We start from the raw sequence: 56,801 nt of genomic DNA, 5'->3' as shown, positions 1-56,801 counted from the left end.
TACCAAACCCTTGATAAATGACACCATAGTTTTTACTTTGATTTCTCAATCCGAAATAATCTGCGACGATAGTCGGGAAGACTGTGATGTTACCGCCAAAAAAGAAAGCAATGGCTGCCACACAGACGAAGAACAATGTTGTTGATAGTTCCACCATGCTTAATACTGCGACAGCTCCCGCAGTGACAAGAAGTCCTGCTGCAACCAAGTACAGTCGTTCCACTTTGTCAGACAAAGCACCTAGCACAACTCTTCCAGTTGTATTACAGATAGCTACGACAGCTACGGCATTTGCTGCAGTTGCGGCAGATAGACCCGCAAGTTCCATGCCGGCATCTTTAACGATACCGATTAAATACAAGCCGCTCATGCAGGCTGTAAGGAAAATGACGAATAGAATGTATGCTTGTTTCGTATGCAGCATTTCCTTAATACTGAAGTCTTTTGTTGCGGCCCCAGTAGTTATTTCCTGTGGAAGGATAGCATCCTTAAGGAAGAAGGCTCCTCCACTAATTAGGATGAATGCTGCTATTCCCCAGATTAGGAATGTGCCTTGTACACCAGCTGAGGAAAGCAATGCCTGGTTAATATATTTGAAGACTAAGCTTCCTGTTCCGAAGGCTCCTACTGATATACCAGATATGAGGCCTTTCTTTTCCGGGAACCATTTGATTACGTTCGATAGTGTAGTGATATAAGCAATACCATTGGCAAATCCAACAACAACACCTGCTAATAGATAGATGAGCCATAGTGATGTAGCTAGAGAGCTTAGTATCAGCCCAGCCCCGAGCAAAATACCGGCAAAGACAACCAGCTTCTTGATGCCGAGTTTATCCTGCAGCTTTCCGCCGAAAAGAGTGGCTACTGCCAGTGCGAAGCTTGTAATCGAGAAGGTGACTGCCACAGAAGATGTGCTCCACCCATATGCATCAGCCAATGGCTGGTTAAATAAACTCCATGTATAAATAGTACCTAGACCAATTTGGGTGATGATTGTACCAAGTACAATCAGCCAGCGATTCGTTCCTGTTTTCATGAGAAGTCCCTCATTTCATCTACGTTGTTTTGATAGTTTTATCATATCCGCTGCAGATGTATCTGAAAGCGTTTTCTCATGAGTTGCTCGATTTGAGGAATGAATGGTCCTTAAAGGCGCATGATCTGTCTGAACTCTTTTGCTTTACTGCGACTGACTGGAATCTGCTCACTAAGTCCTTTCATTTTGACTAGATACGTATTATGGAACCAAGGAAGAATCTCATGTATTTTTTCCGTGTTTACTATATAAGAACGATGGCAGCGGAAAAACGCATCTGCTGGCAGCTGCTGTTCGAAAGTGCTGATAGAACCGGGGTAGGTATACACCTCATCCTTTGTGTGCACAGTTGTCTGCTTTTCATCAGCCTCAGCGTAGGCAATTTCCTTCAGATTGATCACATAGATCTTCTCGTCCTTCCAAACATTGAGCCGTGCTGGTGTTTCTGCCGGTTCTATTCGCTCCTCCATATCTACTGATGCATTCTTAGATTCAAGCTTCTTAAGCATTGCCGCAACGCGTTCCTCGCTGTATGGCTTCAATATATAATCGAATGCTTCAAGCTCAAATGCTTTAGCTGCATGTTCTTTATAGGCGGTGGTAAATACGATTATTGGTTTATGCTTGAACTGGGCCAAGCTTCCCGCAAGCATCATGCCATCTAGTGACGGTAGGTTGATATCAAGGAACAGTACATCCGTGGTGTGCTCCTGAAAATACTTCAGCACATCCAATCCATCATCAAAGCGGTCAGTCACCTCTATGGAACTGTACGTATCAATTAAATACTGCAGCTCCTCTTGTGCAGGTAATTCATCTTCTGCGATGATTGCACGTAGTGTCATGGTTATTTCCCTTCCTTCACTGGTATATCAAAGTAAATCTCCGTACCAGGATCTAGCCGATTGATTGTCAGCCCTTTTCCATAAATCAGGCGGACACGCTGATGCACGTTGGCTAGTCCAATATTTTTCACACCTGCTTCATCCTTATACAGCTTTTCAACAATTTCCGGATCAATCCCAACTCCAGTGTCTCGTATACTGATGCGGATATCATTTTCCCGTGCTTTGACAGAGAGATAGACGGCACCCTGCCATTTGCGTTTCCGAACACCATGGTGGATTGCATTCTCTACCAAAGGCTGCAGCAGCAAACTAGGCACTTTTATCTGCACCGGATCAATATCATAAATTATTTGGAGCTTGTCACCGAAGCGGGATTTTTCAATCTCCACATAATCACGTACTTGCTTCAGTTCTTCTTCTATTGCGATCATTTCATCATGAAGCTCCAGGTTATAGCGCAAGTAACCAGATAGGTTATGAATTAGTTCGCGGGCACGATTCGGATCGCGTCTTGTTGTTGATGCAATTGCGTTCAGCGAGTTGAAAAGGAAATGCGGGTTTATCTTCGATTGCAGAGCCTTTAGCTCAGCTTTGTTGGCGGTCTCTTTAATCTGTTCAATCCGGGAAATCTCCATCAAGTTTGAAATGATCTGTGCCAGTCCGATACCAAGTGTCTGCAAAGAATCTGTTATCCGGTTTTCCTTTTCATAATATATCTTCAAGGCACCTGTCACCTCGTCGCCTTCTTGGAAAGGAACGATAAGCAGGCAGTGCATCTGCGGCAGATGATGATCATCCACTTCATTCCGGATGACGATTTGCCCACTGTTAATAGCTTGTTTCGTCATTTCGCTTACAATCGACGTTGTATCCTGATAGCGCTCAGCCCCAAGACCGTAATAAGCTACCACTGTTTTAGTATCCGTTATGGCGACAGCATCTGCACCAATCTCTTCTTTAATGATTTGGCAGATACGCTGCAAGGAAGCAGGCGTGATGGACCGGAAATATGGAAGCGTCTTATTGGCAATATCCAATGCAAGCTTCGCCTGTGCTGCGGCAATCTGTTTCTTTTCTCCTTCAATATTATGGACGAGAAGGATGAGTAAACCGATGCTGATTTCACCTATCATCATCGGAACAGCTATTTGTTCAACAATCGAAATACCTTGAGACCTTGGTTCTCCGAGTGCAATGATCAGCAGCATGGTCATTGTTTGGCTCAAAATACCAGCACCGATACCGATATACCACCAACGATGCTTTTTTACCCTGCGATTAATAAATCCAGACGCAAAGCCTGCTGTCACACTAGTGATCAAGCAGGGCAATGAAGTGATACCATCGATGTCGATTAAATAGCGATGCAAGCCGGATACAATACCTGTAATGATACCAACCCATGGCCCGAATAAAATACCTCCAGATAAGATAGCCACTGTCCTTATATTAACGAGACTACCTTCCACTTCAATCCCGGAATATGTCCCGAATATGGCGAAACTGCAGAAGACGACAGTAAGTACGCTAAGTTCCCGGACCGAATGATTTTCTTTTTGAAGTATTTCTTTAAACCCTTTAATTTTGGTCAGGAAAAATAAGATAATGAGCAGCAAGGCAGCACGCTCGAATATCGATATGATCATTTCCAAGGTTGAATGCATAGTTGTAATCCCTTTCATCTGTATTACTTACAGTTTATCAGAAATTTAGACTGGTAGGGAATGGATGCGATCACAAATAGCCTGGCAGATGATAGATTCATTTGATGAAAATTACTGCTTGGAAATAATATGTCATAATGTATAATTAGGCTGGATTTATAGGAATGAAAGCGCTATAATTAATATAATGAAACACTGTTCCACAATGTGGAACAAAGGCATAGGCATCTTTGTTAGATGCCATTATTTTTGAATTATAATGTAAGGGGTTTCATTGAATCTGTGGGAGCCACAAAAAAAGTAAGGAGATGATAGAAATGGAATTGCGATACGCAACTCATCCAGACCACGCCAAGACATTCACTACCGAGGAATTACGCAATCATTACTTAGTTGAGGAACTTTTTGTCCCCGGAGAAATCAAGCTTGTGTACAGCATGGAAGACCGGACGATCATCGGCGGAATTCAGCCAGCCGGCAGCTCAATCGCTTTGGGGAGCTATGACGCCATCAAGGCGGATTACTTCCTGGAAAGAAGAGAAGTAGGGATTTTTAATATCGGTGGCAATGGAACAATTTCTGTTGATGGAGAATCATACGAAATGGCGAATAAAGATTGCATTTATATCGGCAAAGGCAATCAGGAATTACTGTTTACTAGCAGTGATGAAACAGATCCAGCTAAGTATTATCTGTTTTCTGCGCCTGCACATACCTCTTATCCGACTAAGCATGTATCATTCCAAGATGTTCCGGGAGATGCGATGGGTGCAAAGGAAAGTGCGAATGAACGTGTTATCCGCCGTATCATTCATTTGGAAGGTATCCAAAGCTGTCAAATCGCTATGGGTATCACAATTCTGGAAAGCGGCAGTGTCTGGAATTCTATGCCGACACATACCCATAACCGCCGGATGGAAGCCTACCTATATATCGATTTAGATGAAAATGCACGTATGTTCCACTTGATGGGAGAACCAACAGAAACACGTCATCTTGTCATGAAAAATGAACAAGCTGTCATTTCTCCGCCTTGGTCAATCCATTGCGGAAGTGCTACTAGCAACTATGCATTCATTTGGGCAATGGCTGGAGAAAATAAGACGTACACCGACATGGATCAAGTGTCGATGGATGAGCTTCGCTAAAGGGGGATAAAGATGAGTCTAACAGACTTTTCTATGAAATATTTTGATTTGACTGGCAAGGTTGCAATTGTGACAGGCGGCAGCAAGGGACTCGGCCAGGGCTATGCAGTCGCTTTGGCAAAGGCAGGGGCTGATGTCTTCGTTGTGACACATCGAGACGATTGGGAGGAAACGAAAGCGCTAGTGGAAGAAGCTGGCGGCAAGGCTCATTTCCATCAAGCTGATCTGACAGATAGAGAAAAAGTGAAGCAAGTTGTAACGAGTTGTGTGGATGTCTTCGGTAGGGTTGATATTCTCGTAAATAACGCTGGTACAATCATCCGGACGCCGCTGCTTGAGTACAAGGAAGAAGACTGGGATAAGGTCATGGATGTTAACCTGCATGCTGTCTACCTGCTAGGGCAGGAAGCGGCTAAGGTGATGGCAGAACAAGGCGGCGGAAAAATAATCAATGTTGCCTCGATGCTGTCGTTCCAAGGCGGTAAATTCGTTCCGTCTTATACAGCCAGTAAGCATGCTGTAGCAGGGCTGACAAAAGCTTTCGCCAACGAGCTGGGTGCTTATAATATCCAGACGAATGCGATTGCGCCGGGGTACGTAGCCACTGCTAATACTGCACCAATTCGTGCTGATGAAAAACGTAATGCAGAAATTTTATCTCGGATTCCGAGCGGGCGCTGGGCAGATCCGTCTGATTTGATGGGGGTAGTCGTATTTTTGGCAAGTCGCGCTTCTGATTATATGAATGGCCATGTATTGGCTGTTGATGGTGGCTGGCTCGCGAGATAAGCAGGTATTAAGAATTGCGTCGGAGTTGTTTGACGGGAAAGAGAGATTGAGAGGATTGGGAAGGTGACCAAAGATCTGAAGAATCTTTGTGTATGCCACCCTCTCATTCCAATGATCTGGGCGATCACTATAAAAATAGCATATCACGTAAAGTGATTCAAACATCTCAATTTCTTTTGCTCGATTACCTATAAGGAAAGGTAAGGGATGCAAAGTGAAAATAATGAAAACGATGGAGAGAATTCCTGGTGGGCTTATGCTCGTACCGTTATTTTTAGGAGCAATCATTAATACCTTCGCACCGAATTCGGCGGAATACTTCGGGTCCTTCACAGGCGGACTTATGACAGGAACTATTCCGATTCTAGCAGTCTGGTTCTTCTGTATGGGTGCAGGCATCCAGCTGAAATCGACTGGTATAATTTTACGCAAATCTGGTACTCTCGTTATCACGAAGATTGCTGTTGCGTGGGTTGTAGCTATCATTGCAGCGCAATTCCTGCCTGAAGGAGGCATTCAGACTGGTCTATTCGCCGGCTTTTCTGTTCTGACACTCGTTGCAGCCATGGATATGACGAATGGCGGGTTGTATGCATCGATCATGCAGCAATACGGATCAAAAGAGGAAGCTGGAGCATTTGTCCTTATGTCCTTAGAATCCGGTCCGCTCATGACGATGATCATCCTCGGTTCAACAGGTCTTGCTGCGTTTGAACCACAAGTATTCGTAGGAGCAGTACTACCGTTTCTAGTTGGCTTCCTGCTAGGTAACTTGGATGGCGATCTTCGCGCCTTCTTCAGCAGAGCAACACAGACTATGATTCCGTTTTTCGGTTTCGCGCTGGGTAACTCAATTGATTTGGGTGTCATCTTGGAGACCGGTCTTGCAGGTATCATCCTTGGTGTACTTGTTATCGTCGTTACTGGTATCCCGCTTATGATTGCGGACAAATATATTGGAGGCGGAAATGGAACTGCTGGTATCGCAGCATCCAGTACTGCTGGTGCAGCAGTTGCCAACCCAATGATTATTGCCACAATGATTCCGGAATTCATGCCGATTGCAGAAGCAGCTACTGCACTTGTTGCCGCATCTGTAGTTGTTACGTCGATACTCGTCCCGATTCTGACAGCTTTTTGGGCACAGCATATGAAGAAGAAGGAAAAGCAGAAGACAGACGATACAAATATCGATCCGAAAAATATCAACTCAAATACTGTATAAAACCATCGGAGAGGCATATACAGTATGTCTCTCTTTGCATAAAGGAGACGTTGACAGATGAGCAGAATCTTAACAATCGGAGAACCGATGGCACTATTTGTTGCGGAGCAGGAAGGGCTGCTGGATGATGCCGAACGTTTTTCTCGTTTCATCGCAGGAGCAGAAGTGAATTTCTCTATCGGAATGTCTCGCCTTGGGCATCAAGTGACGTATGTCACCCAGTTGGGCTTAGATCCATTCGGTCGAAACATTCATAAGTTCTTACGGAAAAACAATATAGATACCACTTATGTTAGCTATGAACCTGCCTTTGTGACCGGAATGCAATGGAAACAGAAAGTGAAAAGCGGAGATCCGGAAGTGTTTTCTGCACGGAAGAACTCGGCAGCTTCCCACATGGATAAAAAGCTGATTAAAAAAATCAAATGGGCTGATTACGATCATCTCCATCTGACAGGTATTCCCCCGGCTTTGTCTGAAAGCTGTCGTGAATTGGTTTACCAGATGATGAAGGAAGCTAAGGAAAATGGACTGCAGGTATCATTCGACCCGAACCTTCGGCCAGGTTTGTGGCCTGATAAGCAGGAGATGGCACTGGTTATTAATGAATTGGCCAGCCAAGCGGATATCATTTTCCCTGGTATAGCTGAAGGAAGACAATTGACTGGAAAAACTGATGTGCTTGATATTGCTGCATATTATCATGAAGCTGGTGTGCCGACTGTTGTGTTGAAACTGGGGGCAGAAGGAGCGTTTACCAGCTGTATGGACGGTACGCAATTCTATACAGAAGGGTTCCCAGTGAAAAAAGTGGTTGATACGGTTGGTGCTGGTGATGGCTTTGCGGTTGGTGTAGTGAGCGGGTTGCTAGAAGGATTAGAGATGCCTGACAGCATCGCAAGAGGAGCTGCTATCGGTGCACTTGCCGTCATGTCACCTGGAGATAATGATGGCTTACCGAACCGTGAAGAGCTTACACATTTCATGAAACGAGAGCCGATCGGATAAAAAAGGAAGACCTTCCAAGTGGAAGGTCTTCTCCTCTATCTGGTATAGCCTAATGCATGGGAAATTTCCAGGCTGCAGGCTTTCATTTTATTTATCAGTTCGGTGTTTACTCTGTCCATTGTTACACGATTGCTGGGACCGGAGATACTGAAGCTTGCAACAATCCGATGTTCATGGCTGTAAATCGGAGCGGCAATACAGCGAATGCCTTCTTCATTTTCGATATTGTCCAGTGCATACCCCTGTTGGCGGACTTTGTCCACTTCAGTGCGCAGCTCTTCTCTCGACGTGATTGTGCGCGGTGTGCGCGGTGTGAAGGTGGTGGAATCAGCTATTTCTTCTAGCTGGCCAGCCGCCATACCTGATAAAAGGATTTTTCCGACAGCTGTACAGTACATGGGCGCTCTATTACCGATTCGTGAGTACATGCGGATCGTCTGGTTGCTTTCAAGCTTATCGATGTAGACAATCTCACCTTTATCTTCGATGCAAAGGTGCACAGTCTCATTGACATCTGCACACAGCTGCTTCAGGTAAGGCTTGGCCACATTGGCGATGTTGTTGTTATTCAAGACACTGCGAGCAACATAAAGTGTTTGTAAACCTACTTTATACTTGTCTGATTCCGGATCCTTTGCCACATAATTCATGTCCGCAAGTGTTGCCAGAAGCCGATGTGTCGTACTCTTCGATAAATCTACCAGCTTAGTCAGCTTCGCAATCGACAAGCCATCAGGATAATCGGAAAGCGTATTCAAAATAGTTAAGGCACGTTCAAGTGATTGCACATTAGACATAGATATTACTCCGTTTCTATTGCATTCATTGCTTACTTCTATGATACGGGAACGGTTGGAGTTTGTAAATTCAGTACACATATGGAGGGAAAATAGATGAAAAAAGCAGAAGTTTTAGCTAAGCTTACTGACCAAGCTATTGTAGCAGTAGTTCGTGCGGATTCGCCAGAACAAGCTATACAGATTTCCGATGCATGTATAGAGGGCGGTCTTACAGGGATTGAAGTGACATTCACTGTTAAGGATGCTGATCAAGTGATCAAACAGCTCTCTGCCCAGTATGTTGAAAGCCCAGATGTGGTCATTGGGGCAGGTACAGTGCTGGATAGTACGACAGCCCGTTTAGCAATACTCGCAGGTGCGAGTTTCATTGTGAGTCCGACCTTTGATGCTGAAACAGCCAAGTTATGTAATCTTTATCAAGTTCCTTACTTGCCAGGATGTATGACAATCGGGGAAATAAAGCAGGCGATGGAAGCAGGAGCTGATATTATTAAGCTCTTCCCGGGAAGTGCTTTCGGTCCAAGTTATATCAAAGTAGTCAAAGCTCCGCTTCCGCAGGCGAATATCATGCCAACAGGTGGAGTCGATTTGGAGAATGTGGGCGATTGGCTGAAGAATGGAGCGGTAGCTGTTGGAGTCGGCGGCAATCTTGTAGCTCCTGCCAGCACAGGAGACTATGACAAAATTACATCGATTGCACAGCAGTATATCCAAAAAGTGAAAGAAGCAAAAACAGATCGTGTGAACATTTGAACATGGGTCAAGCTGCCTTGCACATAAACTGAACACGGAGGAAGGGGGCTTGCTTCGTGTCAGCAAAAAAGCGGGAAATTATAATCGTTGTTGTGAAAGCAACTGCTATATATTCATTTGTCGTGATTGATATTGCTGTAGGTACGGGATTATATCTGACTGCCAAGCTGTTAGGTGCGGGAGTGATTATTGCTTCGGTATGCAGTATGGCGGGAGTGGAAGGTTTGAAAAGGGGTCCCGCATTGGTACGTAATATAAAAGGAAAAGAACGTTGAAAACATGGTAGAATATAATAAATATTACAAAGTCAGGAAGGTGAAATCACCTGCTAGGCTTTGAAGGGGGCGTTCATTATGAAAATAACTAGGATAGATTCAGACAAAGCAAACAAAAAAGGGGAGCGTCCAACTAACTAAGTCGCGTAGCGTTTCCCCTCATCTTGGAAGGGGAATTATTTTGGAACAAAACAAGGTAAGTCTTACAGAACTAGATGCAAGCAACTGGTACGAATGCTGCCAGCTAAATGTATCTAAGGAGCAGGAAGCATTCATAGAATCGAATGCAATTTCCATAGCACAATCAAAATTTGAAACTACGTTAAGGCTATACGGCATTAGTTTGAATGAAAAGATAGTAGGTTTCCTAATGTTTAATACTGTTAAAGAAGAACTTGATGGCTATTGGATTTATAGGATAATGGTCGACAAAAACTATCAAGGCAAAGGGATAGCGAAACTGGCTGTGCAATTATTGATCTCAAAAATAGCAGAATTACCAGATGCTAATAAAGTCATTGTCGGTTACCATCCCGATAATCAGGCTGCGCATCATTTATACACCAGCATTGGTTTTGTTGATAACGGAGATAGATTCGGAAAAGAAATGGCTGTTATTAAAAACTTAGAGTAAAAGAAAATAAGAAGGAATGCAGAAAAAGCATTCCTTCTTATTTTGCTATTGTTTCGTCCACCCGCATATTGCCGACTGTAAAATAGAATGGTGCAGGAAATGGAGGTTTCTTTCCTCTTTTAAGCCGATCGCTCGCTTCATTGAGCCAGTAGATAGATTTATTAATGGCTGAAAAGAAGACGACCAGCTCTCCATTATCATCAACACAAAGACACGATCCGAATATGCCATTCTGATACCAGGCTTCTCCAGTGTCTGCTTTTATCAGCAGCTTCGGCTCCTCTGACCAATCTGCTCTCGTGAAGCTTGCTGTTTTACTTTTGAATAACCAGAGATCCTGCGACTTATAAGTATCCTCGCCAAAAGCATTGCCGCAGCGGCTGACGAGCAAGTAGTACATATTATGAATTCGCTTTGGCCTGGCATGCGTAAATGCATCTTCCCGAGTGAAAAATAGACGTGGCTTCGTCCAAGTATCGAGGCCGTTCTCGCTTTCGGCAGCATACACCTCGTGCATCGGGATATCTCCTTTTCCGGGCTCGTGTGGTGTCGCCGCAAACCACATTTTCCATTTACCTTCATCGTAAATCACTTTTGGAGCAAGTACACTATCATTTCGTACCGTTCCGGTCATTACTGGCTTCGGGTAGCGAAACCATCTGCCATGCCTCATTTCCAAACAGCCGATCGAATAGGGAGATTCATTTCCTAAGACATTACTGGCACTTCGGCCGGTGTAGTAAATGCGGCGAACAAGCTCTCCATCCACTTTCCCCTCAACATAACACGGCTCATGCAATCCGTACCGATCCCAGGCAGCTTCCTTTGGCTGAGGCAGCAAAGGCTTCGCTTTGTGTGGCTTTCCGGGATACGTTGAAATCCTCCAGGCATTAGCTGTCGTCAGCGGCGATCCTTTTGGGAGACTGGCACTGAAAAGATTATTTTTAAAGTTGCGCTGGAACCCGCCAAAAAACATCCACCACTGATCATCAATCTTTTGAACGCTCGGGTCACCCAGCCCTAGTAGATTACGGACCGGTTTATAGCCATCCAGCATCGAATATAATAGATTCGGTTTTACATCCATCCTAACCACCTCACTAGCAAGCAGTATGGACGGAAGAAGCATCAAACATACCAAGTTTTATAGTCTTGCAGAACGGAGGCTATACCAGAGTTATGCTTTCCTCTCCAGCCAAGATCCCTCCGATAATTTTTGATCGATAAAGTCTAAAACAGTCTGTAATTGGACCATTTGATTTTTAAGTTTTTCCTTGTGTTGAAGCATGCCTGCAATTAATTCAGGATGTTCATGTATATTGCTTGTTTCAGCGATATCAAGATAAGATTTCAACTCTTCTAAAGTAAAGCCGGCTTTTTTCATACAAATAATTATTTTCATCCGTTCAATGTCAGTCGGTAAAAAAGAGCGATGTCCATTTGCCAGCCGATTTATTGCAGGAAGTAATCCAGCTTTCTCATAAAAACGAATTGTATCGATGCTTAAACCGGAAAGCGTACTTGCTTGTTTGATTGTATACATACGTCCGCCTCCTTCTTATATAAGCTTATTGTAAAACCTGAAGTTTACTCCAGGTCAAGAAAATTATTTTGTATTGACCTGGAGTAAACTCCATCTTATATACTACAGCCATTCACGAATGGAGGAGAAAAAAATGACAGAAGGAAAGAAAAAAATAGCACTTGTTACAGGTGCAAATAGCGGTATAGGCTTGGAGCTGACGAAGAAACTGATCGAAAATGACTGGGAGGTTGTCGCATTGATTCGTTCAGGATTTCCGGGAGAAGAACGGGAGCTGCAGCAGAAAATCCATCAGCGGATCATCAGGATCTATCGTGCCGATTTATCAGATTTCACAAAGCTAAAATCCGCTTTGGAACAAATAAAAGAGCTTGAACCAAAGCTCGATGCACTATTCAATAATGCAGGAGGCAGTTTTCCGGAGCTTCTCTTTTCACCACAAGGGCGTGAGCTTCATTACGAAGTGCAGACAGTAGTCCCATACATCATCACCATGGAGCTATTAGAGCTATTGAAAAAAGGTTCTCCAGGTATAGTTATCCAGACAAGTTCGGATGCATTCAGATTCAGGAAGACATTTGAACCTGAGGAATTAGCAAAACCGAAGAAGTTTCAGAAGCTTACGGGTCCTTATACATCTACAAAGCTAGCCATTACCCTTTGGACACACGCTTTAGCGCCAAAACTGAAGAGAGAAGGCATCACGATTATCAGTGTTGATCCAGGAAATAACAATACGATGCGAAAAGGCAGAAACGGAGGCTTACCGCTGCTTATTCAGCCGTTTATCCGCTTCTTCGGCCCGCATCCGAGTGTAGGGGCAGGCAGATTGTTCGCAGGATTAAAAAGGACACCAGAGGAAGCTGGGTTGTATTTTTCAAAAGGCAAGCCAGCTGAGTACAAGTTTAAACAGCATGCGTCTCAAGTACTTTTCCAAGTACGAACTGTATATGAAAAAGAATTTATTTCTTTGTAAGAGGGTCCAATTAGGACCCTTATTTTTTCTGGCGCTGTTGTGGTGTTTTTAATCGGCGAATGATTAACCAGCCTAGTAAGGCACCTGTAATGGAACTGGCGAGGAAACCCGGGACAAATGCCAATGCACCAGCTTTTTGGCCCATAAGAAAATTAGCGATCGGAACAGAGAGCAGGGATCCAAGCACCCCGGTTCCTATCATCTCCCCAATCGCGGCTGCACCTTTCCGACGGAAAAAACGATAAAACAATCCAGCAAGCAGGGCACCTAGCATTCCTCCTGGAAAAGCTAGCAAACTTCCAAGACCAAGCATATTACGAACAAGTCCGATCAAGAAGGCAACGACAACTGCTGGTCCGGGCCCAAGCAGTACAGCAGTGATGACATTTACAGCATGCTGGACAGGGAAGGCGCGGGCTGCACCCGTAGGGAACCAGAGGAACTGTGCGCCTAGTACTCCGATTGCGACGAGGATAGCCATTAGGGTGAGGTTTTGCGTTTTCATTTGTATCTCCTTGTATGTAGTCTGCCTTCATTATAAAAGTACTTTGAAGTGTAACCAAACAAAAATTGCATGCATTTCGTAATCGCTTAATTCCTGAATATAGGAAGGAGAGGAACCAATCGTAACTTTTGATACACGGGGTGAATCTTTGAAAAGAGTAGGGCTACTCTCTGGCCCGAATCTGTTAGCTAACATTGTAACCGTTCGAGAGGAAGCCGAAAATGTGACATACGTGCGTTTATATGAGGAACCTGCTCTGCGACTTCTTTTTTTAGGGAGGAAAGCTGAAGAGAACCAAGAAGAACCATCATGGATTTACTTTACATCTGATTGAGTTTAATGCTTTTTGGAGGCATAGCAATGCTATTGTCAGTTGCCTTGCTTCACTGTACTTTTTATTTGGAGAAAGAATAGTTTTCTGCTTCTTTTTTATATGGAGACGGATAAACCAATTAGCATCCAGATTGTTCCTTTTAAAATGGCAGTAACATATGCTGATTGCAGTGAATAAATCTGGAGGTGCAAAAATTGACTCCTTTGAACAATGGAGGCCGATGCAACAAGGGAACCATCTATCCTAATAACTTTAATGTAGCTGCAACCGGTGCCACTGGTGCTACAGGAATCACAGGTCCGACTGGAGAACAAGGGGTAGGATTGCAAGGTGTTGTACCATTCAATGCAGCAGCCGCTCCATTTTATCCTGTTTGGCAGATTGTCACGTACAACGGTAGCCTTTATATTTCAAATGTGCCTTCTCCGAGCGGATTGCCAGGCAGTTCACCTGATTATACATTGTTAGCATCTGAAGGGGCTACTGGCATATCTGGTCCGATCGGTCCAACCGGTGCTACAGGCATCGGGCTAGACGGTGTGCTTCCTTTTGATCCGATAGCAGCACCAACTTATCCGGCTGGTCAGGTAGTCAGCTACGAAGGCGGACTTTATATAACTAATGTTGCTTCACCAAGTGGTGTGCCAGGTGCATCACTCGATTATTCCTTACTGATATCTGGTATTACTGGGGCAACTGGAGCTACAGGATTAAACGGTGTGACAGGAGTAACGGGAGCCACAGGATTAGCCGGAACAACGGGAGAAACGGGAGCGACAGGTCTAGCAGGAGCGACCGGGGTAACCGGAGCCACAGGATTAGCCGGAACGACGGGAGAAACGGGAGCCACAGGATTAGCCGGAGCGACCGGGGTAACGGGAGCGGCAGGTCTAGCCGGAACAACAGGAGTAACAGGAGAGACAGGTCTAGCCGGAACAGCAGGAGTAACAGGAGCGACCGGGATAACGGGAGCAACAGGGCTAGCCGGAACAACCGGGGTAACGGGAGCAACAGGCCTAGCCGGAGCCACAGGATTAGCCGGAGCAACAGGAGTAACTGGATCCACAGGTCTAGCCGGAACGACGGGAGTAACAGGAGCGACAGGTCTAGCCGGAACAACCGGGGTAACAGGATCCACAGGACTAGCAGGAGCGACCGGGGTAACAGGGGCAACAGGATTAGCAGGAGCAACAGGCCTAGCCGGAACAACGGGAGTAACAGGATCCACAGGATTAGCCGGAACGACAGGAGTAACAGGAGCAACAGGCCTAGCCGGAACAACGGGAGTAACGGGAGCGACAGGTCTAGCAGGAACAACAGGAGAAACGGGAGCGACAGGGCTAGCAGGAGCGACCGGGGTAACAGGGGCAACAGGATTAGCAGGATCCACAGGTCTAGCCGGAGCAACAGGAGTAACAGGAGCTACAGGTGATGTTGTAACTGCGTCTTCCATGTATGCTGCAAATACAGTCGGCAGTACAGTGGTTGTCCTTCTAGGAGGTACAAATATACCTCTGCCAAGTGCGCAAAACTTAGACGGATTTACAGCTAACGGAGGTTCTACAGTTTTTACGGTCCCTACGACAGGAAGATATTATATTACGTATCAGATCAACACTACTGCTGCACTTTTGATTTCTTCACGTTTAGTAGTCGATGGAGCGCAGGTTGCAGGTTCAGTAGTAGCTCCTGCTGTTTCTATTTCCAATTATGAAGGCAATGTGATTGTAAACCTTACTGCTGGTAACACAGTGGCAGTACAATTATTTGGGTTAGTAGGTACTGCTGTGCTGAATGGCGGAGGATCTACGGGTGCATCGCTTACGATTATCCGATTAAGCTAAAAAATAGAGGTGTCACCAAAAGGTGGCACCTCTATTTCTTCTCTTCCCGTATAACGTTATTGATCCGTACCATAGTTTCAGTCATTTGATTCAATTCCTCAATATTGAGTTTGGAATAATACTTATCGATAAGAATCTCGTCTAATTGAAGCAGTCTATCCATATACTCGCGACCGTTGTTTCCTAGTGTTAGAAAGTACTCTCGTTTGTTGGATGGGTTGACTTGCTTGGTTATCATGTCCCGTTTTTCTAACTTGGATAACACTTGGCTTACAGCACTTTTTGAAATTCCAAAAGCAGCTGCAATATCATTGGCTGTGGCTTGCTTGTTCTTCTCAATGTAGGACAGCATATATTCCTGCTGAACAGTTAAATCCAGCTCATCAAGTTTCTTTGTCTCTTGGGAGATAAGAATGCCAAACTCCTCATAGGCTTCATTCATTCTTCGGATAATTTCCTTATACGAAAGGCTCATGTGCATCGTTCCTTCCAAAACAACTTCTTTATTGCATATTACGCCATTTTTTAGCTTTTGCAAATACTAGGGCCGCCATAAGTAATCCAGCACCAGCAAATGCGGCAAGCAGAATACGTGCAGAAAAACCAACGCTCATCAAGGAACTGAACAGGGTTTGAGAAATAGGGTCGAATGCTGTGGAAGCTAAGAATACGATACTCATGACCCTTCCCATCATCGCAGGATCTGTTTTCTCCTGAATGATGACATCAGTTGGAATATACGTAATAAAACCGAAGAATCCAATCATCGTTGCAACTGGAATCAGCCAATGTAAACTTGGGATCTGACTGAAGACTCCAAGAGCCAAAACACTAGCAATCAGGAATATAAGAACTAGTCTTCCGCGATTCTTTTTTAGTGTGAAGAAAAGCAGGAAGATAGTGGCTGCAAGGGACCCAACAGAGAAACCAGCCTCTAAAAAGCTAAGATCCAAAGCGCTGCCGCCAAGCTCCTCAGCCAGGATAGGCAAGCTGAGGAACATTGGACCAAAAACAAAGAAATTCACAATGATAATAATGCTAATTGCGGATATATAGATAGAAGAGGATCGCAGGTAGCGATAGCCTTCTTTGAATTCCGTAATGAAGGAGGTCTTTTCTTTGTTTTTATCTGGTTTTGCATCTTTGATAAAGGCTGGGAAGACAATGCAAGCGCCAATTACAGTGGCTGCTATGCTGACAGCAAAGGTAGCAGTGAAATTGTAATAATGCAAAATTGCACCTGCAGCAATCGGACCGATTAGGAATATCAGTTCTTGGGAGCTATGAATAAGTGTATTGGCAGGCTGCAGTTCTTTTTGAGATACGATGTTTGGGACTAAAGATGACAGAGCTGGGAAGAAAAATCCATCCAAACAGCCAATAAAAAAAGATACAACAAGCAGTAATGCTATCGTCAGGGAATCATGTGCAAGCCCCCAGAGCAAGATACCAATCAATACTCCCTGCAGCAATTGGGTGCTGAATAAGATTTTAGATTTTTGAATGCGATCAGCAAGTACACCGCCGATTATCATTGTCACCATACGCGGTATAGACGCAGCTGCCATTACCAGGCCAAGGTATTGAGGATGATGGAGCACATCAACGACATACCAAGATACTGTAATCATATACATGGAAAAACTCAAAACCGAAAAGAGTTCGGAGAAGAGCAGAGCGGTGAATTGTTTGTTTTTAAATAAAGCCTTCATCGTAAGCACCTCATAAATTAAGTTAACTAAACTAAACTATATGAGTTTCTTTAATTGTTGTCAACAGGGAAACATTTATTTGGTATATACTGGAGACAGAGAATGGAGGAGGTATGGATATGAAAGAAGTACGAGTAGCCTACGCATTGATTCATAATGAAGAGACACAGCAAATTCTTATGGTACATAACAAAAAGAACGGCAGTTGGACATTACCAGGCGGCTTAGTCGAACCAGGCGAATCACTGGCTGAAGCTGCAGTACGGGAAGCAAAGGAAGAAACAGGTTTGGACGTAGAAGTGACAACTATCGTTGCCGTTAATGAGGCAAAATTACAAGCTGTCAATGAACACGCTACCTTTGTGACGTTTAAAGCTAGACTAATTGGTGGAGAAATTCAGATTCAGGATACGAAAAAAATAGCCGAAGCTGTGTGGAAGTCTTATTCCGAAGTGGATGAAGTGATGACGTACCATCCAGGTGGAATTGAGAGCCTTCTTCGTAATGGCATACCTTATGTGGATGAAGGGGTTATTGTTCCGACTTAGGAAGAAGTAATGGAATAAGACAAAGGTGGTTTATCTTTTGTAATTAATAATGGAAAAGGAGATCGTATACACGGTCTTCTTTTTTTTTCGAAAGAATGTAGTTTATCGATGTGGTGGGTAAAAAAACACTGATATGAGGCATTATAGAGCGATTTAGGTACTTTATACTGCAATATATAAGGAGTCCTGGAAATGGAGGAAGTTACAAGACAAAATTTACTACTAAATGCCGATATTGCCAGATTATAGAACATGTTACGCTTATTATCATAAGTTCTGAATGGAGGATGAAAACTTGAATAAGAAATTAATGCTGCTCTTTGGCGCGCTTCTTTCTGTAATTATTATTAGTGGTTGCGGAAGTGACAGTAAAAAAGCGAGCACAGAAGAAAAACCAGCTGCATCTGAAGCAGCTAGCCAAGAAGATGAAGTAAAAGCAGAGGATACAGATACAGCTGCAGATAAAGAAGAAGCTGTTTCCGGCTCTGCCGATTTCGCCGAACTAATTGATTATATGAAAACGACTACAGATGCAGAGGAAACAACTGTCTTCTTTGAAGCTACCGAGCCACAAACACACGAAATGGAAGGTGTTTCAGTCTCCCTGGATTCTTACTCCCTAGTTGGTTTAAAGGACTTCCATACAGACTATAGTATTCCTTTCAATGATGAAACAAACGGAGGAGTCATTCTTGCTCAATATACAGTTAAGAATGACACAGACAAAGATCTCCACTATACACCGTTTATGTATATGAGTTTTACAGGTGCCGTTAAAGCTTATAATAACTACAAAGATATTATCCCGGAAGATGGTCAACTAGCGACAAAGCTAAGTCCTGATAATAATTACGAGCTTAAAGCAGGAGAAACCATTACTGGTACTTATGCTTATCCAATGGGTGAAACTGAACTTAAAGCAGCAATGGAATCAGGATCTGCTACTGTAGAAGTTCCTGCACCAACTACCAATCCGGATGATTTAAGTACAGCTCTTGGAACCAAAGGTCAATTCACTATTAATTTGAGTGAAGAAGGGGCAAAACAAACAGAAGCAAATGCAGCGTTTTATCAGGATGCCATTTCGGTTGATAACATGGGTGAAAAAACCATGATTGAGGAGAAGGAAGGCATCGGGCAAAGTCAGGAGCTTGGTGATTCTACGATTACATTGGATGGCTTCCAATTTGCTGATTTTACACCAAATGAATATGAGGCACCTCGCTTTGAGAATTTCCAAAATGGCGTTGTCTTGCTGACTGTTAAATTCAATGTTGATAACAAAGGATCAGATAATATCGGATTGGATAACATTGCATCCAATCTTTATGTAAATGATGGTTCACAGTATCAAATGAGCGAACGTATGCTATCTCCTTATGAGTACCAGCAAAGCATTGCAGCGGGTGAATCCGGTGAATTGCTACAGGTATATGTACTTGATAAGGAGCAGTACGACAAGATATGGAAAGATAAAGCATTCGATATCGAGCTTGGACCTTTGTATGATGAAAATTCAGAGGACATTTCCAAAGGAAAGAAAGCTGAATTCAAACTTAAATAAAGTCTGCTTTTATTCTTAGTAATAGCGCTTAAAATTGTAGTGGAAAACCGACTGGCACGTGCCAGCCGGTTTTTTTAATGACGCTTAGGATATAACGATTAGAGCTACTATTGAACCAATACTAGATTTGATCCTGTAAATAATATGTTCACAAATTATATTAGACAGGCACTATATGTATGTTAATATTAAATGATAAAGTCTATATATAGTTTTCTTTCTATGGCTAAGGGAATAGCTTACAGTACCGAAGAGGCCCGGAATATGATAGAATTATGAACAGATTGGACTGATACGATGGGACTTTCTGAAAGAGGATCAGCAACGATGGCGAAACCCCTCCAAACAAAAACCTTACTCATCGCATATGCTTCTGTCAGCGGCAATACGAAAGAAGTTGCAAAGCTGATTGCACAAGAGCTGACACATAAACAGCAGGACGTGACGCTTTATTGCATGAATGGCAATGAGCCGTTTCCGCATGTGCCAGATTATGATGCGATGCTGATCGGTACGTATACATGGGGATCTGGTGATACCCCATTCGATGTGAAGGATTTTGTGGCGGATGTCGGATATAAGCCAGAGAATGTGTTTGTGTTCGGCACTGGTGATACACAGTTTGGCGGTGATGATATGTTTTGTATGGCAGCGGACAAGCTGTCCAAATTCTATCATTCGCCAATTGCACCGCTTAAAATAGAGCAATCGCCAAGAGGATCTCAGGAAGAAGAAGTATTGGAATGGACGAGAGGAGTATTGGAATGGCTAAATTGATGAAGGCTACCGTTTTGGAGCCGACGAATCCAAATAAATCTACTGCATTATTTAACGGAGATGCAAGCGGAATCCTACATTGGGATAACGTTGCTTACCCACATTTCTATGAACTGCGTAAAACAATTCGCGGTTTGTTTTGGACTGCCAATGAAGTGAATATGGTGGCAGATACAAAACAATTTGCGAATCTATCTGATGAGGAGCGTACAGCATTCCTGAAAATTATCGGTTTGCTGGCGACATTGGACGGCCCTCAAACGGATATCGCTTCCAAAATAGCTGCTTATTCGACAGACCCAAGTGTCAAATCGATTTTAGCAACAATTGCTGACCAGGAAAGCGAGCATAATCATAGTTACACATATGTACTTGCTTCTGTAACAAATTATGATAACCAGATTGCTTCCTTTAACGAAGGACGCACAGATAAGGTATTGTTGGAACGGAACGAAAGAATTGCTGCTGTTTACAATGAATTTGCGCAAAATCCGACCATCGAGACAGTTCTTAAGGCAATGGTATACTCTACACTTTTGGAAGGATTATTCTTCTACAGTGGATTCGCGTTCTTCTATAACTTGGCGCGTAATCAGAAAATGGTCGGTACCTCGACGATGATTTCCTACATCAATCGGGATGAACTGCATCATGGTCGTTTTATCAGTGAATTGTTCCGTGCGACACTAGCGGAAAATCCAGAGTACAATAACGACGAATTCATTGAGTGGGTGTATGATCAATTCCGTCATTCAGTAGAGCAAGAAGCGCGCTGGAGCCGTTATGTATTGGACGGTATCGATGGAATCAACCTGGATGACATGGAAGGCTACGTGAAATATCGTGCGAATAAAATGCTTCGTATGCTTGGACTAAGCGAAATTTACGAAGGTTATGAAAAGAATCCAATGAAATGGATTCGTGCCTACACGGATAATTTCAATGGTACGAAATCCGATTTCTTTGAACAAAAATCCCGTCAGTACACGAAAACAAGTGATTTGAACGGATTCGATGATCTATAAGAACAGCAATAAAGCCAGCCGATGACGGCTGGCTTTATCTGTGTTCCTCTTTCTTTTGAACGATTCGGTGAATGTGGATCGTCAGGTAAAGTAGATCTTCATTGGTCAGCTGCTCCTGGTACATCTTCTGGATGTAGGACTGGACCTTCTGCGCACATGCATAGGCTTTACTATAGTTGGTCTTTACCATTTCGAATAAGCTATTATCTTCGTCCTTATGTTTGCGGTGATTCAAGATCCTCTGGGCAAAGAACTTCAAGTGTGTAACAAATCGGTAGTAGGCTAGCGACTCTTCATCGTATTCAATACCAAAATGGAATTTAACGATATGAAGGACATCCTGGATGAACTTTGTAATATTAATCATTACTGGCATGTCTTCATTCATCTGAGCATTGACGATATGCAAAGCAATGAAGCCTGCTTCGTCCTCAGGCAGAATAATGCCGACTTTTTCCGCAATAATCGAAAGTGCATGCTGTCCGATACGATATTCATCTGGATAAAATCGTTTGGTTTCCCAAAGCATTGCATTCTTAATATCGATTCCTTGCTTGAATCTTTCAACCGCATAGTATATATGATCAGTCAGGCTGACATAGATATTGTCATGTATTTTCTTATTTGTGTGTTGCTTGGCATATTGGATAATCTCTTCAGATACTTCGACAAAGGAAAGGGGAATCTCAGATAATAATTCCATCAGTCGTTTGTTCATTTCCTTATCATCGAGCTTGAATGTCTTTTCAATCTTCGTTTCATCCACTTCATCGCCAGCTTTACAGCCAAAGGCAATTCCCCGCCCCATGATGACAAGCTCTTGCTCCTGCTCGCCCAAGACGGTGATGACGTTATTATTCAACACTTGCTTGATCTGCATCAGGACCACCTATTCCTTAAAAAGGATAAACTATCTAGGTCTATAGTATAGGAAAATGATAACGATTACAATCGGCAATATCTTAATTACATGACAAATTAGTGAGCAGATATGCTTTTTGAATAATATGGGTCTTTTCATCCTTATATCCATAATGTGGAACTGGTAAATTGGGAGTGAAAATAGCTTAAGAAGGGGGGATTCATTATCGCTCCAGGTGTATTGCCTATATTCTTGATTGCCGGAATCATTGAGTTTGTTACTATCGCCAGTTTTATTTTTATGCTGGAAAGTGAATTTAACTTTGTCATTTTAGTAGTTGTTCTTATCATGCTGAGTGTACTATCAACAACGTTATTTTTGGTTGGTATAAGAAAAAATAATCACTATCAGAAGAATAAATAATAATAAAACTAGGTGCTGTAGATGCAGCATCTTTTTGTAGTTTATTAGTATATCAAGTAGATAAGAAAGCATGACAAAAAATATGTGTAATAATTCTATACTATGTAAACATAAAGAGCCGAGCAACGTGCCCGACTCCTTCATTACTTACAGGATATCTACTCTTACAAGCAGTGCTACTAGCAATTGAACGAGCAATTGAACATTTACAGCTATATCAGTATCTGTGGTTGTTACTCTAACATTACGGGAATTTCTTACAAAGGTCTTCTGAACATTTTTCTGTTTAACAGTAGCCTTCTGGAAGAGTTCTTGGGCAATCTGATCTGATCTGCTGCTATCTCCAATAGAGATATTCAAGATGACTGCAATAGCTGCTTGCAAAGCCGCTTGAATAGTAAGTGCAGCTTGCGTGTCAGTTGTTGATACTTCTACATCTACAGAATCGATAACATAGATACTTTCCTTAGAAAACTGTTCTGTTACAGATTTTTGTCTAGCTTCTTGATTCACATCAGGGTCGGAGAAGGATCCTGCTGTTCTTGGATCTAGAGCACTCCACTTTTGATTACTATCTGGACGCCAAACATCACTCATCTATATCACCTCCTTAATCTAGTATTCGTTTAAGTTCTAACTGAAGTTCGTCAGAAATCTTCTTGATTTGATTTTTTCTTTCAGGGGAAAGATTCCGTAGAGCATTATCGGATACCCCGTGCTTTGCTAGAACATCCGTTAGCAGTAAATCCATAATGGATCCTTGAGGATTGCTTCCAGCAGCTTCCATGAATTTCTTTTTGAAATTCTCATCCATGAATGGCCAGCCTCCTTCTTTTAAGTTTTTCATTCGTATAGTGTAGACTATGAGGAAATGCAGTTTTGTAGTGGGTCAATCACAGTTATGAAAAACCTATTTTTCCGCAAACTAGAATAGATGTCCCTGTTTTAACTAGATAAAAGTCCTCATTGAAGTAAAAATGGGACAGGTGTCTCTAGTGATTTATGAAATATTTTCATAAGTACTTTTAGTATCGTTATAGTAGTTGATAGGCAGATAGTGTGACATGTCTTCTATACGATTTCTTTTCTGGTTTATTTGATTTGTCAAAAGCAATTAGTGGTGTTATCTTAATACTGTACCGTCTGGACGGTTAGGAGAGATAAAAATGAAGACACAAGATAAAATCCTGGATGCAGCAGCTGCGCTCATCCTGGAAGAGGGCGTCAGCAACGTCACACTCGAGAAGATAGCAAAGCGTGCAGAAATCAGCAAAGGTGGCTTGCTGTATCATTACCGCACAAAGGAAGCATTATTTCAGGAATTGAATGTAGCTGCAATCAGGGAATTTGAAGAAGCCATTGAACGGTATCTAAATAAACAGCCAAACGTAAGAGGAGCCTATGCAAGGGCTTATGCATTAGCAACAATTGAAGATATCCAAAAAGGCGGCACACATCGCAGCAGTGCACTTATATCTATTTTCAGTGACCATCCGGAAATAATGGAGATATGGAAAGAAGGCTACGTGAGATGGCAGCACGGATTTGATCAAGATGGGTTGGAGTGGGAAGAAGCTGCCACCATCCGTTATGTTTGTGATGGTCTTTGGTTCAATGAAATGGCAGGCACAACAAGCACAGTAGCTTTTGCTGCCGACTTATTGCACAAATTACTGGCGCGTATAGACAATCGAGAGGGGGATTAATATGTCTTATTTGTTTTTGGCTGCATCCATCTTATTTGAGGTATTCAGTTCCACAATGCTGAAATTATCGAATGGATTTAAACGTCTGCTGCCTGTGGTCGGGATTGTCGTAGGATATGGCATCAGTTTCTATGCGTTATCCATCACATTGCAGTCCCTCCCGCTAGGGGTTGTTTATGCGACGTGGAGTGGTGTTGGTACCATATTGACTGTGGTAATCGGTGTATTGCTTTTCAAAGAGAAAGTAAATAAAAAGGGTGCTCTGGGCATTGCAATACTGCTGGTCGGGCTTGTATTGATGAATCTATCGAAGTGAAGGAGGGTGTAAAATGAAAGCAGGTATTTTTCTTGCATTAGCCATTATACTGGAGACGATCGCATCTTCCATGCTGAAAGTATCAGATGGGTTTTCTGTTTTGCTTCCGTCGATAATCGTAGTAATCGGATACCTAGGTGCATTCCTATTTTTATCCTTCACGCTGAAATCGATGTCGTTATCTACTGCTTATGCAACTTGGTCCGGTGCAGGTACGGCACTGACAGCAATGATCGGGATAACCATATTTGGAGAATCGGCTTCCTGGATGAAGTTTATCGGTTTAGCACTGGTGATTATTGGGCTCGTATTACTGAATACACAGCATAAAGAATCAAAAGAAAAAGAGGCTTCTGTCCAATAAGAAAAGAGGTACTGCACATGCAGTACCTCTTATTTTTTCAGCAGAAGATAAAGGAAATAAGGAGCGCCTATGAAGGCGACAACGATGCCAGCTGGAAGTCCATCCACTGTTGCGATATTCCGTCCAATTGTATCAGCCAGCAGCAAGAGCCAGCCGCCAATTAAGGAGGCAACAGGAAGCACGTACTGATGTCTGGCTCCTACAAGCGCTCGCGCGATATGTGGTGCCATCAAACCAACAAAGCTGATGCCCCCAGCAACTGACACAGCTGCAGCAGCAATGGCCACCGCCGCAATCATGAGAATGATACGGTCGCGATTCAGCTGAACACCTATCCCAACTCCGACTTCTTCACTAAGAGCCAACACATTGAGCCGATTCGCCATGTAAAGCGCAAGCGGCAAAATGATAAGGATCCACGGCAGCAGTGCAAGGACGAATGGCCAGTCCGTACCCCATATATTTCCCGCCAGCCACTTAGCGATGAAATCTACCTTTTCCCTGTCAGCGGCGGATATCAGGACGATCATCATACCGGATAAAGCCATGGAAAAACCGACACCGACCAATACAAGCCGGACTGGCTGGAGACCGTGCTGTTTGCTGTATGAGAAAAGATAAATCAGCATGGCTGTCAAAAGTGCACTAACAAAACCTACAAGCGGCAAGATATATGCAAAGCTTCCTGCATCAATCGGCATAAACAGGAAAAACACTGCAATACCTATTCCGGCGCCGGAATTGATACCGATGATTCCGGGATCTGTAAGATCATTCCTCGTAATTCCTTGCAGGATCGCCCCGGACAAGGCTAGTGCCATCCCAGCGAGCAGTGTAACTGTAATACGAGGAAGCCGGATATCAAACAAAACAAATGATTCAGGGAAAGTCCCATTGCCAAATAATGTTGGCAGTAAACGATTATAAGATAACGATGCAGGACCAAGTCCCATTCCGATGATGATTGTAACAAGGATCAGCACAGTCAGAGAAATCATCAGGATCGCCTGTTTGCCTTTTTTTGCTGTTTTCATGAGTAAGCGCGACCTCCCCGATGGACGATGAGTAAGAAGAATGGCAGACCGAGAGCGGCTACGATAGCCACAAGCGGCGTTTCATAAGGTGCATTGATCGTCCGGGCAGCTGTATCAGCGAGCAGCATGAAGGTTCCGCCGGCAAAAAAGGACAACGGCAGTATATAACGATAATCCGTGCCAGCAAAAAAACGCACAATATGAGGAATCATCAGACCGATGAAGGTCATGTTACCAACCAATGCGACGGATGCACCAGCCAGCAGGATAGTCACTACGAATAATAATGCTTTTATTGCAAAGGTCTTCTGACCAAGGCCGACAGCTACTTCATCGCTTAAGCTGAGCAGCGTTAGCTGATGAGATAAAAATAACGACAAGATGATTCCCGCCAGTATGATTGGAATAACGAGCTTTAACTGCGTCCAGTTAACACCGACTAGACCGCCAGCTGTCCAAGCGGACACTTGTTTGGACAGCTTAAAGCTCAAGCCAATTGCTTCTGATATGGCATATAACAAAGCAGATACAGCAGCACCAGCCAGAACGACTTTTACAGGGGATAGACCGCCAAGACGAAGCGATCCAATACCGAATACAAGACCGGCTCCGACAGCAGCACCTATAAAGCAGGCAATAATTATAACGATGTAATTTGCTTGGGGGACGAACGCCATAGCAGCTGCCAGTGCCGCATTCGCTCCGGCTGTCAAACCGAGCAGGCCTGGATCTGCGAGCGGATTACGTGTCATACCCTGCATGATCGCACCAGCTACAGCTAAAGCTGCACCGACAAAAAAGGCTCCAACTTCACGCGGCAGCCGATTTTCACGGATGATAAGGATATCATCATTTGTTTGACTGCTGAATAATGCGTTCCAGATATCACGTAAGGAAATATCGGCAGCACCGAGAGACAAAGCCACAGCAAATGCTGTGATGGATAATAGAATTCCAATAACAAGTTTCAACACGAACGGAATGTTCTTCATCAGCCACGCATCTTTCTATGTAAGGATAAGGGAAAGAGCTTCCTAATTTCCTAGGAAGCTCTCTTTGATAAATTCTAACTGATAATCCAATGTATTGGAATCGTTAAAGTAGAAGGCATTTCCATCGACTTCGTATACCTGGTTGTTTTTTGCCGCAGTCGTATTCTGGAATGACTCGGAGTCTTCCACAGATGTATCTGCATCATCGAACTTGCTGAAGATGACATAGTCACCCATATACTCAGGCAGTACTTCGGTTGATAATGCAAAGTAACCTGCTTCCAATGCATCTTCTTTCACCTTTTCCGGCATATTTAAGCCCATTGCCTGATACAGCACTTCGGTTCCGCGTCCCCAGTTATCACCGTACACGTACAGTTGTTTATCGAAGTTCTCGACCACAGATACTGTCGCGTCAGCACCGATTTTTTCCTTAATCTGCTCACCAGCTTCTGTGGCACGCTTTGTAAAATCATTAGCCCAAGTCTGTGCTTCGTCCTCTTTATTGACGAGCTTACCGATTTCAACATGCTGATCTAAGTAGTTTAATTTGCCGTAAGTGAACGTAACAGTGGGGGCAATTTCTTTCAGCTTATCTAGGTTCTTCAAACCGGTAAGACCTATGATCAAGTCTGGTTTGAGTTCAATAATCTTCTCCAAGTCATCTTCGGTTACTTCCTCTGCATCCTTCAATGCATCCTCAAACCGGGGATTTTGCATGGACCAGGCATCTGCTCCTACAATTGGTACGTCCAAGTCGATTAAATCACCGACGTAAGAAGAAAGCACCACGACGCGTTGCGGATCAGCAGGTACCTCAACTGGACCATCTTCTGATTCATATGTAATAGTTTCGTTTCCAGATGAAGATGCTTTCTCTTCAGAGTTAGATGAATCATTGTTGCCGCAAGCAGCTAATACAAGCACTAAAATAAATAATACCGGAAATAGCTTTTTCATTATGTATGTCACTCCTCATGTTATAGGGGGGAGTGCCCTGTTAGGGGGACAGGGCACCAGGGTTATACGATGAGAATGAGAATGATTATCAATCTCGCTTGATTCCATCATAAAGGCAGAAAATTTGTATGTCAACATTGATTTTGAGAATTTTTTCCGGTATATTTGAATGAGAATGATTATCACTATCGGAATAAAGGAGGAGTCAGTGTGCAGGAAGAATTGCTCTATGATGTTACGATCATTGGTGGAGGTCCAGCGGGATTATATTCCGCTTTCTATAGTGGGTTACGGCAAATGAAGACGAAAATCATCGAGTTTCAGCCTTATTTGGGCGGTAAGCTCCATGTTTATCCGGAAAAGATGATTTGGGACGTTGGCGGATTACCGCCCCTTCCGGCAGGCAAACTGATTGACCAGCTGACAGAGCAGGCACTTACCTTCGATCCGGAAGTGGTATTGAACGAGAAGGTAACAAGCATTAAACGGGACGATGATGGTATCTTTGAACTTCACGCTGCAAGTGGTACAGTTCACTATTCCAAGACAATCATTGTAGCAGTCGGCGGCGGAATACTTAATCCGCAAAAACTGTCTATAGAAGGCTGTGAGAGGTTTGAAGTAGCGAATCTCAACTATACAGTCAAAGACATGCAGCGTTTCAAGGATAAAACTGTCATTATCTCTGGCGGCGGCAACTCTGCTGTCGATTGGGCAAATGAACTGGAGCCTATCGCGAAACAGGTATACGTTACATATCGCAATGAGGCGCTAAAAGGTCATGAAGCATCAGTAGAGCGATTGCAGTGTAGCGGTGCTAAGTGTTTCCTTTGTACATCAATCACGAAACTCGTAGCATGTCCGAACCAGCAACATATTGAACGTGTTGAATTAACGAATCACGACACTAACGAGACTACTTTCTTACCAATTGATGAGGTAATTGTGAATCATGGCTATGAACGGGATATGGATCTGATTCAAAACAGCGAAGTGGATATTGAGCTTTTGGATAATTACTATATCGCTGGAACATCAAGCGGGGAGTCCTCTGTACCTGGTCTGTTTGCTGCAGGAGATATTCTGAAGCATGATGGCAAGGTCACCTTGATTGCCGGCTGTTTCCAGGATGCAGCGAATGCTGTCAATAAAGCGAAACAGTTTATCGAGCCTGCTGCAGACAGCTGGGGTATGGTTTCTTCTCATAACGCATTGTTCAAACAGCGTAACCGTGAGCTGGCAAAGAAATTGGTATAAGAGCGCATATTGCGCTCTTTTTTTTGCAGAAAAGAAAAATGAACTTGTGGACAAAAGGGACACAGACTATTGGCAGGAGTTATATGGAAAGGCGTTTAGTATAACAGAATCATAATGAAATCCATTTCATTTGAGAGTGAAAGTAATATTTAAGAAAGAAGCCGCCAAATGGCAGCTTCTTTTTCTTTTAGTATTATAGTTTGTGTACCCTGTCGACAATCGCTGCCGTGACATCCTCTGTTCCATACTTTCCGCCCAAGTCAGGTGTCAAAATCCCAGCCGCTGTCACATCTTCAATGATATCCAGCAGTTTAACTCCGAGCTCTTCCTCGCCAAAGTGATCAAGCATTAGCTTCGCTGTCCAAATTTGTCCGATTGGATTGGCGATGCCTTTACCGACGATGTCCGGGGCAGAACCGTGGACGGGCTCGAACATGGAGGGGTACTTATCATTTACATTGATATTAGCAGCAGGAGCAATACCGATACTTCCCATGATGGCGGCGCCGATATCGGTAAGAACATCACCAAATAGATTGCTTGCCACAATGACATCAAAGCGCTGCGGCTGCGTGACGAAGAAAGCAGCAAGGGCGTCGATGTGCTGGCTGTCTGTCTCAATATCTGGATAATCACTTTTCACAGATTGGAAGACTTCATCCCAAAACGGCATGCTATGGACGATTCCATTCGACTTCGTGGCGCTCGTTACATGCTTCCTGCGCTTTGCGGCAAGCTCGAATGCATAGCGCATTGCTCGTTCTGTCCCGCGTCTTGAGAAAATCGCATTTTGAATTGCTACTTCATCTTCACCGCGGAAAATCCGGCCGCCGACTTCGCTGTATTCGCCTTCACTGTTTTCCCGTACTACAAGCAAGTCGAAGTCCTTCGGGTTCGTAAGTGGTGAAGTAATGCCCTTTAATAGCTTGGCAGGCCGAATATTAATAACTTGCTCAAATTCACGCCGTATCTTGATCAGCATGCCCCATAAGGAAATGTGGTCTGGTACGAGCTTCTGATTCCCGACAGCTCCAAGAAAAATAGCATCTGCATCTTGCATGCGTTCTAAAGCATCATCCGGCATCATCTGGTTATGTTCCAAATAGTATTCACAGCTCCATGGATATTCGGTGAAATCAAACTGCATTCCGCCATGCACATCGGAAACCGCTTTCAAAACTGTCTGAGCTGCTGGGACGACTTCTTTCCCGACTCCATCTCCTGGTAAACTAGCTATCTTTAATCTCTTCATACGTCTCCTCCTTGTTTGGCTTCTGTAATTGTTTCCCGCTTTTCTTCATGGAATTCATCTTGTGAGACTGAGGTAATGTAATCAAAAGGAGTATAGCTGTTATCTGGTACAGTCTTATGGCGAATGAGCTTATAGAAACTGATACCTAACACCAAAACGACTCCGACACAGAAACTGAGTATCATAATAAGTAAAAAGAGCATTCCTACCTCCTGCACGGTAAGCGGTTACTATTATTCTACCTGAGTGAACTAAAATTCGAAAATATTTCACGGTGATTTATTTGAAAATACAGCATATATACCTTATAATCCTGATAAGCTAGTATACATGAGCGGAGAGAAAAGCCTCCATCCCGGTAACGAGATGGGGGCTTTTTTTCAAAACTGAAAGGAGGCGATTCCCTTGGGAAGGTGAAGGTAATGAACATGTTAACGCAGCGAAAGAAGACACCAATATAGAAATACAACATCATACGGAGGTGAACCCCTGTAAAGGGGGAAAATTTGGACCCATTATTAGCACTTAATTTAGCTTTAGTCGCCTTGTTCATCATTCTGACGGCATTCTTCGTCGGTGCCGAGTTCGCAGTCGTGAAAGTACGTATGTCACGAATTGAGCAGCTCATCGAGGAAGGGAACAAGACCGCCTTAGTCGTACAGAAGCTTGTCCGTGATCTTGATTACTATTTATCTGCTTGTCAGCTCGGAATTACTGTAACTGCACTGGTATTAGGTGCACTTGGTGAACCGACTGTCGAAAAGATATTGCACCCAGTATTCGAGTACTTCGGTTTATCAGAATCTCTTTCTACCATTCTTTCATTCGCCATCGCCTTTGCTGTCGTGACATTCCTGCACGTCGTAATTGGTGAGCTGGCTCCGAAAACATTGGCAATCCAATATACAGAGAAAATGACGCTCATTCTGGCGCGTCCGCTGTACTGGTTTGGAAAGCTGATGGCACCTTTTATCTACACACTGAATGGATCTGCACGCGTATTCCTGCGTATGTTCGGCGTAAAGCCAGTTGCGCATGAGCAGGCCCACTCCGAAGAGGAACTGAAGATCATCATGGCACAAAGCTTCCAGAGCGGTGAGATCAACAAGACTGAGCTGGATTATATGGAGAACATCTTTACATTCAACGATCGCGTCGTCAAGGATATCCTTGTACCGCGGACACAGGTTATTGCTATTTCTGATACGATGACACGTCATGAAATTCAGGAAGTGATGGTTGAGCATCAATATACTCGCTATCCTGTAACAGAAGACGGTGACAAAGACCGTATTTACGGCTTTGTTAACGTTAAAGAAATGCTGACTGATTTCACATCGAAAGAGGATAAGAAATTAGATGCCTTCATTCACCCAATCCCAACGGTGCATGAAGGAACAAGCCTGAATGATACATTGCTGACAATGCAGAAGAGGCGTGTTCATATTGCGCTAGTCGTCGATGAGTACGGCGGAACTGCTGGTATTGTAACAATGGAGGATATGCTTGAAGAAATCGTCGGCGAAATACGCGACGAATTCGATGAAAATGAAAAACCAGACATCCAAAAGGTTGCAGAAAATAAGTATCGCCTGAATGGTCGTGTCCTGATTGAGGAAATTGAGGAGCAATTCAACATTCGATTCGTCAACGAAGCAGAAGTCGATACAATCGGCGGCTGGATGCTCACCAATCTCCGCAGTATCGAGGAGCATAGTGTCATAGAAGCTCATGGATATGAGTGGGAAATAACCGAGACACTGAACCATCAAATCGTTGAAGTGGAAATGCGCAAGCTAAGCCAAACTAGCGCAATAATTTAAGAAAAGATAAACACCTTTCAAGCAGAAATCGGTTAGTATGCCGAATGATGCTGAGAGGTGTTTTTTTTATTGATGAGTAGATGTTGCAAAATGTTTTTTCTATTATCTATTGTTTGTCCAACGTTTATCTATGAAAGCAAATAGATTCAGCTACACATAATCCAACTCCTAGTTCTTTCCTTTCAATAACATATGCTTATTGAAGAGAAACCACATTAAATCACAATAAACCACAACAATAACTTAAAACCCACTTAACATTCTATTAATAAAAACGGTATACAATAAAATAGCAATCAAAACAACACAAAAGGAGCTTAAAAATGAAAAGGATAATGTGGTATTTGTTGGTATCTAGTATATTGCTGCTTTCCGCATGTTCAAATAATAATACATCGACAGAAGCACAATCAGGTATTTCAGGAGAATTGACGATTTACACTGCAATTGAAGAGGAGCTGCTGCCAGTTTATCTGGAATCATTTGAAAAAAAGTATCCGAAAATTGATTTAAATATTGTCAGAGATTCGACCGGTATAATGACGGCTAAGCTCCTGGCTGAGGGAGAGAACACAAGTGCAGATGTAGTCTGGGGAGTAGCTGCTTCAAGCCTGCTGGCACTGGATGAGGAAGGCCTGCTTGCCGGCTATACACCAAAAGGTGCTGATAAGATTAAAGATGCGTACAAGGATCAAGGTGATCCGATGAAGTGGACAGGCAATACAGCTGCTATGACAGGCATCACAGTCAATACAGCGGAGCTTGAGAAACTTGGGCTTCCAATACCAAAAACTTACGAAGATTTGTTGGACCCGAGATATAAAGACTTAATTGTCATGCCTCATCCTGCTTCGAGCGGAACGGGCTATCTAACTGTTAATGCTTGGCTTCAAATGATGGGTGAGGAAAAAGGATGGAATTATATGGATCAGCTTCATCAAAACATTGGAACATATACACACTCTGGTTCTAAGCCAGCCAAAATGGCTGCAGCTGGAGAATACCCGATAGGCATCTCAATTGTATACACAGCAGTACAAATGAAGGAAGAAGGATCTCCGGTAGAAGTAGTGCTTCCAGAAGAAGGTCTTGGTTGGGATGTAGAAGCTAATGCATTGATCCAAAAAGAAGACAAAGAAAGTGACGAAGCAGCGAAGGCCTTCTTGGACTGGGCAGTTGAAGAAGATGTGATGAAGAAATACTTTGATGCTAATGGATTCAGCACTTTGGATAAAGAATTTACTCTGCCGGCTTCTTTCCCGGCGAATATTGAAAAACATATGTATCAGAAGAACAACTTGTACTGGGCGGCAGAAAATCGAGCGACTATCTTATCTGAATGGGAATCAAAATACGGCACGAAAGCCGAGCAGAAAGAATAAGGAGGGTTTTTTATGGCAAAGTCACTGCACGTTCAATCACTGACAAAACAGTTTGGTAAAGAAACTGCACTTGATAGCGTTGAGCTTGAAGTAAGAAAGGGTGAATTTGTCAGTCTGCTGGGACCGAGCGGCTGTGGTAAATCGACGCTGCTCCGGATTATTGCAGGTCTTGATGATCCGTCCGGCGGGAGTGTATTGATGGCAGATATGGATGTTACAGCTAATTCCCCGGCCTCTCGGAATATAGGGATGGTATTTCAGTCGTACGCGTTATTTCCGAATATGTCGGTATCGAAGAATATTCAATTTGCTTTAAAGCCTCAAAAGCTGTCCTTAAAAACAAGGAAGGAAAAAGCAGATCGTATACTCGACATTGTTGGCCTGACGGAATTTGCTAATCGAATGCCTCAACAATTGTCGGGTGGTCAGCAGCAGCGTGTTGCACTTGCTCGTGCGCTGGTCATCGAGCCTGATTTTCTCCTTCTGGATGAGCCGTTGTCTGCTCTTGATGCTAATGTTCGCCATCAGCTTCAGTTTGAGATACGTCGTATTCATGAAGAATTTGGCATGACAACGATTATGGTGACACATGATCAGGATGAAGCACTTACAATGTCTGATCGTGTAGCTGTCATGAAGAAAGGACGTATTATTCAGATGGATACGCCACAAAGAATTTATCGACAGCCAGCAAATGCATTTGTAGCATCTTTCATTGGAACTTCTAATCAAGTCAAAATGAATGGAGAAGTGAAAGTAGTGCGTCCGGAGCACTTCCGCGTAACAGACGTTGAAGAAGGCATGGAAACCAAAGTGAAATCCATGCATTTCAAAGGGGCTTTTTACCGGCTGACAGTCACAGTGCTAGATCGAACCTCGCCGTCTTTCAACCAATTATGGACTGTCGACCTGCCAGCACTGTTTGTTGAGGAGAAACGTATTCATCAAGGAATGTTGCTGTATCTGTCAATACATGAAACAAAGACAATGCCAGTTATGAAAGTGGCAGCGCGATGACTGAAGCGACGGTTTCACAAAGTTACAGAAAGTCATACGACTATACAAGGATTCTGCAATGGACAATCATCTTTTTATCCTTCGGTTTGTTATTGCTTGCGCCGCTATCAATGTTGTTCATTGAAGCATTTAAAGCAGAGGATGGGCAGTATGCGGGATTTGATCAAGTTTTATCTTATATCTCGAATCCTACGCTCTTAAGCAGTTTGACGCATTCTATCAATATATCACTATGGACAACGGCTTTGGCGCTGATAGGTGGATTATGCTATGCCTTTGCCTTGGCAAGAACGCGTATAAAGGGAAAAAGACTATTTTTAGGAGCTGCAATGCTGCCTTTGTTTGCTCCCACCATGATGCATGGTATCGCACTTGTGTATTTGTTTGGCCGCCAAGGCATCGTAACAAATGGCCTATTTGGTATCCTTCCGGGAGTTGATATTAACTTATACGGTCCGGTAGGCATTGTACTAGCCGAAACGATTTATACGTTCCCGCAGGTCGTGCTGCTGCTGTATATTGCACTCCGTCAATCAGATCAGAGATTATATGATGCAGCACATACAATTGGAATCCATCCAATTGGAAGACTATGGAGTATCACACTCCCTAGCATAAGAATGGCGCTTGTCAGTGCTGCGATGGTTGCCTTCACTTTAAGTTTCACAGATTATGGAGCGCCAAAATTAGTTGGCGGTCAATATAATGTGCTTGCAACAGACGTGTACAAACAGGTAGTTGGTCAACAGAACTTCGGTCTTGGTGCGGTGGCTGGGCTGCTTCTGATAGCTCCTGCTGTTATCGCATTTATTCTGGAACAGCTTGCTATGAGGAAAGGCTCCTATCGCTTGCATGCAAAAGCACAGCCGCTCCAAATCAAAACCCATAAGACTCGTGATGTGATATTCCAGATATTCACGTGGCTGGCAGCGGCGGGAATTGTTTTATTGTTTGTGATGATGCTCATTGCGGCTTTGACTCCTGCCTGGCCATATACACTTGGTTTTACGATGGATCATTTTACATTTAATAGCTACACAGGAGATGGGTTGACTGTATTTTGGAATAGCTTGCTGCTTTCTGTATGTACTGCTGTATTTGGTACGATATTTGCATTTTTGTTTGCATATTGGCTTCAAAGCAACAAAGGTTTATCCGTACTTCATAGAACCGGACATGTAATGAGCCTGTTGCCTATGGCGGTACCTGGGTTGGTTATCGGAATAAGTTATGTACTGTTTTTCAGCCAGCCAGAGCTTTCTATCTTCGGCTGGAGCATACCGAATGCTTTATATGGATTGTATGGGACTATGGCGATCATGGTTATATCAACCATCCTCCATTTCTTCTCGGTTTCCTATATGACAGCTAAAACAGCTCTTACTAAGCTTGATAGTGAATGTGTAGCTGCTGCTCGCACTTTCGGCTTGAAGAAAAAAGATACATTCTGGCACTATACTTTGCCATCCTGCATTCCAGCTGTGCTGGAGATGCTGATGTATTTCTTTGTAAATTCCATGGTCACGATATCGGCAGCGATTTTCTTGTATACACCCGAAACAAAGACAGCAGCAATTTCTATTGTCAGTCTTGATGATGCTGGCAATGTAGAGGCTGCTGCCGCGATGGGTCTTCTGATTGTGTTAGTCAACATTATTGTTCGATGCATATATGAAATAGTTCTGTATCTACTCAAAAATAAAAAAAGGATGGGATAAATCATGAAATTTCTTCAAGGTGTATTGTTTGATTGGGCAGGAACCACAGTCGATTACGGATGTATGGCGCCGGTAGGCAGTTTTATGGATATGTTCGCTGAAAAAGGAATTCAAGTATCAATGGAAGAGACGAGACAGCCAATGGGTATGGCCAAGATCGATCATATTCGTACGATGCTGGAAATGCCGGGAATTCATTCTCAGCTCGGAAATCAGAAAATATCGGAGAAAGACATTACAGAGATGAATGAACGTTTTGAACAGCTTCTGTTTAAAAATTTGGCGGATTTCGCAGATCCAGTTCCAGGTGCAGTCGCAGCGGTTGAGGAGATCATAGACATGGATCTGAAGGTCGGTACAACGACTGGTTATACGCGAGACATGATGAAGATAGTCCAAGCTGGTGCTGCAGAAAAGGGCTATGCTCCAGATATTGTTATAACAGCTGAAGATGTTGGGGCTGGCCGTCCGTTTCCTTGGATGGCATATGCAGCCGCGATGAAAATGGGTGTGTATCCGATGAACCGAATTGTGAAAGTTGGAGATACGGTAATGGACATGAAAGAAGGACGTAATGCTGGGGCTTGGACTGTTGGACTGGTTTATGGGTCAAGTGAATTCGGCTTAACACAAACGGAAACAGAACAGTTAAGTGAACAAGATCGTCTAAGCCGTGCAGCACAAGTTCGTGAAAGGTTAATTGAAGCAGGGGCGCATCATGTGCTGGATACAATTGCAGAGCTGCCCGCGTATTTAAAAGAGCTTGATCATCAACTATCGCAACAGGAGGTGCTTGTATGAGCCGGACATTACTTTTAACCCCAGGCCCGTTGACGACAAGTGAAACAGTGAAACAAGCAATGCATGGCGATTGGTGCACCTGGGAAGAAACATATAAGCAAATGACACGTGGCATTCGAGAAGCGCTCATCGGGCTGTCTGGACATCCGCGCTACACGGCTGTTTTAATGCAGGGGAGTGGAACCTTTTCTGTAGAGGCAGCAATGGGTACATTCATATCCCAAAAGGATCATGTGCTGATAGGTGTAAATGGTGCTTATGGACGAAGAATGGAAGAAATAGCAGAGAAAATGGGGCTGCAATACAGCACTATAGTAGCCGAGGAAACAAAAGCGCTGAATGCAGAGGATTTCGAGCGGAAGCTGAGTCAGGATCAAACAATAACGCACGTGATGCTTGTTCATTCTGAAACAACATCAGGATTGTTAAACCCGGTTGAGATGATTTGCCGAGCAGCTAAAAATCATGGGAAGATAACAATTGTGGATGCCATGTCGAGTTTTGGCGGGATGGAAATTGATATGAACAACTGGGGAATTGATGTACTCGTATCAAGTGCAAATAAATGTTTACAAGGCGTTCCTGGTTTTGGATTTATATTAGCTGATGAGAAGTTGCTGCAATGCTGTAAAGGTGTTTCTCCATCTCTTTCCATGGATGTGTACAGTCAATACGAAACAATGGAAAAAGAAGATGGGAAATGGAGATTTACATCGCCAACTCATGCTGTCCATGCTTTTTCACAGGCACTTGCTGAATTGAAAGAAGAAGGTGGTGTCCTGAAGCGTTTCAATCGCTATTCGGAGAATAAAAATGCACTCATTAAAGGAATGGAGGAACTCGGATTCCAAACCGTTATTGACGATACTATTCAATCACCGTTTATCGTTTCATTTCTATACCCAGAGGATGAATTTTCATTTCAGAACTTTTACGAAGCATTAAAAAGAGATGGATTTATCATTTATCCAGGCAAGCTGACTAACCTTAAAGCCTTCCGCATTGGCACAATTGGCGATATTATACCAGACGACATGCACAGACTGCTTGCATCCATTCGTGCATACCGTGACAAAAACAGCAGGTTAACAACTTTTTAACAAGCATGGAAGGCAGGGGAAACGGTATAATGGAGGCAGTAGTTAGACATAAAGGCAGGTGCAGGCCGATGCTGGCTGAAGAAAGAAAGCTTAGAATTCTTGAATATATTGACCGAGAAGGAAGCGTCCGTGTGGCAGATTTGGCCGAGGAATTTGTCGTGTCTACCGAGACTGTGCGGCGTTACTTAGACGAATTGGAACGAGAACAAAAGCTGAAAAAAGTATATGGCGGTGCTGTCCGTCATCATGAAAAAGAAGAAGCGCCAATTATCAGACGCGAAACGATTAATATTCACGAAAAACGTCAAATCGCAGAACAGGCCATAGAACTAATTGAAGAAGGAGATAATATATTTGTTGACGAAGGAACAACGACTCTTCAAATGGCTGAAGGTCTCTGTCGTTTCAACCGTATTACGGTGATGACCACTTCTTTTCCTTTGGCCAATAAACTTATGGAAACTGCTTTTCAAGGACAGATTCTTTTCCTGGGAGGTATGGTTCAAAAAGAGCATTTGAGGTCAGCCGGAAGCTTAACAGCAAAAATGGTCGATGAACTTCATGCAGATAAAGCATTTATTGCAGGTGACGGAATCGATCAGGAGTTTGGTATTTCAGGTTATGACAGCGATAAATGTGTGTTGGCGAAGCTGTATATGAAACAGTCCGATAAAGTATATGTACTAGCTGATTATTCTAAGATACAGAAACGAGCTACCTTCCAAATTTGCGGAGTTAATCAGCCGGATGCAATTATTACGGATCGTAATCCGGAAGGTCCTTGGACGAACAAGAACTGGGTTGTTGCGAAGGAAAGATAGTAATTAGATTAAATTTCCTTTTAGATTGTACACTCAATAATAGATAAACGCCGTCCCTATAAGGGCGGCGTTTATCTATTATTGAGTGTAGTTTCAGTCAACAGCAGTAACTATAAGAGCTAAGCCGCTCCGATAAAGTTCTCATATAGAAAAACCACTAATTCTTAAATGATGAGACTGGATTAGTGGTATGTGTTTAAAGGCTCCTTTATGTAATATTGATAGAGCAAATGAAAGCGTCTTGTTCGATATTAACAAAAAAGAGACGTATGTGATAATAAATAACAAAATTATGTTGACAATTAACATCAATAAGCATATTATGAACACATAAGATGTTCATGATTAACAAGGGTGATACAAAATGCAGCCAAATGAACGCAGAAATGTGATTTTAGAACAATTAAATAAGAATGAAAAGATAGATATCGATGCATTAGCCGAAGAACTCAATGTATCTGCTATGACAATCCGACGAGATTTGAACTATTTGGAGGAACAAGAGCAGATTATCCGAACGCTGGGCGGTGCGATTCTCAATAAGCCACTGGTAATGGAGTCATCATTCCAGACAAAAGAAGGCAAGCATGCTGATGAAAAGCGTAAGATTGCTAAACGGGCTGTTGAGCTGGTGCAGGAACACTTTACAATCCTGCTTGATTCAGGAACAACGACACTTGAGATCGCGAAGCTGCTTAAACAAAAGCAGAATTTGACAGTCGTAACGAATGATATCAAGATTGCAGCCGAGCTGATGGATACTGAGGTTAAGGTGATTCTAACAGGCGGAGAGATGCAGAATAATATCGGGGCGCTATTTGGTCCGCTCACAGAGCAGACATTGCGTAACCTGCATGTAGATCTGTTTTTCCTTGGAGCGCATGCGGTTCACCTGCGAGTTGGTGTGACAGCGCCTACTTTTGAGAAGGCTTCCATTAAAAAATTGATGGTTGAATCAGCGCAGGCTACTTGGCTGGTGGCGGATTCAAGCAAGCTGGATCAGAAGGCGCTTGCTAAGGTTTGTGATTTAGGTGTATTATCCGGTGTCATTTCGGATAGTGGCATAAGGGCTTATCATCCGAGAGAATTACCGGAGCTTTTGGAGGTCGTAGCAGCAGAGGAGGAAGCCTGATGAAGATTGGTGTAATTGCAGATGATCTGACTGGTGGAAATGGAACTGGTGTTAAGCTGACGAAGCTTGGATATAACGTTGCGACGATGGTCTTCTACGACCATCTCCCTTCCTCAGACCAGATCAACGGTGTGATTGTCGATACCGATAGCCGGTATGTTAAGAGAGAGGTCGCGCACCGTCGTGTGAAAACGGTTGCGGAAAACTTGAAGAAGTGGGAGACGGATATCGTCTGCAAGCGGATCGACAGTACTGTACGCGGTAATATCGGTGTTGAGCTTGATACACTGCTCGATGAACTAGGAACACAAGCAGTAGCTGTCGTCGTACCAGCTTATCCGGATTCCGGACGAATCGTATCTGGCGGGTACTTGCTCGTTCACGGCGTACCTGTTCAATTGTCAGATGTGGGTAAGGATCCGGTTAAACCGGTTACGGAATCACATGTGCCAAAACTGGTAGAAAAACAGAGTAAATTTAACGTAGCAAGCATCGGACTAGAGACAATCCTTGCAGGCAAGCAGGCGATCGAGAGCAAGATGCAGGAAGCAATTGACGCCGGTGCCAGAATCATAGTGCCGGATGTTATCACGAATGAAGACATTGATGCAGTTGCAGGTGCCATGGCAGAGCTTGAAGCTTACCAGATGGTGCCAACTGATCCTGGCCCGCTGACAGCAGCATTCGCCCGCGCATTCAGTCGGAAGCGGATGAAGGATAAGAAGATTATCGTCACAGTTGGAAGTGTCACATCGAATAGCTCGAAACAGCTGCAATATCTGAAGGATAAGACGAATCTCCGACCAATTTATGTGGATTCCAAAAAGCTGGCGACAGTGGATGGTGTCTGGGATGAAGAGGTAGATCGGGTCATTGCTCTGGCAAAGCAGGAAATGGAGAAGCAGGATATACTGCTAATCACAACTGATGCACCTGGTTCTGAAATCCTTGATTTGAAAACGCTTGGAGCACAGCAGGGCGTGAGTCAGGATGCGTTAGCGAAACGAATTGCAGACGGACTAGGCAAGATTACCAGAGTAGTAGTACAAGAAAGCAAGTTTGAAATTGGGGGCTGTTTCTCCAGTGGTGGAGATGTAACCGCTTCACTATGCTCGATAAGCAGAGCAGAAGGAATTCAGCTGTTGGATGAAATCTTGCCACTAATCGCTTATGGGAAATTTATGGGAGGATACCTGGATGGCATTCCAATCGTAACCAAAGGCGGCACAGCAGGCGGAATGAAAGCAATTTATACAAGCGTGAAATATTTGGAAGCTAAATTTTAAGGAGGAATAAACAATGACAGAAAGAGCTATTATCGCAATTCCAATGGGAGATCCAGCAGGTATCGGACCGGAAATTACAATGAAGTCACTAACAAAGCAGGAAATTTATGATGTATGTAAACCACTTGTGATCGGTGATACAGCAGTCATCAAAAAAGCTATTGAAATCGTTGAAGCGAATCTAGAGGTAAATGAAGTTTCCTCTCCGACAGAAGGAAAATATGAACTAGGTACTGTCGACGTAATCAATCTGGACAACATTGATATCGAAAAGCTAGAGTACGGTCAAGTTTCCGTTCAAGGCGGCCAAGGCGCGTTCGAATATATCAAGAAATCTGTAGAGCTTGCGATGGATGGTCAAGTACAGGCACTAGCGACAACACCGATTAATAAAGAGTCCTTGAAAGCAGCCAAAGTTCCTTACATCGGACATACAGAAATGCTTGAAGACCTTGCTGGCACGGATGATCCGCTGACAATGTTCGAAGTAAACGGCATGCGTATCTTCTTCCTTACACGTCACCTTTCCTTGAAAGATGCTATCGCGCAGATGACGAAAGAAAGAGTTCAAGATTACCTGATCCGCTGTGACAGAGCACTTCAGCGTCTAGGGGTGGAAAATCGCCGCTTTGCAGTGGCAGGCTTGAACCCGCATAGCGGTGAAGGCGGCTTGTTCGGCTGGGAGGAAGTAGAACAAATCAAACCTGGTATCGAGCTTGCTGTTAAAGACGGTATCGATGCAGTCGGACCAGTTCCTGCAGACTCTGTATTCTTCCAAGCACTTAACGGCAAGTACGATGCAGTTCTTTCCTTGTATCATGACCAAGGTCATATCGCAGCGAAGATGACAGATTTCCACCGTACTGTTTCCATCACGAATGGTCTGCCGTTCTTGCGTACATCCGTTGACCACGGTACAGCATTCGATATTGCTGGTAAAAACATCGCGGAAAGCATCAGCATGGAAGAATGTATCAAAGTTGCAGCACAATATGCACCAAACTTTACTCGTACGACACTTTAAGCAAAACAATATACCGTCAGAAAGGAAGGATGCGTTAGTCCTTCCTTTCTGACGGACAACAATGAAAACACTTACAAAGGGATTTGGGGGAAATCATCATGCCATTACTGATTATAGCTTTAGGTGTACTATTATTGCTTATTATGATTATGGGACTTAAGCTCAATACATTTGTTTCGTTGATTATTGTTTCCTTTATCGTCGCATTGCTGTTAGGCATGCCGATGTCAGAAGTAGTTGGCTCAATTGAAAGCGGTTTAGGCGGTACGCTCGGACATATCGCACTGATATTCGGTATGGGTGCTATGCTTGGCCGTCTGATTGCAGACGCTGGAGGTGCCAATCGAATTGCGACTACGCTTATTGATAGATTCGGTGAAAAACGGATTCAATGGGCAGTTCTATTTGCTTCCTTCATCGTTGGTATTGCTTTGTTCCTTGAAGTAACAATTGTCTTGCTTATTCCGATCATCTTCTCGATCGCAAAAGAATTGAAAGTATCTATCGTGCATCTTGGATTGCCGATGGTAACAGCGGCACTTGCAACACACGCATTCCTTCCGCCGCACCCAGGTCCAACTGCAGTAGCAGCGGAATATGGTGCTAATATTGGACTTATGCTTATTTATGGTATCATCGTTGCAATTCCTACTGTTATCCTTGCAGGTATTCTGTATCCGAAGCTTGCTAAAAGAATTGTTCCGACTGCATGGACACGTGAGGGCAGTGCATCCTTTGGTGTAGCGAAAACATTCAAAGAAGAGGAAATGCCAGGTTTCGGTATCAGTGTCTTCACAGCATTATTCCCGGTTATCCTCATGGCAATCGGTGCGGCTGTGGATATCCTGCAAACATCATTGAAGTTCGATGACAATATGTTGATAGAAATCATTCGTTTTGTGGGTAACTCATCCACAGCAATGGTAATTTCCCTGTTAGTTGCGATATACACAATGGGGATAAGAAGAAATATCCCGATCAAGAAACTGATGGATTCTTGTGGATCTGCTATCAATGCACTTGGTATGCTGCTATTGATCATCGGTGGAGGCGGAGCCTTGAAGCAGGTGCTTATCGATGGTGGTGTAGGTGACTATGTTGCTTCTATCTTTGCAGACACTTCTATGTCACCAGTATTCTTCGCCTGGATGGTCGCGGCAATACTTCGTATCTGTCTTGGATCCGGAACTGTGGCTACACTGACAACTGCAGGTTTGGTCATTCCGTCACTAGGTACAATGCCGGATGTTAACCTGGAGCTGGTTGCTCTTGCCACAGGTGCAGGCAGTGCGATTGCTTCTCATGTCAACGATGCTGGATTCTGGATGGTAAAAGAATCACTTGGTATGACATTGAAAGAAGCCTTTGGTACGTATACGGTACTATCGACCGTTGTAGCTGTTTCTGGTCTAGCATTTACGATGATTTTGGATATCTTCATCTAAGGAAACACCCCGGTCAAGCGATACTTGACCGGGGTGTTTTTTATAGTAGAAACAATGTGATGATCGCTAAGAATAAGCAATAGATAGAGAAATATATCAATTTACCTTTTTTCATGACGTCGATAAACCATTTCAGGGCAAAATAAGTCCCTATGAGAGAGGCGAAAAAAGCTACAGCATACGCGATTAGATAATCCGTAGTAATAGTTTGATTGAACATGTCAGGAATTTCTAGGATACTAGCTCCTAAGCTTACCGGTATATATAGTAAAAAGGAGAACATTAATGCTGTGTCTCGATTCATACCTGTCAGCATGCCTGTCACCACTGTCGCACCGGAGCGACTCACGCCAGGTATAAGAGCTATTGATTGTCCAAGTCCAACCAATAGTGCCTCTTTCCAGCCTATTTTTTTCATATCCTTCGTTCCTTTGATATTTCTGATTAGGAATAAAGATATTGCAGTTAAAAGTAGTGCGATGCCAACCGTAAATGTACTCTTCAGATTCTCTCCAATAAAATCGTTAAATAACAATCCCAATAATGCTGCTGGTATGGTCCCAATAATAAGATAGATGACGAGATTAAAATCATCTTTTTTTGTTTCTTCTCGTTTCACTATGTATTGGTAAGATGACGTAGCCAATCTGGCAATTTGGTTTTTATAAACAAGTATCACAGCGATAAGAGAAGCTGTGTTGACGATTACTTCAAAGTTTAAATCCTTTACTTCTATACCTAACAGATGCTGCGCAATGATTAAATGTCCGCTGGAACTAATAGGAATAGGTTCAGATATTCCCTGGATAAGACCTAAAGAGAGATATTTAACGAGCAAAATCCATAAATCCATAATTAATTTCCTCACTATTTGTTTCTGACTTTTTTCTCACTAGGATACCATATAGAAATGTTGATGATTTGTCAATGTATAGGTAGAAATTTAGCGGTAATGTTGACATATTGTCAACATTACCGCTATCATGGCGAAAGTCGGTAATTTCTAAATGACTTAGTTTTCTTAATTGGAGATGCTCAATATGTTATCGAAAATGAAAGAGCTAGATAAGACGTTATTCTTTTTGGTTATTTGTATTTGCTTATTTGGATTGATTATGGTGTATAGCGCTAGCTACCCATTAGGTTCAATAAAATATAATGCCTCAAACTTCTTTTTTCATCGACAATGGATCTCTTTTTTGATAGGAATTTTTGCTATGACAATAGGTTTTTTCCTGCCCTACAAGCTGTATCAAAAATGGAGTCCGCTTCTTGTTATAGGATCAATGATACTACTCATACTTGTCCTCACACCTTGGTTTGGAGAAGTTCGGAATAACTCCCAGCGTTGGCTGCAGTTAGGTCCTCTCGTCCTCCAACCGGGAGAATTCGTGAAGTTTACAATGGTTGTCTATTTTGCATCTGTTTGCGGAAAAAAACATAAGGCACTTACAAGTTTCAGAAAAGAATTATTACCGCCGCTCTTACTGCTAGGGGTGGTATTCCTACTTATTCTTATGCAGCCGGATCTAGGGACTGCTACTTCTATAGCAATACCTTGTTTCTTTATTCTGCTATGTGCGGGTATCAAGAAACGTCATCTGTTCGCCATCGCTGGAGTTGGTGCATGTGCTGTAATTTATTTAGCTGTATCTGCTCCTTATCGATTAGCACGTATTTTATCCTTTCAAAACCCATTCAGTGATCCGAATGGTAAAGGCTATCAGCTGATTAATGGTTATGAAGCCATCGCTTCTGGCGGTGTGTTTGGAAAAGGTATGGGAGGCAGTGTTCAGAAACTCGGTTTTCTTCCCGAAGCTCATACCGATTTTATTATGGCAGTCGTTTTGGAGGAACTGGGTACTTTGGGGCTGGCTGTAGTGTTCTTCCTTTATTTTGGGTTTCTCATAAAAGGAGTCTACATAGCATTGCATGCAAAGAATTCATACGGAACTTTATTGACGATTGGGTTTTTGTTTCAGATTATGGTTCAAGTAGTTTTTAACTTAGGTGCAGTTGCCGGTCTTTTACCGATTACGGGGATACCATTGCCCTTTATCAGTTATGGCGGTTCCTCTCTTATTGTGAATCTATTTACGATGGGTATTATTTTGCAGATATCGCGGAATGCCAAACAAATCCGCATTCCTATCGTGGAAAGAAGGCGTTAACTATGTTTGTAAAGAAATTGCGGTTGGCCGAGTTGGATAAGCTGATCTTAATCATATTATGTTTGTTGTGCGGAATCAGTATTTTGTTCATTTTTAGTACGCAGTCTGGAGGGCAATTCGGTGCCCAGAATTTTGCATTGAAGCAATCTATCAATTATGTAATTGGCTTTACTTTATTGTTATTGTTCAGACTATTGGATTTGAATCAGCTTCGTTTACTAGCTTGGTCATTCTACATCGTTTCAGTTTTGTCTCTATTGTTTCTTACTATTGCACCGGAATCGATTGCGCCTAATATATTGGGGGCGAAGAGATGGTTCAGTATTCCTTTCGTAGGATCTATCCAGCCATCAGAGTTTTTCCGTATTAGTTTAATTGTAATAGTAGCCAAATTAATAGCAGATCTTAAAGAAAAGAGCTTACATAGAACAATGCAGGAGGATTTGCTTCTACTGGGTAAGATATTGCTGGTAACGATTCCTCCTAGCTTACTTGTCTATCAGCAGCCAGATACAGGTATGGTCATGCTTTACATGTTTGCGATAGTGGCAATGTTAGGAATGATAAAACTTAATAAAATTGTGGTGACAATAGGCATACTTGTTCCTTTACTAGCTATCAGTATAATTGCTTGCTTATTCTTATTTAAACCAGAGATTATTTATGATGACGTTATACCGAAGCTGAAACCTCATCAGCAGGACCGAATCATTGGCTGGCTGGATCCAAGTAATAACAGCAACCAAGCTTTTCAAAGCAGAAGATCTGTTTTAGCAGTTGGCACAGGCGGATTGATAGGAAAAGGAATAGAAGGCGGAAATGTGTATGTCCCGGAAAAGCACACAGATTTTATCTTTGCTTCTATTGCAGAAGAGGGAGGTTTTCTGACGGGGGCAGCTGTTATTTTGCTCTTTTTCCTACTAATAACGAGAATTTTAGAAATAGGTTCAAAGAGTAATGATCCATTCGGAACTTATATCTGTGCCGGATTGGCTTTGAGTCTGACTATACAAATAGTGCAGAACATAGGTATGGTAGAGGGAATGTTACCAGTTAAAGGCATTGCTCTTCCGTTTTTAACATATGGAGGGAGCTCTTTATTTTCTAATATGATTCTTCTGGGAATTGTTATGTCTGTTCGGAATACATATGCCCATCAGTTTTTTGGAGAACCGAAAAAATCTATTTAGAAAATCGAAAGATATCGAAATAATAAAAAGCCTAAAATAAGAGAAATCGCCCCCATCAAGCTGAGACATATAGAGCACCTCCAAAGTCGGAAACAAATTATTAAGTTCCGTAACAATTATGGAGGTGTTTTTTTATGGGATCAATAAATGAGGGGGCGGACCCAGTACAGTAATCTGCTTTTATAAGTCTTTATTTATGACAATAGCGAGTTTATAGTTTGCATACTGGTTTAAGGATTCCAAAAACGCATTCATTGTTTCGTTAGACTGAAATTTACATTCTAGGAGGTAACAGCCATCTCCGCTGATTTTGTAGTTCTGGATAATAGACGCTTTTTGTGTATTCACAAACGATAGATAAGGCATGTGATTTGTATTTTGTATAATGATGGTTATGAAAGCGTGTATGTAAAATCCCATTTTGACTTCATTAACTTTTATTGTATAAGCTTCGATAATACCGCTATCCTCTAATTTTGCCACTCTAGCTGACGCAGCAGGTCCAGTCAAATGGACTTTTTCACCTAGCTCCTTCATGGTGACTCGACTGTTCTTAGAAAGTTCTTTTAGGATATGAATATCTGTATTGTCTAACATGATGTAACTCCTTTCATTAATAAAGTCAACTAGCCAAAAGACTTTACTTAGAGTATGTATCTATAGATAGGTCATTATATAGAATATACATAGTGCCGTGGAAAGTACAAAAAAGAGGAGCGAAATTTTTATGAATATAACCACAATACGTAATGCAACAATCGTAGTCGAGTATGCAGGGAAAAAGTTTTTAATAGACCCAATGTTAGCAGACAAAGGTTCATTTCCGCCTTTTCCAAATTCCCCTAGGCAAGATCAAAAGAACCCTGTCGTAAGTTTACCACTTTCAATTGATAGTATAATCCAGGATATTGATGCTGTTATTGTCACGCATCTGCACACAGATCACTGGGATGATGCAGCTAAAGATGCGTTACCAAAAGAGCTTAAAGTATTTTCCCAAAATGACGAAGATGCAAAAGAGATTCGAAAAGCAGGTTTTGAAAATGTTGAAGTTCTTACGACTGAAACTGTCTTTGAAGGTGTTCAATTAATCAAAACAAAAGGTGAACACGGCAGAGGAGAAATATTAAAAATGGCAGGGCTTGTTTGCGGCATTGTGTTTAAGCATGAGAGCGAACAAACATTATATGTAGCTGGCGATACAGTCTGGTACGAGGAAGTTGGAAATACAATCGATACTCATAAACCGGAGGTTATCGTGGTTAACGCTGGCGATAATCAATTTTTAGAGGGCGGTTCTCTGGTAATGGGGAAAGAAGACGTCTATGAAGTGTATAAAGCAGCCACCAATGCAAAGATTATTGCAGTGCATATGGAAGCGGTCAACCATTGGACATTGTCTAAGGAAGAATTGAAAAGCTTTAGTCATGAAAAAGGTATCAACTCAAATGTGTTAGTACCGGATGATGGCGAATCATATACCTTCTAACAGAAGGACTTATAAAAGCTTATTAAAAAAGGAGAACAGCCCGGCTGTTCTCCTTTCCTTTATATTACTGAGCTAGGTAACCGCCATCCACTACAAGCGTTTCACCTGTTACGAAGTCGTTTTCTGTCAAGAATACGATAGCATGTGCAATTTCATCAGCTTTGCCAAGACGGCCGATTGGGTGTTTTGCTACAAGGCTATCATAGAAGTCTCCAAGAGCTTCTTTGTTTACCATTCCTGATTCTACGAAGCCTGGGTTTACAGCGTTAACACGAATGTTTTTATCGCCATATTCCACAGCTAGAGATTTAGTCAATGTGTTAACAGCACCTTTGCTGGCATTGTAAGAGAACGCGCCGGGCTGTGCAACGAAGCCTAGTACAGAAGACGTGTTGATGATGACACCACCACCTGATTTCAGCATTTCTTGGATAGCATATTTGGAAGCCAAGAAAATACCATCCTGGTTGATTGCGATTACTTTGCGGTAATCTTCATAAGATAGCTCATGAGTTGCGCCCATGCCACCGATACCAGCGTTGTTTACAAGAATATCAACTTGACCGTAGTGTGCTACTGTTTGATCGATCAAATTTTTAATAGAATCTTGTTCAGCAGCGTTGAACTCGATGAATAGAACGTCTCCGCCAGCTGCTTTCAGTCTGTCAGTTTCTCTTTGTCCTGCTTCAGCGTTATAGTCTGCAATAACTACTTTACCGCCTTTATTTACATAAGCTTCTGCGGCTGCAAGGCCGATACCAGATGCTGCTCCTGTAACGATTGCTACTTTTCCTTCGATTGTTGACATATACGTTACCCCCAGTATGTTTAGGTAAATTATCCTACAACTTTATGATGAACTTTTGAACTAGATAAGTCAAGAAATTGACACATTATTTGCATGTTTTTCATATTAAAAGAGAAGTGTTTGGCAGACACTCCTCTTTAGTGTTTCTATTCTTTTACATACTTATACATAATTGCCTCATACGGTCTCAATGTATTCTGGTTATCCACATGTGGATAATTGCTGATGACACAATTCTTTTTATCCCAATCATCCACACACTCATTGGGGATATCGTACTGAGCGTCCGTATCTGTCATATTCAGAAGGATAACCCATTCCTCATTTTCCAATCGACGTATATACCCAAAGATTTGCTCGTGATCGTTTAGGATAATTTCAAAGTCCCCGTACACCATAATGGAACTTTCCTTGCGCAGCCGTATCAGCTTTCTGTAAAACTGCAGAACGGAATCTGGATTATCAACACCCGATTGCACGTTAATTTCTTTATAATTCGGATTAACCGGAAGCCAAGGTGTGCCAGTTGTGAATCCTGCTTGTTCAGATGTATCCCACTGCATTGGGGTTCTGGCATGGTCACGCGTCTTTTCTCGTATCCGGTCCATAATAGTCGTTATAGAAGCACCTTGCCGTTTACTTTTAAATCATAGTAGCTGAGTGCTTCTCGGTCATCTATTGAGTCTATAGAATCAAAATGCGGAAAGTTGGTCATACCAAGTTCTTCTCCCTGAAAAATGAACGGCGTCCCACGTAAAGTATGGAGCATAGTAGCTAACAGCTTTGCTGATGGAATCCTATATTCTCCATCATCTGCAAAGGTAGAAACCATTCGCGGTGCATCATGGTGGCTGAGGTATAAGCCGAACCAGCCGCCATCATCGCCGACGTCCTTCTGCCATTTGCGAAGTACCTCTCGAAAATCATGTACTGTCCATTTCTTACTCTTGTATTTATCCTCATCCTGATCAGCGAGCTCAGATGCTTCAGCAGACAGTACCATATCCAATTCTTCCCGCTCTTGCTTTGTATACCGAAGTACATCATGATCATGTACGGCAGAGGTTTCGCCTGCTGTGAAGAATTCGAAATCCCTTTTCAGCTCTTTGTTCATTTCATGCAGATAGTCGTGGATGTGCGGACCGTTTTTATAGAATTCCTCACCTTTAGCCTGTAATGTCTCTTGATCAGAATCTGGGAAGCGTCGATCCTTCGAGATGACATTTACTGCATCAATACGGAAACCGTCAATTCCTTTTTCCAGCCAGAAACGCATAATGTCATATATTTCTTGGCGAACTTGAGGGTTATCCCAATTCAAATCAGGCTGTTTGTCGCTGTACAGATGCAAATAATATTCCTCTGTCTGCTCGTTCCACGTCCACGCAGGGCGTCCAAGATGGGAGCGCCAATTCGAAGGTAGAGTGCCATCGGGGTTTTCTTTTTCCCAAATATAATAATTATGATAAGGATTATCCTTAGAGGATCTCGCTTGTTGGAACCATTCATGTTCAATGGAGGTATGATTCGGTACGATATCGAGTACAAGCTTAATGCCGCGACGATGAAATTCAGTCAGTATGTTTTCAAATTGTTCCATTGTCCCATACTCTGGTTGAATGGATCTAAAATTCTTTACATCATAGCCGCGGTCAACATCTGCGGATACATAGATCGGCGGAAGCCATACTGTATCCACTCCGAGATATTCTAAGTAATCTATTTTCTCTAAGATACCGCCAAAATCCCCGATTCCATCTCCATTGCTGTCTTTAAAGCTGCGAGTATACAATTCGTAAATAACACTTTCCTTCCAGTACTTCCTCTCCATCTAATCACCTGTCCTCCAAAATTTTCTTGTAGGACTATTCCCTTAGTAGAGATAAACGAAAACCGCCAAGCTCATTGAGAGAAGGCGGTTTTGTGTTAGCTGCGTATTTTCTTGATGATAAAGAAACAAGCTGCTGCAGCAATTCCAGCTGCAGCATACGGGGAGATTTCCAGCTTTATTTTTATAGAAAACTTCATCGCTTTTTCTTCCCTTTATAATCGAAGGATATTATAAAAAAGTGGCCACACGAAATGTTGATTTCCTCCGATTATTCTTTAGACTCTTGCTTAGTCGCAGCTATTTTTTTAGATCTGCGGTACAGCAATAATCCAGCCAATCCATAGACTAGTCCAAGCACAACAAAAGCAATTCCTAAATAAAATTTATCACTAGCCCAAATCATCACACCGATTCCTGCGAGAATACAAAGTGTACCAAGGAAAATTATATAAAGGGCGTTCTTTTTTAACATAAATAAAAGCCTCCTAAACGGGTGTTAAGCTCGTACTATTATAACAGAAAGCAGACAGTTTGAAGCCGTATCTATTAATCTGGAAAACTTTCCGATAAGATGGATCTAAGAAATATTATGGGAGGTAGGCAGCATGCTGAGTTTGGTTCCATTAATGATTGAACGGATGGGGATCATCCTGATAACGGTTTTCCTGTTCTCCCAATTGAAAGCGTTTAGACGGCTTATTCTTCACAACCATTCGTTGAAGAGAACCTGCTGTTATTGCTTATAATCGGATTCAAAGTTCCGGTGAGCAGAACTTATGTGAGAGAAGTGAAGGGAGCGATTTAGTATATGAATGAGCTGTTTAAGGCGATTAGTTTAAGAGAAGCAGGCAAGCTGGCGGAAGCTAATGAAAGATTGATTGAGTTGGCTTCCGCTTATCCAGATGATGCTGAAGTACAGTATCAATGTGCGTGGAGCTTTGATGTACTTGGACAGGAAGCGGCTGCTGTACCTTATTATGAACGTGGAATTGAACTGGGATTACCAAAGGAGCAAGAGGAGGGAGCCTATTTAGGTTTAGGAAGTACCTACCGGACATTAGGAAATTATAAAAAAGCTGAGCAAACCTTGAAAGAAGCAATGAATCTGTTCCCGAAAAATAATGCTTTCCCTGTTTTCTACGCCATGGTGAAATATAATCAAAAAGAACATAGTGAAGCGATGAAGATTCTTCTCCAATTGCTTGCCGAAACAACATCCGATAATGATATTTTGGAATATCAGAGGGCAATTGCTTTTTATGCGGATAAGCTGGATATCGTGTGGAACTAAAGAGCATCTGTTAAGCAACAGATGCTCTTTTTTTCTGGAATAAATAATCTGTACTATAACATATCAATAAAATGTCTCGTAATAAAAAAATCCCCTCTCTTTATGCAAGAGAGGGGATTTTGCTTCTATTATTGTGCTGTATATCCGCCATCAACGATCAAGCTGTTACCAGTCATATAAGAAGAGTCATCAGAAGCTAGGAATAACACAGCTTTCGCCATTTCTTCCGCTTTACCAAGACGCTTCATTGGAGTCATCGTGGAAAGTGCAGCTTTGTCATCTTCCGGAATGATTGGAGTGTCGATGAAGCCTGGGCATAGTGAATTTACGCGGATGTTTTTGTCCGCATATTCAAGTGCTAGAGAACGTGTAAGGTTCACGACGCCGCCTTTAGCCGCATTATATGCTGCAGATCCAGGTGATCCTACCCAACCATACATAGAGGCAGTGTTCACGATAGTGCCGCCGCCATTCAAAAGCATGACGCGAAGTGCCTCACGGGCAACTAAGAATACACCGTCCAGGTCTACGTTCACTGTGTTGCGCCATTCGGAATAATCCAAGTCATGCGAAGGGTGAACGCGTCCGATGCCGGCATTATTGAATACAATATCGACTTTTCCAAAAGCAGAAACTGCTTGTTTGAACAAATCAGCTACTTCGTTTTCACTAGTAATATTTGTTTTGATGAAGACTGCTTCTGTACCAGCTGCTTTAAGCTCTTCCTCCACCATTTTTCCTTTTTCTTCGTTTAAGTCGACTAATACGAGCTTAGCGCCTTCCGCTGCGAAAAGACGAGCTGTAGCAGCGCCAATCCCTGATGCGCCCCCTGTAATTAGTGCAACTTTATTTTGTAATTTCCCCATTTTTGTTTCCCCCAGTATAATAGAATTAAATCGGTTACAATCTAATTGTAATACTTTGGACACATTTCTCAATCAGTAGCTGAAAAGCAGATGTCTAATTATTAGACAGATAATCCAATAATGTCTGACTAAGGGGGGATTTTTTAATGGAATATGAACAAGATTCGACATCTAAACGGCGCAATCGGACAAAAGAGCATTTCCGTGAGGCGTTGATCAAGCTGATAAAGAAAAAGGGGTATCATGGGGTCACAGTGAAAGATATTGTCGAAGAAGCAGCTTATAATCGCAGTACATTCTACTTCCATTATCAAGATAAAATCGAGTTGGCAGAGGATCTGCTCGACAAAATGTTTACGGGGCTGGAGGACGCTGCGGGTATTATGTACACACTAGGAAGAAAAACATCTACAAAAGATATAGATGTCCCGTCCTTCTCACTTATTGCGTATATTTACGAAAATAAAAGCTTCTTTGAGCTAATCAAATATGAAGACACATTGCCGGGTATGCATACTCGCTTTCCAAATGCTATTAAGAACATATATGAAAAGCAATTTGAATTTGAGACAATCAATGAGATGCATGTGAATATGAACTACTTCAAGATTTATACGGCTTTTGGATTCTACGGACTTGTCCGCAACTTGATTGCGGAGGATTTCCGGATTCCTGAGGAGCAATTCACAAAAGATGTTATTGAATTATCACAAACGCATATTCAATCTTTCAAATACATCGGACGTTAGTTCAAATAAAACAAGCTCAACCTCACATATGCCAGCGAGGTTGAGCTTGTTATGTTTACCTTGATAGTAATTCGAGCAGAATTGAAAGCTTGTTACACAGGTTTATTTTCTTCTTCTTCTTCTTCTGCTTTCCACCATAAGGCATCCTCTGGATTCTCAACAGCTTCTTTAAATTCTGACTTCGTTGCAACTGTTGGGTAAGATCCTTTTAAGGATTTTCCTGAAGTACTCTTGAACAAGAATAGAATCACAAGGAATCCAATGATACTCACGATTGTTAAATACCAGCCAGGTGCTAAGTTATTCCCTGTTTGGTGGACGAGCCATGTGGAAACTAGTGGTGTAGTACCACCGAAAATGGAAACCGAGACATTAAACGTGACCGATAATGTTCGGTAACGTATATCTGTGTAAAACATCGTCGGCAATGATCCAGGGATGGAGCCTTCATACGTTGCAAGCAGCACACCAAGAATGAGAATACCTATCGAAACAAATACCAAACCATTCAAGTTCACTAAGTAAAAAGCAAACGCAGAAAGCAGTGTTAATCCGCCTAACCCAATTAAGAATACAGTTTTGTTTCCAATTTTATCACTGAGCCTACCGAACAGTAATGTTAATGGCACCATGATGATCATGACAAGCGTAATTAATACGGTACCTACAGTACTGGATAAGCCAATAATCTCATCTAAATAGGATGGCATGTAAGATAATAGCATATAGTTTGTCACATTAAAGAATGCTACTGCTACGAAACAAACAATAATATCTTTTTTATGGTTTTTCAGTATAGACAGGAAGCTTTCTTCCTCTTGTTCTTGACCTTCATTATTTGAAAGTTCATTTTCAAAAATTGGTGATTCCTCTAAGCTTTTTCTCAGATACATCCCAACTAGTCCTAATGGTAAGCCAAGCAGAAACGGTAATCTCCATCCCCATGAAGCCATCTGTTCATCAGATAAAACGATAAAGAGCAAACTGGCAACTAGTGAAGCTAATATATAGCCTGTGAGCGTACCAATTTCTAATCCGCTTCCCAGAATATTACGCTTATTATCTGGAGATGATTCTGCAATATAGACCATTGCCCCAGCGTATTCACCGCCAGTTGAAAACCCTTGAATAATTCTTGCGGTTAATAAGAGTATCGGTGCCCATATACCTATTTGATCATATGTAGGCAATAATCCGATGAGTAATGTAGAAAAGGCCATCAATATGATTGTGGTCGTTAAAACGACTTTTCTTCCTAATCTATCGCCAATCTTACCGAATATAATTCCGCCCACTGGACGCATCAAAAAGGCAATCGCAAATGTTGCAAAGGTGAACACTAATTTCAGCTCATCATTCTGAACAGCACTAAAAAAGTTTTGACTAATAATAACAGCTAAGTAAGAATATAAACCAAAATCGAACCATTCCATAGCGTTCCCTACTCCGGTAGCAAACACACTTTTCTTCGCTGTTTGAATATCTACAACGTTAATCTTTTTCTTATTGAATTTCATTTTTTTTCAACTCCATGGTATACGGTTATACAAGGACAACAAATACAGTTAAACTGGCTTCAAATCACTGCATTTCCCTTTGGGAATCAGGGGTAAAACCAGCAAAGCTGTAACATGAGGAAAATGTATCTAACTGTAAACACCCATACTTTTTGATTTAAGGTTTGATCCATCGCGATCCGCTTTATGTAACATATTGTGTGCAAAAGCTTCATAACCATACTGATAATGATTTAAAAAATGTAATTAAAAAAAGCTTTCAAAGTGTATTTGAAAGTTTTTTGATTCAGTAAGTTAAATTGTATCAAGCTTAATAAATCAACTAGCAAAGGAGAGCGCATCCTCCCTTCGTCTACACATATTTCCATCTATTCACTGAATACACAGCATGGTTATCATCCAAGACAATGATGACCCCTTGTATTACCTCTTTTATTTAACTGATATTAAATACCCTAACAAACCAAAGACTAAACATAAAATAGTTTGCTTTTTACTATTAGCATTGAAAATCGGATATATACCACAGTGTACTTCTCTTGTTTTTTTCTATATAATACCGACATGAATTCATATACACATCGCAAAGCAATTTGATCCGTATATAGGTAACAGTATAAGCAGCAAAACAGATAGAAATAGAGGTGCCAAGATGAAATTCAGTGAATATGAAACAGGACAGCGCTACGAAACGAAAGCACTTAAGCTTTCGAAAGAAGACATTATCGAATTTGCCAAAGTATACGATCCTCAATACATGCATATAGACGAAGAAAAGGCCCAGCAAGGACGCTTCGGAAATTTGATTGCGTCTGGTATGCAGACGATGAGCACTTCCTTCAAGCTGTGGGTTGAGACTGGTGTTTACGGAGAGCACGTAGTAGCCGGGACTGGAATGAACAATATCCAATTTATCAAGCCAGTTTTTCCAGATGATGAGCTGCGGGTTGTCGTAGAAGTGATCGAGACAGTCGCAAAACGTCGCGGCAATGGTATCGTAACGGTGCAGTTAAGCACGTATAATCAAGATGAAGTGAAAGTATTTCAAGCGGAACTTAGCGCACTTATTGATAATTAATAGAAAGAGGCTGGGAAATAACTAAATTCCCATTGCTTAAAACCGAATATTATTCTTGAGCGCCGTTTCGGCAGAACACTACGCT

59 protein-coding genes and 1 riboswitch (1 of these 60 cut by a window edge) are annotated in these 56,801 nt (G+C 42.5%); of the genes, 34 read left to right on the top strand and 25 right to left on the bottom strand.

Annotation, left to right across the window (positions count from 1 at the left end; translation table 11 throughout):
- From AE2B122_RS09800 to AE2B122_RS09790, 3 genes are all read right to left on the bottom strand, one after another.
- Positions 1–1,039, bottom strand: partial view of an OFA family MFS transporter gene (locus tag AE2B122_RS09800; RefSeq protein ID WP_175073934.1) — the 5' portion only. 191 nt of this gene lie to the left of the window's left edge; only the first 1,039 of its 1,230 coding nucleotides appear in the window; its start codon is at positions 1,037–1,039; its stop codon lies beyond the left edge, outside the window.
- Positions 1,040–1,149: 110 nt separating this feature from the next.
- Complete coding sequence (locus AE2B122_RS09795) at positions 1,150–1,884, bottom strand: LytTR family DNA-binding domain-containing protein (protein WP_175073933.1); 735 nt, start codon at positions 1,882–1,884, stop codon at positions 1,150–1,152.
- Positions 1,885–1,886: 2 nt separating this feature from the next.
- Positions 1,887–3,551 (bottom strand): sensor histidine kinase, encoded by a 1,665-nt coding sequence (locus tag AE2B122_RS09790; RefSeq protein ID WP_175073932.1) that lies wholly within the window; start codon positions 3,549–3,551, stop codon positions 1,887–1,889.
- 317 nt (positions 3,552–3,868) lie between these two features.
- Between AE2B122_RS09790 and kduI the strand changes: the two genes are divergently transcribed.
- The 4 genes from kduI to AE2B122_RS09770 all read left to right on the top strand — a co-directional run bounded on the left by kduI (position 3,869) and on the right by AE2B122_RS09770 (position 7,721).
- Positions 3,869–4,699 carry a 5-dehydro-4-deoxy-D-glucuronate isomerase gene (kduI, locus tag AE2B122_RS09785; protein WP_175073931.1) on the top strand — a complete coding sequence of 277 codons (831 nt, stop codon included), beginning with the start codon at positions 3,869–3,871 and terminating at the stop codon, positions 4,697–4,699.
- A gap of 12 nt (positions 4,700–4,711) precedes the next feature.
- Positions 4,712–5,488 (top strand): 2-dehydro-3-deoxy-D-gluconate 5-dehydrogenase KduD, encoded by a 777-nt coding sequence (kduD, locus tag AE2B122_RS09780; RefSeq protein ID WP_095219800.1) that lies wholly within the window; start codon positions 4,712–4,714, stop codon positions 5,486–5,488.
- 214 nt (positions 5,489–5,702) lie between these two features.
- On the top strand, positions 5,703–6,713 hold the full coding sequence (kdgT, locus tag AE2B122_RS09775) for a 2-keto-3-deoxygluconate transporter (RefSeq protein ID WP_095272112.1): 1,011 nt from the start codon (positions 5,703–5,705) through the stop codon (positions 6,711–6,713).
- Between the two features lie 57 nt (positions 6,714–6,770).
- Positions 6,771–7,721: a sugar kinase gene (locus AE2B122_RS09770; RefSeq protein ID WP_175073930.1), complete on the top strand. Its 951-nt coding sequence runs from the start codon at positions 6,771–6,773 to the stop codon at positions 7,719–7,721.
- 35 nt (positions 7,722–7,756) lie between these two features.
- Here the strand turns inward: AE2B122_RS09770 and AE2B122_RS09765 are convergent, their stop codons facing one another.
- The gene (locus AE2B122_RS09765) at positions 7,757–8,518 is read right to left on the bottom strand and encodes an IclR family transcriptional regulator (protein ID WP_095219803.1); all 762 of its coding nucleotides are present in this window, start codon (positions 8,516–8,518) and stop codon (positions 7,757–7,759) included.
- A gap of 96 nt (positions 8,519–8,614) precedes the next feature.
- On the opposite strand from AE2B122_RS09765, the gene AE2B122_RS09760 reads away from it, so the two are divergent.
- The 3 genes from AE2B122_RS09760 to AE2B122_RS09750 all read left to right on the top strand — a co-directional run bounded on the left by AE2B122_RS09760 (position 8,615) and on the right by AE2B122_RS09750 (position 10,183).
- Positions 8,615–9,274, top strand: coding sequence for a bifunctional 4-hydroxy-2-oxoglutarate aldolase/2-dehydro-3-deoxy-phosphogluconate aldolase (locus tag AE2B122_RS09760; protein ID WP_175073929.1), 660 nt, complete (start codon positions 8,615–8,617; stop codon positions 9,272–9,274).
- 56 nt (positions 9,275–9,330) lie between these two features.
- The gene (locus AE2B122_RS09755; protein ID WP_095272126.1) at positions 9,331–9,549 is read left to right on the top strand and encodes a hypothetical protein; all 219 of its coding nucleotides are present in this window, start codon (positions 9,331–9,333) and stop codon (positions 9,547–9,549) included.
- Between the two features lie 181 nt (positions 9,550–9,730).
- A complete protein-coding gene (locus AE2B122_RS09750) occupies positions 9,731–10,183 on the top strand; it encodes a GNAT family N-acetyltransferase (RefSeq protein ID WP_175073928.1) in 453 nt (150 codons plus the stop codon).
- A gap of 37 nt (positions 10,184–10,220) precedes the next feature.
- Here AE2B122_RS09750 and AE2B122_RS09745 read toward each other — a convergent pair whose 3' ends face one another.
- Positions 10,221–11,270 (bottom strand): hypothetical protein, encoded by a 1,050-nt coding sequence (locus AE2B122_RS09745; protein ID WP_095219807.1) that lies wholly within the window; start codon positions 11,268–11,270, stop codon positions 10,221–10,223.
- A gap of 90 nt (positions 11,271–11,360) precedes the next feature.
- The gene (locus tag AE2B122_RS09740; RefSeq protein WP_095219808.1) at positions 11,361–11,726 is read right to left on the bottom strand and encodes a MerR family transcriptional regulator; all 366 of its coding nucleotides are present in this window, start codon (positions 11,724–11,726) and stop codon (positions 11,361–11,363) included.
- A 133-nt stretch (positions 11,727–11,859) separates the two neighbouring features.
- Here AE2B122_RS09740 and AE2B122_RS09735 point away from each other — a divergent pair, with 133 nt between their 5' ends.
- Positions 11,860–12,702, top strand: a complete 843-nt coding sequence (locus AE2B122_RS09735; RefSeq protein WP_175073927.1) for an SDR family NAD(P)-dependent oxidoreductase — start codon at positions 11,860–11,862, stop codon at positions 12,700–12,702.
- Between the two features lie 19 nt (positions 12,703–12,721).
- Here AE2B122_RS09735 and thiW read toward each other — a convergent pair whose 3' ends face one another.
- Complete coding sequence (thiW, locus tag AE2B122_RS09730) at positions 12,722–13,207, bottom strand: energy coupling factor transporter S component ThiW (protein WP_254593472.1); 486 nt, start codon at positions 13,205–13,207, stop codon at positions 12,722–12,724.
- Between the two features lie 73 nt (positions 13,208–13,280).
- A riboswitch (cyclic di-AMP (ydaO/yuaA leader) is annotated at positions 13,281–13,423 on the top strand.
- 312 nt (positions 13,424–13,735) lie between these two features.
- Between thiW and AE2B122_RS19420 the strand changes: the two genes are divergently transcribed.
- Positions 13,736–15,385 carry a collagen-like protein gene (locus tag AE2B122_RS19420; protein WP_305852008.1) on the top strand — a complete coding sequence of 550 codons (1,650 nt, stop codon included), beginning with the start codon at positions 13,736–13,738 and terminating at the stop codon, positions 15,383–15,385.
- 31 nt (positions 15,386–15,416) lie between these two features.
- Here the strand turns inward: AE2B122_RS19420 and AE2B122_RS09720 are convergent, their stop codons facing one another.
- Positions 15,417–15,860, bottom strand: a complete 444-nt coding sequence (locus AE2B122_RS09720) for a MarR family winged helix-turn-helix transcriptional regulator (RefSeq protein ID WP_175073926.1) — start codon at positions 15,858–15,860, stop codon at positions 15,417–15,419.
- Positions 15,861–15,888: 28 nt separating this feature from the next.
- Positions 15,889–17,097, bottom strand: coding sequence for an MFS transporter (locus AE2B122_RS09715; protein WP_095219810.1), 1,209 nt, complete (start codon positions 17,095–17,097; stop codon positions 15,889–15,891).
- Positions 17,098–17,216: 119 nt separating this feature from the next.
- Between AE2B122_RS09715 and AE2B122_RS09710 the strand changes: the two genes are divergently transcribed.
- The 4 genes from AE2B122_RS09710 to AE2B122_RS09695 all read left to right on the top strand — a co-directional run bounded on the left by AE2B122_RS09710 (position 17,217) and on the right by AE2B122_RS09695 (position 21,011).
- Entirely contained in the window at positions 17,217–17,645 is a 429-nt protein-coding gene (locus AE2B122_RS09710) for an NUDIX hydrolase (protein ID WP_095219811.1), read from the top strand.
- Positions 17,646–17,940: 295 nt separating this feature from the next.
- The gene (locus tag AE2B122_RS09705; protein WP_095219812.1) at positions 17,941–19,209 is read left to right on the top strand and encodes a DUF5068 domain-containing protein; all 1,269 of its coding nucleotides are present in this window, start codon (positions 17,941–17,943) and stop codon (positions 19,207–19,209) included.
- Positions 19,210–19,536: 327 nt separating this feature from the next.
- Positions 19,537–19,986, top strand: coding sequence for a flavodoxin (locus tag AE2B122_RS09700; RefSeq protein ID WP_095219813.1), 450 nt, complete (start codon positions 19,537–19,539; stop codon positions 19,984–19,986).
- Complete coding sequence (locus tag AE2B122_RS09695) at positions 19,974–21,011, top strand: ribonucleotide-diphosphate reductase subunit beta (RefSeq protein ID WP_095219814.1); 1,038 nt, start codon at positions 19,974–19,976, stop codon at positions 21,009–21,011. The genes AE2B122_RS09700 and AE2B122_RS09695 overlap by 13 nt, the downstream gene beginning before the upstream one ends.
- A 34-nt stretch (positions 21,012–21,045) precedes the next feature.
- Here the strand turns inward: AE2B122_RS09695 and licT are convergent, their stop codons facing one another.
- The 3 genes from licT to AE2B122_RS09680 all read right to left on the bottom strand — a co-directional run bounded on the left by licT (position 21,046) and on the right by AE2B122_RS09680 (position 23,110).
- On the bottom strand, positions 21,046–21,891 hold the full coding sequence (licT, locus tag AE2B122_RS09690) for a BglG family transcription antiterminator LicT (protein ID WP_095219815.1): 846 nt from the start codon (positions 21,889–21,891) through the stop codon (positions 21,046–21,048).
- A gap of 552 nt (positions 21,892–22,443) precedes the next feature.
- Positions 22,444–22,893, bottom strand: a complete 450-nt coding sequence (locus AE2B122_RS09685) for a spore coat protein (RefSeq protein ID WP_095269488.1) — start codon at positions 22,891–22,893, stop codon at positions 22,444–22,446.
- A gap of 13 nt (positions 22,894–22,906) precedes the next feature.
- Positions 22,907–23,110, bottom strand: a complete 204-nt coding sequence (locus tag AE2B122_RS09680) for a hypothetical protein (protein WP_038562919.1) — start codon at positions 23,108–23,110, stop codon at positions 22,907–22,909.
- 352 nt (positions 23,111–23,462) lie between these two features.
- On the opposite strand from AE2B122_RS09680, the gene AE2B122_RS09675 reads away from it, so the two are divergent.
- The 3 genes from AE2B122_RS09675 to AE2B122_RS09665 are packed head-to-tail and all read left to right on the top strand — an operon-like array spanning position 23,463 to position 24,682.
- On the top strand, positions 23,463–24,002 hold the full coding sequence (locus AE2B122_RS09675; RefSeq protein ID WP_175073925.1) for a TetR/AcrR family transcriptional regulator: 540 nt from the start codon (positions 23,463–23,465) through the stop codon (positions 24,000–24,002).
- Position 24,003: 1 nt separating this feature from the next.
- The gene (locus AE2B122_RS09670; RefSeq protein WP_095219819.1) at positions 24,004–24,318 is read left to right on the top strand and encodes a multidrug efflux SMR transporter; all 315 of its coding nucleotides are present in this window, start codon (positions 24,004–24,006) and stop codon (positions 24,316–24,318) included.
- A 13-nt stretch (positions 24,319–24,331) separates the two neighbouring features.
- Positions 24,332–24,682, top strand: a complete 351-nt coding sequence (locus tag AE2B122_RS09665) for a multidrug efflux SMR transporter (protein WP_095219820.1) — start codon at positions 24,332–24,334, stop codon at positions 24,680–24,682.
- Between the two features lie 29 nt (positions 24,683–24,711).
- On the opposite strand, the gene AE2B122_RS09660 is transcribed toward AE2B122_RS09665, so the two are convergent.
- The 3 genes from AE2B122_RS09660 to AE2B122_RS09650 are packed head-to-tail and all read right to left on the bottom strand — an operon-like array spanning position 24,712 to position 27,668.
- Positions 24,712–25,716 carry an iron ABC transporter permease gene (locus AE2B122_RS09660; RefSeq protein ID WP_175073924.1) on the bottom strand — a complete coding sequence of 335 codons (1,005 nt, stop codon included), beginning with the start codon at positions 25,714–25,716 and terminating at the stop codon, positions 24,712–24,714.
- Positions 25,713–26,708 carry an iron ABC transporter permease gene (locus tag AE2B122_RS09655; protein WP_175073923.1) on the bottom strand — a complete coding sequence of 332 codons (996 nt, stop codon included), beginning with the start codon at positions 26,706–26,708 and terminating at the stop codon, positions 25,713–25,715. Before AE2B122_RS09655 ends, AE2B122_RS09660 begins: the two co-directional genes overlap by 4 nt.
- Positions 26,709–26,750: 42 nt before the next feature.
- On the bottom strand, positions 26,751–27,668 hold the full coding sequence (locus tag AE2B122_RS09650) for an iron-hydroxamate ABC transporter substrate-binding protein (protein ID WP_175073922.1): 918 nt from the start codon (positions 27,666–27,668) through the stop codon (positions 26,751–26,753).
- A gap of 210 nt (positions 27,669–27,878) precedes the next feature.
- Here AE2B122_RS09650 and AE2B122_RS09645 point away from each other — a divergent pair, with 210 nt between their 5' ends.
- A complete protein-coding gene (locus AE2B122_RS09645; RefSeq protein ID WP_175073921.1) occupies positions 27,879–28,925 on the top strand; it encodes an NAD(P)/FAD-dependent oxidoreductase in 1,047 nt (348 codons plus the stop codon).
- 193 nt (positions 28,926–29,118) lie between these two features.
- Here AE2B122_RS09645 and AE2B122_RS09640 read toward each other — a convergent pair whose 3' ends face one another.
- Positions 29,119–30,177, bottom strand: coding sequence for a tartrate dehydrogenase (locus tag AE2B122_RS09640; protein ID WP_175073920.1), 1,059 nt, complete (start codon positions 30,175–30,177; stop codon positions 29,119–29,121).
- A complete protein-coding gene (locus tag AE2B122_RS09635; RefSeq protein ID WP_175073919.1) occupies positions 30,174–30,380 on the bottom strand; it encodes a DUF3951 domain-containing protein in 207 nt (68 codons plus the stop codon). Before AE2B122_RS09635 ends, AE2B122_RS09640 begins: the two co-directional genes overlap by 4 nt.
- A gap of 303 nt (positions 30,381–30,683) precedes the next feature.
- On the opposite strand from AE2B122_RS09635, the gene AE2B122_RS09630 reads away from it, so the two are divergent.
- The 11 genes from AE2B122_RS09630 (at position 30,684) to AE2B122_RS09580 (ending at position 43,726) form a co-directional block, all read left to right on the top strand.
- A complete protein-coding gene (locus AE2B122_RS09630) occupies positions 30,684–32,000 on the top strand; it encodes a hemolysin family protein (protein WP_175073918.1) in 1,317 nt (438 codons plus the stop codon).
- A 323-nt stretch (positions 32,001–32,323) separates the two neighbouring features.
- Positions 32,324–33,382, top strand: a complete 1,059-nt coding sequence (locus tag AE2B122_RS09625; protein ID WP_175073917.1) for a putative 2-aminoethylphosphonate ABC transporter substrate-binding protein — start codon at positions 32,324–32,326, stop codon at positions 33,380–33,382.
- Positions 33,383–33,394: 12 nt separating this feature from the next.
- Complete coding sequence (locus AE2B122_RS09620; protein WP_175073916.1) at positions 33,395–34,399, top strand: ABC transporter ATP-binding protein; 1,005 nt, start codon at positions 33,395–33,397, stop codon at positions 34,397–34,399.
- Entirely contained in the window at positions 34,396–36,117 is a 1,722-nt protein-coding gene (locus AE2B122_RS09615; protein ID WP_217468076.1) for a putative 2-aminoethylphosphonate ABC transporter permease subunit, read from the top strand. The genes AE2B122_RS09620 and AE2B122_RS09615 overlap by 4 nt, the downstream gene beginning before the upstream one ends.
- A 3-nt stretch (positions 36,118–36,120) precedes the next feature.
- Positions 36,121–36,918: a phosphonoacetaldehyde hydrolase gene (gene phnX, locus AE2B122_RS09610; protein ID WP_175073915.1), complete on the top strand. Its 798-nt coding sequence runs from the start codon at positions 36,121–36,123 to the stop codon at positions 36,916–36,918.
- The gene (locus AE2B122_RS09605; RefSeq protein ID WP_175073914.1) at positions 36,915–38,018 is read left to right on the top strand and encodes a 2-aminoethylphosphonate--pyruvate transaminase; all 1,104 of its coding nucleotides are present in this window, start codon (positions 36,915–36,917) and stop codon (positions 38,016–38,018) included. The genes phnX and AE2B122_RS09605 overlap by 4 nt, the downstream gene beginning before the upstream one ends.
- Before the next feature lie 29 nt (positions 38,019–38,047).
- Complete coding sequence (locus AE2B122_RS09600; protein ID WP_175073913.1) at positions 38,048–38,839, top strand: DeoR/GlpR family DNA-binding transcription regulator; 792 nt, start codon at positions 38,048–38,050, stop codon at positions 38,837–38,839.
- Between the two features lie 364 nt (positions 38,840–39,203).
- Positions 39,204–39,971 carry a DeoR/GlpR family DNA-binding transcription regulator gene (locus AE2B122_RS09595; RefSeq protein ID WP_095269457.1) on the top strand — a complete coding sequence of 256 codons (768 nt, stop codon included), beginning with the start codon at positions 39,204–39,206 and terminating at the stop codon, positions 39,969–39,971.
- On the top strand, positions 39,971–41,257 hold the full coding sequence (locus tag AE2B122_RS09590; RefSeq protein ID WP_095219831.1) for a four-carbon acid sugar kinase family protein: 1,287 nt from the start codon (positions 39,971–39,973) through the stop codon (positions 41,255–41,257). Before AE2B122_RS09595 ends, AE2B122_RS09590 begins: the two co-directional genes overlap by 1 nt.
- 13 nt (positions 41,258–41,270) lie before the next feature.
- On the top strand, positions 41,271–42,281 hold the full coding sequence (gene pdxA, locus AE2B122_RS09585; RefSeq protein WP_095219832.1) for a 4-hydroxythreonine-4-phosphate dehydrogenase PdxA: 1,011 nt from the start codon (positions 41,271–41,273) through the stop codon (positions 42,279–42,281).
- Between the two features lie 98 nt (positions 42,282–42,379).
- The gene (locus tag AE2B122_RS09580) at positions 42,380–43,726 is read left to right on the top strand and encodes a gluconate:H+ symporter (RefSeq protein ID WP_095219833.1); all 1,347 of its coding nucleotides are present in this window, start codon (positions 42,380–42,382) and stop codon (positions 43,724–43,726) included.
- A 40-nt stretch (positions 43,727–43,766) separates the two neighbouring features.
- On the opposite strand, the gene AE2B122_RS09575 is transcribed toward AE2B122_RS09580, so the two are convergent.
- Positions 43,767–44,579, bottom strand: coding sequence for a TSUP family transporter (locus tag AE2B122_RS09575; protein ID WP_175073912.1), 813 nt, complete (start codon positions 44,577–44,579; stop codon positions 43,767–43,769).
- 187 nt (positions 44,580–44,766) lie between these two features.
- On the opposite strand from AE2B122_RS09575, the gene ftsW reads away from it, so the two are divergent.
- Positions 44,767–45,897, top strand: a complete 1,131-nt coding sequence (gene ftsW / locus AE2B122_RS09570; RefSeq protein ID WP_095219835.1) for a putative lipid II flippase FtsW — start codon at positions 44,767–44,769, stop codon at positions 45,895–45,897.
- Positions 45,898–45,899: 2 nt separating this feature from the next.
- Positions 45,900–47,087 carry an FtsW/RodA/SpoVE family cell cycle protein gene (locus tag AE2B122_RS09565; RefSeq protein WP_175073911.1) on the top strand — a complete coding sequence of 396 codons (1,188 nt, stop codon included), beginning with the start codon at positions 45,900–45,902 and terminating at the stop codon, positions 47,085–47,087.
- 180 nt (positions 47,088–47,267) lie between these two features.
- On the opposite strand, the gene AE2B122_RS09560 is transcribed toward AE2B122_RS09565, so the two are convergent.
- Complete coding sequence (locus AE2B122_RS09560; protein WP_175073910.1) at positions 47,268–47,684, bottom strand: Lrp/AsnC family transcriptional regulator; 417 nt, start codon at positions 47,682–47,684, stop codon at positions 47,268–47,270.
- 130 nt (positions 47,685–47,814) lie between these two features.
- Between AE2B122_RS09560 and AE2B122_RS09555 the strand changes: the two genes are divergently transcribed.
- Positions 47,815–48,576 (top strand): MBL fold metallo-hydrolase, encoded by a 762-nt coding sequence (locus tag AE2B122_RS09555; RefSeq protein WP_175073909.1) that lies wholly within the window; start codon positions 47,815–47,817, stop codon positions 48,574–48,576.
- Between the two features lie 64 nt (positions 48,577–48,640).
- Here AE2B122_RS09555 and AE2B122_RS09550 read toward each other — a convergent pair whose 3' ends face one another.
- The 4 genes from AE2B122_RS09550 to AE2B122_RS09535 all read right to left on the bottom strand — a co-directional run bounded on the left by AE2B122_RS09550 (position 48,641) and on the right by AE2B122_RS09535 (position 51,687).
- Positions 48,641–49,384, bottom strand: a complete 744-nt coding sequence (locus tag AE2B122_RS09550; protein ID WP_095219839.1) for an SDR family NAD(P)-dependent oxidoreductase — start codon at positions 49,382–49,384, stop codon at positions 48,641–48,643.
- Between the two features lie 146 nt (positions 49,385–49,530).
- Complete coding sequence (locus AE2B122_RS09545) at positions 49,531–49,992, bottom strand: alpha-glucosidase C-terminal domain-containing protein (protein WP_175073908.1); 462 nt, start codon at positions 49,990–49,992, stop codon at positions 49,531–49,533.
- A gap of 8 nt (positions 49,993–50,000) precedes the next feature.
- Positions 50,001–51,215 carry an alpha-amylase family glycosyl hydrolase gene (locus tag AE2B122_RS09540; protein ID WP_175073907.1) on the bottom strand — a complete coding sequence of 405 codons (1,215 nt, stop codon included), beginning with the start codon at positions 51,213–51,215 and terminating at the stop codon, positions 50,001–50,003.
- A 268-nt stretch (positions 51,216–51,483) separates the two neighbouring features.
- The gene (locus tag AE2B122_RS09535; RefSeq protein WP_175073906.1) at positions 51,484–51,687 is read right to left on the bottom strand and encodes a hypothetical protein; all 204 of its coding nucleotides are present in this window, start codon (positions 51,685–51,687) and stop codon (positions 51,484–51,486) included.
- Between the two features lie 336 nt (positions 51,688–52,023).
- Between AE2B122_RS09535 and AE2B122_RS09530 the strand changes: the two genes are divergently transcribed.
- Positions 52,024–52,506: a tetratricopeptide repeat protein gene (locus AE2B122_RS09530; RefSeq protein ID WP_095269439.1), complete on the top strand. Its 483-nt coding sequence runs from the start codon at positions 52,024–52,026 to the stop codon at positions 52,504–52,506.
- A 128-nt stretch (positions 52,507–52,634) separates the two neighbouring features.
- On the opposite strand, the gene AE2B122_RS09525 is transcribed toward AE2B122_RS09530, so the two are convergent.
- A complete protein-coding gene (locus AE2B122_RS09525; RefSeq protein WP_175073905.1) occupies positions 52,635–53,372 on the bottom strand; it encodes an SDR family NAD(P)-dependent oxidoreductase in 738 nt (245 codons plus the stop codon).
- Positions 53,373–53,518: 146 nt separating this feature from the next.
- Between AE2B122_RS09525 and AE2B122_RS09520 the strand changes: the two genes are divergently transcribed.
- The gene (locus AE2B122_RS09520) at positions 53,519–54,121 is read left to right on the top strand and encodes a TetR/AcrR family transcriptional regulator (RefSeq protein WP_095269435.1); all 603 of its coding nucleotides are present in this window, start codon (positions 53,519–53,521) and stop codon (positions 54,119–54,121) included.
- Between the two features lie 92 nt (positions 54,122–54,213).
- Here AE2B122_RS09520 and AE2B122_RS09515 read toward each other — a convergent pair whose 3' ends face one another.
- On the bottom strand, positions 54,214–55,638 hold the full coding sequence (locus AE2B122_RS09515) for an MFS transporter (RefSeq protein ID WP_175073904.1): 1,425 nt from the start codon (positions 55,636–55,638) through the stop codon (positions 54,214–54,216).
- A 652-nt stretch (positions 55,639–56,290) separates the two neighbouring features.
- Here AE2B122_RS09515 and AE2B122_RS09510 point away from each other — a divergent pair.
- Positions 56,291–56,716, top strand: coding sequence for a MaoC family dehydratase (locus AE2B122_RS09510; RefSeq protein ID WP_095269431.1), 426 nt, complete (start codon positions 56,291–56,293; stop codon positions 56,714–56,716).
- The last annotated feature ends 85 nt before the right edge of the window (positions 56,717–56,801 follow it).

The organism is Terribacillus sp. AE2B 122, from assembly GCF_902497585.1.
GTDB lineage: Bacteria > Bacillota > Bacilli > Bacillales > Amphibacillaceae > Terribacillus > Terribacillus saccharophilus_A.
The sequence above is the reverse complement of the archived record's forward strand: the minus strand, read 5'-3'. Positions and strand labels throughout refer to the sequence as shown.

Coding starts and splice junctions, on each gene's coding strand:
- AE2B122_RS09795 (WP_175073933.1), bottom strand. CDS start 1,884: ATGACACTACGTGCAATCATCGCAGAAGATGAATTACCTGCACAAGAG.
- AE2B122_RS09790 (WP_175073932.1), bottom strand. CDS start 3,551: ATGCATTCAACCTTGGAAATGATCATATCGATATTCGAGCGTGCTGCC.
- kduI (WP_175073931.1), top strand. CDS start 3,869: ATGGAATTGCGATACGCAACTCATCCAGACCACGCCAAGACATTCACT.
- kduD (WP_095219800.1), top strand. CDS start 4,712: ATGAGTCTAACAGACTTTTCTATGAAATATTTTGATTTGACTGGCAAG.
- AE2B122_RS09770 (WP_175073930.1), top strand. CDS start 6,771: ATGAGCAGAATCTTAACAATCGGAGAACCGATGGCACTATTTGTTGCG.
- AE2B122_RS09765 (WP_095219803.1), bottom strand. CDS start 8,518: ATGTCTAATGTGCAATCACTTGAACGTGCCTTAACTATTTTGAATACG.
- AE2B122_RS09760 (WP_175073929.1), top strand. CDS start 8,615: ATGAAAAAAGCAGAAGTTTTAGCTAAGCTTACTGACCAAGCTATTGTA.
- AE2B122_RS09745 (WP_095219807.1), bottom strand. CDS start 11,270: ATGGATGTAAAACCGAATCTATTATATTCGATGCTGGATGGCTATAAA.
- AE2B122_RS09740 (WP_095219808.1), bottom strand. CDS start 11,726: ATGTATACAATCAAACAAGCAAGTACGCTTTCCGGTTTAAGCATCGAT.
- AE2B122_RS09735 (WP_175073927.1), top strand. CDS start 11,860: ATGACAGAAGGAAAGAAAAAAATAGCACTTGTTACAGGTGCAAATAGC.
- thiW (WP_254593472.1), bottom strand. CDS start 13,207: ATGAAAACGCAAAACCTCACCCTAATGGCTATCCTCGTCGCAATCGGA.
- AE2B122_RS09720 (WP_175073926.1), bottom strand. CDS start 15,860: ATGAGCCTTTCGTATAAGGAAATTATCCGAAGAATGAATGAAGCCTAT.
- AE2B122_RS09715 (WP_095219810.1), bottom strand. CDS start 17,097: ATGAAGGCTTTATTTAAAAACAAACAATTCACCGCTCTGCTCTTCTCC.
- AE2B122_RS09710 (WP_095219811.1), top strand. CDS start 17,217: ATGAAAGAAGTACGAGTAGCCTACGCATTGATTCATAATGAAGAGACA.
- AE2B122_RS09700 (WP_095219813.1), top strand. CDS start 19,537: ATGGCGAAACCCCTCCAAACAAAAACCTTACTCATCGCATATGCTTCT.
- AE2B122_RS09695 (WP_095219814.1), top strand. CDS start 19,974: ATGGCTAAATTGATGAAGGCTACCGTTTTGGAGCCGACGAATCCAAAT.
- licT (WP_095219815.1), bottom strand. CDS start 21,891: ATGCAGATCAAGCAAGTGTTGAATAATAACGTCATCACCGTCTTGGGC.
- AE2B122_RS09685 (WP_095269488.1), bottom strand. CDS start 22,893: ATGAGTGATGTTTGGCGTCCAGATAGTAATCAAAAGTGGAGTGCTCTA.
- AE2B122_RS09680 (WP_038562919.1), bottom strand. CDS start 23,110: ATGGATGAGAATTTCAAAAAGAAATTCATGGAAGCTGCTGGAAGCAAT.
- AE2B122_RS09675 (WP_175073925.1), top strand. CDS start 23,463: ATGAAGACACAAGATAAAATCCTGGATGCAGCAGCTGCGCTCATCCTG.
- AE2B122_RS09670 (WP_095219819.1), top strand. CDS start 24,004: ATGTCTTATTTGTTTTTGGCTGCATCCATCTTATTTGAGGTATTCAGT.
- AE2B122_RS09665 (WP_095219820.1), top strand. CDS start 24,332: ATGAAAGCAGGTATTTTTCTTGCATTAGCCATTATACTGGAGACGATC.
- AE2B122_RS09660 (WP_175073924.1), bottom strand. CDS start 25,716: ATGAAAACAGCAAAAAAAGGCAAACAGGCGATCCTGATGATTTCTCTG.
- AE2B122_RS09655 (WP_175073923.1), bottom strand. CDS start 26,708: ATGAAGAACATTCCGTTCGTGTTGAAACTTGTTATTGGAATTCTATTA.
- AE2B122_RS09650 (WP_175073922.1), bottom strand. CDS start 27,668: ATGAAAAAGCTATTTCCGGTATTATTTATTTTAGTGCTTGTATTAGCT.
- AE2B122_RS09640 (WP_175073920.1), bottom strand. CDS start 30,177: ATGAAGAGATTAAAGATAGCTAGTTTACCAGGAGATGGAGTCGGGAAA.
- AE2B122_RS09635 (WP_175073919.1), bottom strand. CDS start 30,380: ATGCTCTTTTTACTTATTATGATACTCAGTTTCTGTGTCGGAGTCGTT.
- AE2B122_RS09625 (WP_175073917.1), top strand. CDS start 32,324: ATGAAAAGGATAATGTGGTATTTGTTGGTATCTAGTATATTGCTGCTT.
- AE2B122_RS09620 (WP_175073916.1), top strand. CDS start 33,395: ATGGCAAAGTCACTGCACGTTCAATCACTGACAAAACAGTTTGGTAAA.
- AE2B122_RS09615 (WP_217468076.1), top strand. CDS start 34,396: ATGACTGAAGCGACGGTTTCACAAAGTTACAGAAAGTCATACGACTAT.
- phnX (WP_175073915.1), top strand. CDS start 36,121: ATGAAATTTCTTCAAGGTGTATTGTTTGATTGGGCAGGAACCACAGTC.
- AE2B122_RS09605 (WP_175073914.1), top strand. CDS start 36,915: ATGAGCCGGACATTACTTTTAACCCCAGGCCCGTTGACGACAAGTGAA.
- AE2B122_RS09600 (WP_175073913.1), top strand. CDS start 38,048: ATGGAGGCAGTAGTTAGACATAAAGGCAGGTGCAGGCCGATGCTGGCT.
- AE2B122_RS09595 (WP_095269457.1), top strand. CDS start 39,204: ATGCAGCCAAATGAACGCAGAAATGTGATTTTAGAACAATTAAATAAG.
- AE2B122_RS09590 (WP_095219831.1), top strand. CDS start 39,971: ATGAAGATTGGTGTAATTGCAGATGATCTGACTGGTGGAAATGGAACT.
- pdxA (WP_095219832.1), top strand. CDS start 41,271: ATGACAGAAAGAGCTATTATCGCAATTCCAATGGGAGATCCAGCAGGT.
- AE2B122_RS09580 (WP_095219833.1), top strand. CDS start 42,380: ATGCCATTACTGATTATAGCTTTAGGTGTACTATTATTGCTTATTATG.
- AE2B122_RS09575 (WP_175073912.1), bottom strand. CDS start 44,579: ATGGATTTATGGATTTTGCTCGTTAAATATCTCTCTTTAGGTCTTATC.
- ftsW (WP_095219835.1), top strand. CDS start 44,767: ATGTTATCGAAAATGAAAGAGCTAGATAAGACGTTATTCTTTTTGGTT.
- AE2B122_RS09565 (WP_175073911.1), top strand. CDS start 45,900: ATGTTTGTAAAGAAATTGCGGTTGGCCGAGTTGGATAAGCTGATCTTA.
- AE2B122_RS09560 (WP_175073910.1), bottom strand. CDS start 47,684: ATGTTAGACAATACAGATATTCATATCCTAAAAGAACTTTCTAAGAAC.
- AE2B122_RS09555 (WP_175073909.1), top strand. CDS start 47,815: ATGAATATAACCACAATACGTAATGCAACAATCGTAGTCGAGTATGCA.
- AE2B122_RS09550 (WP_095219839.1), bottom strand. CDS start 49,384: ATGTCAACAATCGAAGGAAAAGTAGCAATCGTTACAGGAGCAGCATCT.
- AE2B122_RS09545 (WP_175073908.1), bottom strand. CDS start 49,992: ATGGACCGGATACGAGAAAAGACGCGTGACCATGCCAGAACCCCAATG.
- AE2B122_RS09540 (WP_175073907.1), bottom strand. CDS start 51,215: ATGGAGAGGAAGTACTGGAAGGAAAGTGTTATTTACGAATTGTATACT.
- AE2B122_RS09535 (WP_175073906.1), bottom strand. CDS start 51,687: ATGTTAAAAAAGAACGCCCTTTATATAATTTTCCTTGGTACACTTTGT.
- AE2B122_RS09530 (WP_095269439.1), top strand. CDS start 52,024: ATGAATGAGCTGTTTAAGGCGATTAGTTTAAGAGAAGCAGGCAAGCTG.
- AE2B122_RS09525 (WP_175073905.1), bottom strand. CDS start 53,372: ATGGGGAAATTACAAAATAAAGTTGCACTAATTACAGGGGGCGCATCA.
- AE2B122_RS09520 (WP_095269435.1), top strand. CDS start 53,519: ATGGAATATGAACAAGATTCGACATCTAAACGGCGCAATCGGACAAAA.
- AE2B122_RS09515 (WP_175073904.1), bottom strand. CDS start 55,638: ATGAAATTCAATAAGAAAAAGATTAACGTTGTAGATATTCAAACAGCG.
- AE2B122_RS09510 (WP_095269431.1), top strand. CDS start 56,291: ATGAAATTCAGTGAATATGAAACAGGACAGCGCTACGAAACGAAAGCA.